The 54,733-nt window shown below is 30.1% G+C and carries 48 protein-coding genes and 1 tRNA gene; 28 read left to right on the plus strand and 21 right to left on the minus strand.

The genetic code is table 11. From position 1 onward, the window contains the following. From K354_RS14365 to K354_RS0112395, 9 genes are all read left to right on the plus strand, one after another. The coding region (locus K354_RS14365; RefSeq protein ID WP_037940802.1) for a methyl-accepting chemotaxis protein at window positions 1–519 on the plus strand (519 nt) is incomplete at its 5' end. A gap of 139 nt (window positions 520–658) precedes the next feature. After that, entirely contained in the window at window positions 659–1,459 is an 801-nt protein-coding gene (locus tag K354_RS0112355) for a transporter substrate-binding domain-containing protein (RefSeq protein WP_024955806.1), read from the plus strand. A gap of 33 nt (window positions 1,460–1,492) precedes the next feature. Beyond that, complete coding sequence (dat, locus tag K354_RS0112360) at window positions 1,493–2,353, plus strand: D-amino-acid transaminase (protein ID WP_024955807.1); 861 nt, start codon at window positions 1,493–1,495, stop codon at window positions 2,351–2,353. A gap of 41 nt (window positions 2,354–2,394) precedes the next feature. Then, window positions 2,395–3,234, plus strand: coding sequence for a DMT family transporter (locus tag K354_RS0112370; RefSeq protein WP_281169411.1), 840 nt, complete (start codon window positions 2,395–2,397; stop codon window positions 3,232–3,234). Further along, complete coding sequence (locus K354_RS0112375; protein ID WP_024955809.1) at window positions 3,231–4,127, plus strand: Ppx/GppA phosphatase family protein; 897 nt, start codon at window positions 3,231–3,233, stop codon at window positions 4,125–4,127. Before K354_RS0112370 ends, K354_RS0112375 begins: the two co-directional genes overlap by 4 nt. Window positions 4,128–4,177: 50 nt before the next feature. After that, complete coding sequence (locus K354_RS0112380) at window positions 4,178–5,869, plus strand: acetolactate synthase large subunit (protein WP_024955810.1); 1,692 nt, start codon at window positions 4,178–4,180, stop codon at window positions 5,867–5,869. Between the two features lie 12 nt (window positions 5,870–5,881). Continuing rightward, entirely contained in the window at window positions 5,882–6,343 is a 462-nt protein-coding gene (gene ilvN, locus K354_RS0112385; protein ID WP_024955811.1) for an acetolactate synthase small subunit, read from the plus strand. Further along, entirely contained in the window at window positions 6,343–7,296 is a 954-nt protein-coding gene (gene lpxD / locus K354_RS0112390; RefSeq protein WP_024955812.1) for a UDP-3-O-(3-hydroxymyristoyl)glucosamine N-acyltransferase, read from the plus strand. The genes ilvN and lpxD overlap by 1 nt, the downstream gene beginning before the upstream one ends. Before the next feature lie 8 nt (window positions 7,297–7,304). Then, window positions 7,305–7,550 carry a hypothetical protein gene (locus tag K354_RS0112395; RefSeq protein WP_024955813.1) on the plus strand — a complete coding sequence of 82 codons (246 nt, stop codon included), beginning with the start codon at window positions 7,305–7,307 and terminating at the stop codon, window positions 7,548–7,550. A gap of 38 nt (window positions 7,551–7,588) precedes the next feature. Here K354_RS0112395 and K354_RS0112400 read toward each other — a convergent pair whose 3' ends face one another. Together K354_RS0112400 and K354_RS0112405 are read right to left on the minus strand one after the other, a co-directional pair. Further along, the gene (locus K354_RS0112400) at window positions 7,589–8,785 is read right to left on the minus strand and encodes an NAD(P)-dependent oxidoreductase (RefSeq protein ID WP_024955814.1); all 1,197 of its coding nucleotides are present in this window, start codon (window positions 8,783–8,785) and stop codon (window positions 7,589–7,591) included. 92 nt (window positions 8,786–8,877) lie between these two features. Next, window positions 8,878–10,047: a pyridoxal phosphate-dependent aminotransferase gene (locus K354_RS0112405; protein ID WP_024955815.1), complete on the minus strand. Its 1,170-nt coding sequence runs from the start codon at window positions 10,045–10,047 to the stop codon at window positions 8,878–8,880. A gap of 135 nt (window positions 10,048–10,182) precedes the next feature. Between K354_RS0112405 and K354_RS0112410 the strand changes: the two genes are divergently transcribed. After that, window positions 10,183–11,385: an APC family permease gene (locus tag K354_RS0112410; protein ID WP_024955816.1), complete on the plus strand. Its 1,203-nt coding sequence runs from the start codon at window positions 10,183–10,185 to the stop codon at window positions 11,383–11,385. 26 nt (window positions 11,386–11,411) lie between these two features. Here the strand turns inward: K354_RS0112410 and cysE are convergent, their stop codons facing one another. From cysE to murA, 11 genes are all read right to left on the minus strand, one after another. Then, a complete protein-coding gene (cysE, locus tag K354_RS0112415; RefSeq protein ID WP_024955817.1) occupies window positions 11,412–12,155 on the minus strand; it encodes a serine O-acetyltransferase in 744 nt (247 codons plus the stop codon). Next, window positions 12,152–13,981 carry a biosynthetic arginine decarboxylase gene (speA, locus tag K354_RS15170; RefSeq protein ID WP_024955818.1) on the minus strand — a complete coding sequence of 610 codons (1,830 nt, stop codon included), beginning with the start codon at window positions 13,979–13,981 and terminating at the stop codon, window positions 12,152–12,154. Before speA ends, cysE begins: the two co-directional genes overlap by 4 nt. Next, on the minus strand, window positions 13,982–15,190 hold the full coding sequence (hisS, locus tag K354_RS15175; protein WP_024955819.1) for a histidine--tRNA ligase: 1,209 nt from the start codon (window positions 15,188–15,190) through the stop codon (window positions 13,982–13,984). Continuing rightward, window positions 15,183–15,767 (minus strand): dTMP kinase, encoded by a 585-nt coding sequence (tmk, locus tag K354_RS0112430; protein WP_024955820.1) that lies wholly within the window; start codon window positions 15,765–15,767, stop codon window positions 15,183–15,185. Before tmk ends, hisS begins: the two co-directional genes overlap by 8 nt. Next, window positions 15,768–16,238 carry a pantetheine-phosphate adenylyltransferase gene (gene coaD / locus K354_RS0112435; RefSeq protein ID WP_024955821.1) on the minus strand — a complete coding sequence of 157 codons (471 nt, stop codon included), beginning with the start codon at window positions 16,236–16,238 and terminating at the stop codon, window positions 15,768–15,770. After that, entirely contained in the window at window positions 16,235–16,759 is a 525-nt protein-coding gene (locus K354_RS0112440) for a UbiX family flavin prenyltransferase (protein WP_024955822.1), read from the minus strand. Before K354_RS0112440 ends, coaD begins: the two co-directional genes overlap by 4 nt. Before the next feature lies 1 nt (window position 16,760). Beyond that, complete coding sequence (flgA, locus tag K354_RS14935; protein WP_024955823.1) at window positions 16,761–17,600, minus strand: flagellar basal body P-ring formation chaperone FlgA; 840 nt, start codon at window positions 17,598–17,600, stop codon at window positions 16,761–16,763. A 44-nt stretch (window positions 17,601–17,644) separates the two neighbouring features. Continuing rightward, a tRNA-Gly gene (locus K354_RS0112450) sits at window positions 17,645–17,719 on the minus strand. Window positions 17,720–17,806: 87 nt separating this feature from the next. After that, a complete protein-coding gene (locus tag K354_RS0112455) occupies window positions 17,807–19,432 on the minus strand; it encodes a methyl-accepting chemotaxis protein (RefSeq protein WP_024955824.1) in 1,626 nt (541 codons plus the stop codon). A gap of 80 nt (window positions 19,433–19,512) precedes the next feature. After that, a complete protein-coding gene (locus tag K354_RS0112460; RefSeq protein ID WP_024955825.1) occupies window positions 19,513–20,712 on the minus strand; it encodes a molybdopterin molybdotransferase MoeA in 1,200 nt (399 codons plus the stop codon). Next, window positions 20,712–21,974 carry a UDP-N-acetylglucosamine 1-carboxyvinyltransferase gene (gene murA, locus K354_RS0112465; protein ID WP_024955826.1) on the minus strand — a complete coding sequence of 421 codons (1,263 nt, stop codon included), beginning with the start codon at window positions 21,972–21,974 and terminating at the stop codon, window positions 20,712–20,714. Before murA ends, K354_RS0112460 begins: the two co-directional genes overlap by 1 nt. Before the next feature lie 148 nt (window positions 21,975–22,122). Between murA and K354_RS0112470 the strand changes: the two genes are divergently transcribed. After that, the gene (locus tag K354_RS0112470) at window positions 22,123–24,021 is read left to right on the plus strand and encodes a PilZ domain-containing protein (RefSeq protein ID WP_024955827.1); all 1,899 of its coding nucleotides are present in this window, start codon (window positions 22,123–22,125) and stop codon (window positions 24,019–24,021) included. A 50-nt stretch (window positions 24,022–24,071) separates the two neighbouring features. Here K354_RS0112470 and K354_RS0112475 read toward each other — a convergent pair whose 3' ends face one another. After that, window positions 24,072–25,478: a DASS family sodium-coupled anion symporter gene (locus K354_RS0112475; protein WP_024955828.1), complete on the minus strand. Its 1,407-nt coding sequence runs from the start codon at window positions 25,476–25,478 to the stop codon at window positions 24,072–24,074. Window positions 25,479–25,599: 121 nt separating this feature from the next. On the opposite strand from K354_RS0112475, the gene K354_RS0112480 reads away from it, so the two are divergent. Both K354_RS0112480 and K354_RS0112485 read left to right on the plus strand, forming a co-directional pair. Next, the gene (locus K354_RS0112480; RefSeq protein WP_024955829.1) at window positions 25,600–27,783 is read left to right on the plus strand and encodes an ABC transporter substrate binding protein; all 2,184 of its coding nucleotides are present in this window, start codon (window positions 25,600–25,602) and stop codon (window positions 27,781–27,783) included. Between the two features lie 9 nt (window positions 27,784–27,792). Continuing rightward, window positions 27,793–28,455 carry a response regulator transcription factor gene (locus K354_RS0112485; RefSeq protein ID WP_024955830.1) on the plus strand — a complete coding sequence of 221 codons (663 nt, stop codon included), beginning with the start codon at window positions 27,793–27,795 and terminating at the stop codon, window positions 28,453–28,455. Window positions 28,456–28,513: 58 nt separating this feature from the next. Here K354_RS0112485 and K354_RS0112490 read toward each other — a convergent pair whose 3' ends face one another. Continuing rightward, window positions 28,514–29,245, minus strand: a complete 732-nt coding sequence (locus K354_RS0112490) for an IclR family transcriptional regulator (protein WP_024955831.1) — start codon at window positions 29,243–29,245, stop codon at window positions 28,514–28,516. Window positions 29,246–29,365: 120 nt separating this feature from the next. Here K354_RS0112490 and K354_RS0112495 point away from each other — a divergent pair, with 120 nt between their 5' ends. The 9 genes from K354_RS0112495 (at window position 29,366) to K354_RS14810 (ending at window position 39,513) form a co-directional block, all read left to right on the plus strand. Beyond that, window positions 29,366–30,550, plus strand: a complete 1,185-nt coding sequence (locus tag K354_RS0112495) for a CaiB/BaiF CoA transferase family protein (RefSeq protein ID WP_024955832.1) — start codon at window positions 29,366–29,368, stop codon at window positions 30,548–30,550. A gap of 9 nt (window positions 30,551–30,559) precedes the next feature. Continuing rightward, window positions 30,560–31,498 (plus strand): hydroxymethylglutaryl-CoA lyase, encoded by a 939-nt coding sequence (locus tag K354_RS0112500; RefSeq protein WP_024955833.1) that lies wholly within the window; start codon window positions 30,560–30,562, stop codon window positions 31,496–31,498. 184 nt (window positions 31,499–31,682) lie between these two features. Next, window positions 31,683–32,657 carry a Bug family tripartite tricarboxylate transporter substrate binding protein gene (locus K354_RS0112505; RefSeq protein ID WP_024955834.1) on the plus strand — a complete coding sequence of 325 codons (975 nt, stop codon included), beginning with the start codon at window positions 31,683–31,685 and terminating at the stop codon, window positions 32,655–32,657. 111 nt (window positions 32,658–32,768) lie between these two features. Continuing rightward, complete coding sequence (locus tag K354_RS14370) at window positions 32,769–33,233, plus strand: tripartite tricarboxylate transporter TctB family protein (RefSeq protein WP_037940808.1); 465 nt, start codon at window positions 32,769–32,771, stop codon at window positions 33,231–33,233. Window positions 33,234–33,243: 10 nt separating this feature from the next. Beyond that, window positions 33,244–34,755, plus strand: coding sequence for a tripartite tricarboxylate transporter permease (locus tag K354_RS0112515; protein ID WP_024955835.1), 1,512 nt, complete (start codon window positions 33,244–33,246; stop codon window positions 34,753–34,755). Window position 34,756: 1 nt separating this feature from the next. Further along, complete coding sequence (locus tag K354_RS0112520) at window positions 34,757–35,599, plus strand: universal stress protein (RefSeq protein WP_024955836.1); 843 nt, start codon at window positions 34,757–34,759, stop codon at window positions 35,597–35,599. Between the two features lie 69 nt (window positions 35,600–35,668). Continuing rightward, a complete protein-coding gene (locus tag K354_RS0112525; protein WP_024955837.1) occupies window positions 35,669–36,628 on the plus strand; it encodes a tripartite tricarboxylate transporter substrate binding protein in 960 nt (319 codons plus the stop codon). 12 nt (window positions 36,629–36,640) lie between these two features. Then, complete coding sequence (locus K354_RS0112530) at window positions 36,641–37,330, plus strand: response regulator transcription factor (protein WP_024955838.1); 690 nt, start codon at window positions 36,641–36,643, stop codon at window positions 37,328–37,330. Further along, window positions 37,327–39,513: a cache domain-containing protein gene (locus tag K354_RS14810; RefSeq protein ID WP_024955839.1), complete on the plus strand. Its 2,187-nt coding sequence runs from the start codon at window positions 37,327–37,329 to the stop codon at window positions 39,511–39,513. Before K354_RS0112530 ends, K354_RS14810 begins: the two co-directional genes overlap by 4 nt. 15 nt (window positions 39,514–39,528) lie before the next feature. Here K354_RS14810 and K354_RS0112540 read toward each other — a convergent pair whose 3' ends face one another. From K354_RS0112540 to K354_RS0112550, 3 genes are read right to left on the minus strand one after another with little or no spacing between them, the layout of a single operon-like run. After that, complete coding sequence (locus K354_RS0112540) at window positions 39,529–41,271, minus strand: sensor domain-containing diguanylate cyclase (protein WP_024955840.1); 1,743 nt, start codon at window positions 41,269–41,271, stop codon at window positions 39,529–39,531. 21 nt (window positions 41,272–41,292) lie between these two features. Continuing rightward, window positions 41,293–42,807, minus strand: a complete 1,515-nt coding sequence (locus K354_RS0112545; protein ID WP_024955841.1) for a gamma-glutamyltransferase family protein — start codon at window positions 42,805–42,807, stop codon at window positions 41,293–41,295. Beyond that, window positions 42,804–43,898, minus strand: a complete 1,095-nt coding sequence (locus tag K354_RS0112550) for a carboxylate-amine ligase (protein ID WP_024955842.1) — start codon at window positions 43,896–43,898, stop codon at window positions 42,804–42,806. Before K354_RS0112550 ends, K354_RS0112545 begins: the two co-directional genes overlap by 4 nt. A 61-nt stretch (window positions 43,899–43,959) precedes the next feature. On the opposite strand from K354_RS0112550, the gene K354_RS0112555 reads away from it, so the two are divergent. Together K354_RS0112555 and K354_RS0112560 are read left to right on the plus strand one after the other, a co-directional pair. Beyond that, a complete protein-coding gene (locus K354_RS0112555) occupies window positions 43,960–44,220 on the plus strand; it encodes a hypothetical protein (protein WP_024955843.1) in 261 nt (86 codons plus the stop codon). A gap of 13 nt (window positions 44,221–44,233) precedes the next feature. Next, entirely contained in the window at window positions 44,234–44,734 is a 501-nt protein-coding gene (locus K354_RS0112560; RefSeq protein ID WP_024955844.1) for a SixA phosphatase family protein, read from the plus strand. On the opposite strand, the gene K354_RS0112565 is transcribed toward K354_RS0112560, so the two are convergent. Continuing rightward, complete coding sequence (locus K354_RS0112565) at window positions 44,735–45,202, minus strand: hypothetical protein (protein WP_024955845.1); 468 nt, start codon at window positions 45,200–45,202, stop codon at window positions 44,735–44,737. It abuts the gene before it with no gap. Between the two features lie 329 nt (window positions 45,203–45,531). Between K354_RS0112565 and K354_RS0112570 the strand changes: the two genes are divergently transcribed. Further along, complete coding sequence (locus K354_RS0112570) at window positions 45,532–46,791, plus strand: DEAD/DEAH box helicase (RefSeq protein ID WP_024955846.1); 1,260 nt, start codon at window positions 45,532–45,534, stop codon at window positions 46,789–46,791. A gap of 67 nt (window positions 46,792–46,858) precedes the next feature. Beyond that, window positions 46,859–47,608 (plus strand): oxygen-binding di-iron domain-containing protein, encoded by a 750-nt coding sequence (locus K354_RS0112575; RefSeq protein ID WP_024955847.1) that lies wholly within the window; start codon window positions 46,859–46,861, stop codon window positions 47,606–47,608. On the opposite strand, the gene K354_RS14815 is transcribed toward K354_RS0112575, so the two are convergent. Both K354_RS14815 and K354_RS14820 read right to left on the minus strand, forming a co-directional pair. Then, window positions 47,605–50,121 (minus strand): ATP-binding protein, encoded by a 2,517-nt coding sequence (locus tag K354_RS14815; RefSeq protein WP_024955848.1) that lies wholly within the window; start codon window positions 50,119–50,121, stop codon window positions 47,605–47,607. The two genes, K354_RS0112575 and K354_RS14815, sit on opposite strands and share 4 nt — an antisense overlap. Further along, window positions 50,099–51,589, minus strand: coding sequence for a response regulator (locus K354_RS14820; RefSeq protein WP_024955849.1), 1,491 nt, complete (start codon window positions 51,587–51,589; stop codon window positions 50,099–50,101). Before K354_RS14820 ends, K354_RS14815 begins: the two co-directional genes overlap by 23 nt. A gap of 199 nt (window positions 51,590–51,788) precedes the next feature. On the opposite strand from K354_RS14820, the gene K354_RS0112590 reads away from it, so the two are divergent. Together K354_RS0112590 and K354_RS0112595 are read left to right on the plus strand one after the other, a co-directional pair. Continuing rightward, window positions 51,789–52,841 carry a tyrosine-type recombinase/integrase gene (locus K354_RS0112590; protein WP_024955850.1) on the plus strand — a complete coding sequence of 351 codons (1,053 nt, stop codon included), beginning with the start codon at window positions 51,789–51,791 and terminating at the stop codon, window positions 52,839–52,841. Between the two features lie 168 nt (window positions 52,842–53,009). Continuing rightward, window positions 53,010–54,733: aldehyde ferredoxin oxidoreductase C-terminal domain-containing protein (locus tag K354_RS0112595; protein WP_024955851.1), on the plus strand; the 1,724-nt coding region annotated here is incomplete at its 3' end.

Here is a 54,733-nt window from a genome sequence, read left to right on the forward strand (position 1 = left end):
GAAGTTAAAAATGTCTTAGATGTCATTAGAGATATAGCAGACCAAACAAATTTACTTGCACTCAATGCTGCTATTGAAGCTGCTCGTGCAGGTGAACATGGACGAGGATTTGCAGTTGTTGCTGATGAAGTTAGAGCTTTGGCTGAGCGTACACAAAAATCTTTAGGTGAGATTGATGCTACAACAAATTTAGTTGTTCAAAGTGTTATGGAAAGTACAGATGAGATAAATACTAATGCAAAAAAAGTAGAAGAGTTAACAAATATATCAGCAGAACTACAAATTGTTATTCAAAATGTAGTTGGAGTATTAGAATCAGCAGTAGGATCAGCAGGAAAATCAGTGGATGATTATATTCAAACTTCTGATAAAATTATTCATATTGTTGATGAGATTGAAAAATCAAATACTTTAAGTGTTGAAAATACCCATTCAATTCAAGAAATGAATACTGCAACGGATAAGTTACATACAATGAGTGATAAGTTACATAAAGAGTTGATGAAATTTAAGTCCTAATATAAATGGGTGTAATTTTAAATGAAATAGAGGGAATAAAATCCCTCTAAATCTTATATACAAGAAATCTTCAAATTAATATCTTTTTTATATAAACGTTGTTAAAATCAGCATTTAAATTTAAACAAAAAGGAAAAGAGTGAAAAAAATTTTACTTACATTAATTTTATTACTCAGCTTTAATTTAATGGCTGATGATATTAAGTTATGGGAAAAATCAACATTAAATACAATTTTACAAAGAGGTGAATTAAGAGTAGCAACAGAACCAGGTTATATGCCTCTTGAAATGAAAGATAAAAAAGGGAATATCATTGGTTTTGATATTGATTTAGCTAAACAGATGGCAAAAGCAATGGGTGTAAAACTTACAGTTGTTTCAACAACTTTTGATGGTATTATTGCAGGTTTACTTACTGGTAAATATGATATTATCATAGCTGGAATGACAATCACACAAAAAAGAAATTTAAAAATTAATTTTTCTAATTCTTATTTAAGTATTGGTCAAACTATTTTAGCTCAAAATAAATATGCAGGAAAAACTTGGAAAGACTTAGATAACAAAGAGAGTATAATAGTGACTAAACTTGGTCAAACAGGTGAAATTGTGACTAGAAAATTATTTAAAAAAGCGAAAATAAGAACTTTTGATACAGAGGCAGAATGTGTTCAGGAAGTTATGAATGGAAATGCTACAGCTTTTGTTTATGATAAACCATATAACGCTATATTTGTATCAAGTAAAGGTAAAGATAGAGTGACGCATTTAGATGAAGATTTAAGTTATGAGCCTCTAGGTATGGCTGTAAGAAAAGGTGACCCTGATTTTATTAATTGGTTAAATAATTTTATAAATCAAATAAAACATGATGGTACTTATGATAAAATTTATACTAAATGGTTCAAAAGAGATAAGTGGTTAAAAAAAGTAATTTAATAGTTAGAAAATAAAATTATATTGGAGATTGCGATGAGTAATATTGTCTTTTTAAATGGTGAATATTTAAAAGAAGATGAAGCAAAGGTATCTGTATTTGATAGAGGATATATGTTTGGTGATGGAGTATATGAAGTAGTTCCAGTTGTGAATTATACAGTACTTGATAAAGAGCCATTTTTAGAAAGGTTTACTAGAAGTTTAGCTGAATTGGAATTAGATTGGCCTATGAGTCCAGATGCATTTCTAATAATGATTGATGAGTTAATCAAGAGAAATGACATCAAAGAGGGTGGCGTTTATATGCAAGTTACTAGAGGTGTTGCTCCTCGTGATTTTTCTTATCCAAAAGATACTCCTACTACATGTACAGCTTTTGCATTTTCAAAAAATGTTATAGATAATCCACAAGCACAAGAGGGTTTAAAAGTTGTAACAGTAGAAGATATTAGATGGAAAAGAAGAGATGTAAAATCTATAGCACTTTTAGGTCAATGTGTTGCAAAACAAGAAGCTAAAAAGAAAGGTGCATATGAAGGCTGGATGGTAGAAGATGGTTTTGTAACAGAAGGTACTTCTTCTACAGCTTATATTGTTAAAGATAATGTAATTATAACAAGACCTTTATCTAATTCAATATTACCAGGTATTAGAAGAAAACTTTTAATTGAGATTGCAAAAGAACATGATGTTAAGATTGAAGAGCGCCTTTTTACAGTAGAAGAAGCTTTAAATGCTGATGAAGCATTTTTATCTAGTGCAACTACATTTGTTTTACCAATCATAGAAATAGATGGTAAAAAAATTGGTAATGGAAAACCAGGACCAGTTGCTAAAAAGATGAGAGAAATGTATATTGCTTCTGCTTTAGATATTGCTGGTGTAAAACTATAAAATTAATAAGCACACCAAAATTAATTGATTATTTACAATTAATTTTACTTGCAGCAATTTGGGGGAGTGCCTTTTTAGCTATAGAAATAGCTTTAAAAGAGGTATCTCCTCTTTTAGTAGCATTTTGTAGAATAAGTTTAGCTTGTCTTCTTTTACTTTTTGTTGTGTTCTACAAGCGATATTCTTTTCCAAAAGATAAAAATTCATGGTTTATCCTTGTTATCGCAGGAATGTTAAATAATGCGATTCCTTTTTTTCTTATAAGTTGGGGACAACTTTATATTAATAGTTCTACTGCTGCTATTTTACTTTCAAGTGGACCTTTTATTGCTCTTGTTTTATCTCATTTTGTTACTAATGATGAAAAGTTTTCGCTTTTTAAACTTATAAGTGTTGTTTTAGGATTTTTAGGTATTTTTGTTCTTGTTGGTGGTGATATTGTAAGTCAAAGAACAGATGCGATTTATGGACAATTAGCAGTATTATTAGCAACTATTGGATATATAAGTTCAGGATTACTTATACGAAAACTCAATAATATAAATACTGTTGTATGTTCAACATCTATGTTTTTAACTGGTTTTATTGTTATGATACCTTTTGTTCCCATTCATGAAGTATTAAAAATAAATTTGAATAGCATTTCTTTTATTTTTATTTTGTATTTAGCTATTGTACCAACTGCTATTGCTTCTTTAATTAGGGTACAACTCGTAAGACGTGTTGGTGTTCAGTTTATGTCGCAAGTATCTTATCTTATCCCTATATTTGCTATTTTTTGGGCATGGTTATTTTTATCTGAATTTCCAAAGAGTAATGCTTGGATAGCTTTAATCTTAATCTTAACTGGTTTATTAATAAGAAGAATAAAAGAGTCATGATAGCTTGTGATTTGGGTTCAAATACTTTAAGAATTGTAAAAATTGACCCTTTAAGTAAAGAAAGACTTAAAGAGTATGAAAAATCAGTAAGAACTGCAAAAAATCTCTATAAGACTGGTGAAATTTCTCAAGACTCTATTCAAAGAATTTTTTATGCTTTAAAAGAAGCAGATATATTGTTTGACTTTAAAAACAATGAAGTACATTGTGTAACCACTGAAGCTATGAGAAAAGCAAATAATTCACAAGAAATATTAAAACAAATTAAAAATGAATTTGGCTTAGACTTTAAAATAATTGATGGACAAGAAGAAGCGAGACTGACTCTTCTTGGAGTTAAACATGCGATTAAAAAATGTAAAATCATAACAAATTCATATTGTGTGATAGATTTAGGTGGAGGTTCCACTGAAATAAGCTTTATAAATGATAAAGATATTCAAAGTAAGAGTTTTGGATTTGGTATAGTAAAAATTGCAGAAAAATATGAATCTTCAATTAAAAAAATAGAAAATAATATTGATGAAGAAGTAAAAATAATTGATAGTTTTATAAAAGATAAAAAATGCACACACCTAATCGCAACAGCTGGAACACCAACAACAGTTTGTGCTTTTTTAGAAGGTATAGATTATAAAAATTATGACTATAAAAAAATAAATGGGAAATCTTTACATGTAGAAGATTTTTCAAAAGCATTGAGCAAACTTTTACGTATGGACAAAAAAAGTAGAGAATTTTGGGTTGGAACAAATAGAAGTGATTTAGTTTGTGCAGGGATACTAATAGTAATAGCAATTATGAAAAAATTGAAATTTGAGAATTGTATAGTTATTGATGATAGTTTAAGAGAAGGTCTCGCAATATCAAAATGTAAGATTAATGTTATTTAGATATAATTAACAACTTTTTTAAAGTAAATTATATTAGCAAAGGAGAAGTCATGGAATTAAGCGGTTCTCAAATGGTTATTGAAGCACTAAGAAGGGAGAACGTTAGCGTGGTCTTTGGTTATCCTGGTGGTGCTATTATGAATGTTTACGATGAAGTTTATAAACAAGATTATTTTCAACATATTTTAGTAAAACATGAACAAGCTGCAATTCATGCAGCAGATGGTTATGCAAGAAGTAGTGGAGATGTTGGAGTTGCTTTTGTTACAAGTGGACCAGGATTTACAAATGCTGTTACTGGACTTGCAACAGCATATATGGATTCAATCCCTATGGTTGTAATTAGTGGACAAGTTCCAATTACTATGATAGGTACTGATGCATTTCAAGAAATTGATGCTGTTGGAATTTCTCGTCCTTGTGTAAAACATAATTATCTAGTAAAAGACGTAAAAGATTTACCTCGTATTCTTAAAGAAGCATTTTATATTGCAAAAAGTGGTCGTCCTGGACCTGTTCATGTTGATATTCCTAAGGATGTTACAGCGCATATTGGTAAATTTGAGTATCCTGAAACTATCAAAATGCAAACATATAAGCCTACGTATAAGGGAAATGTTCGCCAAATAAAAAAAGCTGTTGAAGCTATAGCAAATGCTAAAAGACCAGTATTATATATTGGTGGTGGTGCTATTAATTCAAATGCAAGTGAAGTTGTACGTGAATTTGCAAAGATCACTGGAATTCCTGCTGTTGAGACCTTAATGGCAAGAGGAGTTATGGGTGATGAAAACCCACTTCTTTTAGGAATGTTAGGAATGCATGGCTGTTATAGTGCAAATATGGCTATGAGTGAAGCAGACATAATGATAGCTTTTGGCCCTAGATTTGATGATAGAGTTACAGGAAAGCTTAGCGAATTTGCAAAACATGCAAAAATTATCCACATAGATATTGATCCAAGTAGTATTGGAAAAATTGTTCCCATTGATTATCCAATAGTTGGAGATTTAAAGAATGTTGTTCAAGGAATGATTCCTTTAGCAAAAGAAAAAGTTGATTCTAGTAAATATAAGAGCTGGAGAGATTTATTAAATAGATATAATGAAATTCATCCATTAAAATATGATGATTCAGATGATGTTATTAAACCTCAGTGGGTTATAGAAAGAGTTGGTGAGCTTCTTGATGGAGATGCTTTTATTACAACTGATGTTGGACAGCATCAAATGTGGACTGCACAGTTTTACCCATTTAGTTTTCCACGTCAATTTGTAACAAGTGGTGGTCTTGGAACTATGGGGTTTGGATTACCAGCTGCAATTGGGGTAAAAAGAGCATTTCCTCATAAAACATCGATTAACTTTACAGGTGATGGTTCAATTTTGATGAATATTCAAGAACTTATGACAGCAGTTGAAGCAAAGACACCAGTAATCAATATTATATTAAATAATAAGTTTTTAGGAATGGTTCGTCAATGGCAGACATTTTTTTACGATAAACGTTATTCATCAACGGATATTCAAGTACAACCAGATTTTGTAAAACTTGTTGAGAGTTTTGGTGGTGTTGGGTACCGTGTTACTACAAAAGAAGAGTTTGATACAGCATTACAAGATGCAATTAAAAGTAATAAAGTTGCTATGATAGATGTACAAGTAGATAGATTAGAAAATGTTTTACCAATGGTTCCTGCTGGTGGGACATTATATAATATGATGTTAGAGTATAAGGAGTAGATGATGGAAAATATTAGAAGAGTACTTTCAGTTATCGTTTTAAATGAAGATGGTGTACTATCTCGTATATCAGGTCTTTTTGCAGGTCGTGGTTATAATATTGATAGTTTAACTGTAGCACCTGTTCCTAATACAAATCTTTCAAGACTTACTATTGTAACTTCTGGAAACCAAAGAGTTTTAGAACAAATTGTGAAACAACTTCATAAACTTATCCCAACATATAAAGTTATTGAATCAGCTGAATTTGTTGAAAAAGAGATGGCATTAGTTAAAATTCCTCTTAATGAAGATTTTAACGGATTAGATGCTATGTTAAAAGCATATAATGGAACTATAGCTAATAGTGGAGAAAACTTTATAGTTGTTATGGTTGCTGATGATTCAAAAAGAGTAGATAATTTTTTAAAAGCTATCAAAAAGTACAATCCAATTGAGATGGTACGTGGTGGTTCTGTGGCTTTGGACGTTTAATGTATTTATCTCAAATACTAAAAGAAATAGGATTAGAGTATAAGGGTGAAGATTTTAGAGTTTCATCCTTTGAAACTCTAAAAGATGCAGATTCATCACAAATCTCTTTTTTGAATGATGAAAAATTTATAGAAGATTTAAAAGTTACAAAAGCTGGTGCTGTTATAATCAAAATCGAACATGAAGAGTTTTTACCCAATAACTGCAATGCAATTATTAGTAGAAACCCTCATTTTGATATGGCAAAAATGAGTAAATATTTTGCAAAAATGCCATTTTTAAATAATGGTAAAAAAGATATTAGTGATTTAGCTACTGTTGATAAGCATGCTGTTGTAGGAGATGGTAGCATTATAGAAGAGGGTGTTTATATTATGCCTGGTGCTATTATTGGAGCAAATGTAAAAATAGGTAAAAATACAAGAATATATCCAAATGTTGTTGTATATGATAATGTTCAAATTGGTGAAAATTGTTTTATCCAGGCTGGTGCTATTATTGGTAGTGACGGTTATGGTTTTGCCCATACTGATTTAGGTGAGCATGTAAAAATTTATCATACAGGAAACGTTGTAATAGAAGACGATGTAGAAATAGGTGCAAATACAACTGTTGATCGTGCTGTATTTGGGACAACAAGAATTGGCAAAAATACAAAAATAGATAATCTTGTTCAAATTGGACACAATTGTGAATTAGGTCAATCTTGTATTTTAGTTGCACAATCAGGACTTTCTGGTTCAACAACATTAGGTCGTAATGTTGTGATGGGTGGACAAAGTGCATCTGCTGGGCACCTTCAAATAGGTGATTTTGCACAAATTGCAGCTCGTGGTGGTATTACAAAGTCAATTGAAGGTGGAAAAACCTATGGTGGTTTTCCATTGATGTTACAAAAAGATTGGTTGAGAACTCAACTAAGAATGATTAAATATTTCAAAAAAAATAAATAGGAGAAATTATGAGTGGAAAAAATACAATTTTAAATACATTCGCTTTAGCAGAAACTAAAAAAGGAATCATTTCAGTTTCACATTTAGAAGAGCCTTATGGTAATGGTTCATTTCCAGTAGTTAGTATTGGTATATCGTTAAAAGGTGATGCTAGCAGTCCAGATTGGAAAGCACATATACCTTATGAAAATTTAGACCAATTAATAGAGTCTTTACAAGATGCTAAAAAAAGTTTTGAGAAAGAATCAAAATAGTTTTGTGTTCTACATGTAAACCTTACATGTAGAACTTTTTATAAGTTATCGATATATTCTTCTATTGATACAGCAACTTTCTTTGAAAAAGCAACTGCTTCAACAACAGTTCTAGCCCCAGTTACAACATCTCCAGAAGCAAAAACTCCAACGCGAGAAGTCATTCCATTTTCATCAGTGCTTAGTAAGCCTTTTTCATCAACACTTATGTCTTTATTATTTTTGACTATAATATCATTTGGATTTTGGCTGATAGAAATAAAAATAGAATCAGTTTCAATAAAACCTTTTTCATCTGTACCATCTGTTGTTTGATAAAAAATTCCTTTATCATTAAATTCTAAAGGTTCTTTATAAAAATCAAATTTAACACCATCAATTTTAGCACAATCCACTTCATGTTTTTCAGCAGGTATATTTTCTTCACCTTTCCTATACATGATTACCACTTCTTTTACACCGTTTCTAACAGCAGTTCTAGCAACATCCATAGCAACATTTCCAGCACCAAGAACTACAACTTTTTTACCTAAATCATAAACAGAAGGATTTTTGAGATAGTCAATGGCAAAATGAACATGTCCCAAGCTTTCGCCCTTAATTCCAAGTTTTTTTGGACTCCACACACCTGTACTTAAAAAGACTGCTTTGAATCCATCACGAAATAGATCATCAATAGTAATGTTTTTACCTATCATTATATTAGGTCTAATAATAACACCTAGTTGTTTTAATTTTTCTATGAGTTTGTCAAGAATATTCTTATTTAATCTAAAATCAGGAATACCTTGTCTTAAAACACCACCAATTTTATCATGACTATCGTACATAGTGATTCCATAACCTTTGGATGCTAGTATAAAAGCAAGCGCAATTCCAGCAGGACCACTACCAATAATAGCTATGTTATGACCATTATGTTCAGGTTTTTTAAATTGAGTATCATGCATATAAAAATCTGATATATAATTTTCTATACTTCCTACACTTACAGCTGTTTTTTTCTTATTAAGTACACAATGACCTTCACAATGTTTTTCATGTGGACAAACTAATGAACAGATAATAGATAATGGATTGTTATCAAAAAGCATTTGTCCTGCAGTTCTTATCTCTCCAGATAAAAAAAGTCTTATCATCTCTGCAATTGGAGTATTAACAGGACATCCTTTTTCACATGAAGGTTTTTTACAACCTAGACAAGTATTTGCTAAGTCTATGGTATATTTATTCATATTGAACCTTATTTGTAGTTATGATATTTTATCAAAGAATGTAAAAATAAAAAGGATATAGATCAAGATTCCCCACACTTGTGGGGAATTTGTTATTTGTAGTTTTTAACAAAATCTTCGATTCTATTAATTCCTTCTATAATACTTTTTTGGTCTGTAGCAAAAGAAAATCTTAGATATCCTTCAGCACCAAAACCTATACCAGGAACAGTAGCAACACCTTTTTCAGCCAATAATTTTTTACAAAATTCTACTGAATCATTTGTGATTTGTTTGAAGTTTACATAAAGATAAAATGCTCCACTTGGTTTTACAACGCTTAAACCTTCAATAGCATTAAACATTTCTATAGCTATGTCTCTTCTTTTTTCAAACTCTTTTCTCATCATCTCAATGTCATTATTAGCTTCACCTAAAAGTGCAGGAATTGAAGCTTTTTGTGTAATAGCATTTATATTAGAAGTACTTTGACTTTGAAGTTTTTTAACAGCAGCAGTGATTTCTTTCATCGGCGTAGCCATATAACCAAATCTCCAACCAGTCATTGCTACTGATTTACTAAGACCATTTATAGTTATTGTTCTTTTGAACATATCATCACTAATTGAAGCTACTGAAGTAAATTTTAAGCCATCAAAAAGAATTTTTTCATACATTTCATCAGAAAGTACGATTATATCTGTGCCTTTTAAAACTTCTGCTAATCCTTCTAATTCTTCTTTAGTATATACAGAACCTGTTGGATTTGAAGGAGTATTTAAAACTAAAGCTTTTGTTTTATTTGTAATAGCGTTTTTAAGTTGTTTAGGTGTGATTTTAAATTCACTTTCATCACTAGTTTCAATATAAACTGGTACACCATCACTATATTTAACAATTTCAGGATAAGTAACCCAATAAGGAGCAGGGATAATTACTTCATCACCAGAATTTAAAAGTACTTGAAAAATATTAAATAAAGAGTGTTTTGCTCCTACATTTGTAATAATATCAGTAACGTCATATTTTAAATTATTCTCATTTTTAAGTTTAGTTTGAATAGCTTTTAAAACTTCAGGAGTTCCTGGAACTGCTGTATACGTAGAGTTTCCTTCTTTTATTGCTTCAATAGCTGCATTTTTAATTACATCAGGAGTTCCAAAATCTGGTTCACCTGCTGAAAAACTTAAAACATCTTGACCATTAGCTTTCATTTCTCTGGCTAAAGTTGTTATAGCTATTGTCAAAGACTCAGACAATACATCTATACGTTTTGCTATCATCATTACACCTTAATTAATTTTTGGAATTATACCTAAAATATAATTAAAAATCGACAGTAATTTTAACATATAACTTAGTTTTTATAAGATAATATAAATATCTTAATCCATAAACAATAAAAAGAGTATTTTATTATGAATGTAAAAGAAAAAAAGTTGAACACATTTACACTTTCAGGGCTTATTATTGGTCCAATATTAGGTTCAGGTGTTATTTTATTACCTCCACTTTTATATAATATTATTGGAAATTTTTCTTTACTTATTTGGTTGAGTATATTAATACTTGGATTTTCTTTTGCTCTTATTTTTGGCAAATTAGCTATTTTATTTCCAGGAGATGGAGGAGTTTCCCTTGCTACAAAATCAGCGATGGGTGAAAAGTACCAAATATTAACATCTTTTTATCTTATTTGTGCAGTATTTTTTGGGCCCGTTGCTGTTCTTTTGATAGCCGCAACATTTATTCAAGAGTATTTTCCAGATACTTCAATAGTGATTTTAGGATTTTTTATATATCTTATAACATATACTCTTATGCTTGTAAAAATAGACTTTTTAGGTAAATTAATGCTTATTGTCACTTCTACAATTACTTTAATATTTTTGATTTGTAGTGTGAATATTCTTTTACATGTAGATAGTTTTATTTTTGAGCTTCCAAATATTGAAATAAAAGAATTAGGTCACTCCTTTTTAATTGTATTTTGGGCAATAGTGGGTTGGGAAGTCATAGGTAATTATTCTAATGAAGTAAAAAATACAAAAACACTAACTACCGCTGTTATTGTATCTGCAATTATTGTTTCTTTAGTTTATTTTCTCATAGCTTTAGCCATATGTTTTGGTGATTTTTCTAATAAAAATAGTGAAAGTTTTAAGTTAGTATGGTTAATTGAACCAATTTTTCATAGTTATTCTCAAAATATACTCTCTTTTGTCTCTGTAATTTTATGTATAGGAACTCTTTTATTATTTATTGGTGGAGTAGCTAGGCTTATCTCTTCACTTAAATTTACACAATATACATCAAAGCACTTAAAAAATGGTACACCTATTGGTTCTTTAAATTTTTTGTCAAGTATTTATATGATCACTCTTGGTTTGGTGTATTTTAGTTTTTTAAGTTTAGATGATCTTGTTGCATTTGCAGATGGTTTTTTTATTGCAAATGCAATTATTGGACTTATAACGGCTATTTTACTTTTTGAAAGTGGATTTTTACGATACAGTGCCTATTTATTGACAGTGCTTTTCTTAGGAATATTACTTTTTTCAAATCTATTTATTTTACTCATAATAGCAGGGTTATTTGTATTTACTTATTTAAAAAGGTGAATGTCAATCACCTTTTATTTGTGGTTTTAATCTTTTAAAGTTTTAAGATATAGCTCATAGATTTTTTCCAATTCTACATCTTTATCATGTATTTCTTTATTACATGTAGATTTTTCACAGCTGTCTTTATCACAGGTTCCCATAGCATCTTCAAGTACTTTCATACGCTTAAATATGTAAGCAAATAGTTCTTTGTTAATGTCAGGAATTTTATTATGAGACATTGGGTTTTTATCTCTGCCTTTTGTTATCACACGTGCAGGAATACCTACAGCTGTAGATTCATCAGGAACATTTTTTACAACTACTGAGTTGGAGCCAATTCTACAGTTATGTCCCACAGTTATATCTCCTAGTACTTTTGCACCAGCTCCTATAACAGCACCACTGAGTATAGTTGGATGTCTTTTTTCACCTTTGTTCAAATTAACTCCACCTAGAGTTACTCCTTGGTAAATTAAAACATCATCGCCAATTATTGCTGTTTCACCTATAACTAAACCAAAAGCATGATCAAAGAAAACACGTCTACCAACAGTTGCAGCTGGATGCAAGTCAATATTTGTTACAAACTGAGTAAATCCCATGATGATACGAGATAGAAGTTTAAAATTATGAGTATATAATTTATGAGCAAATCGATAATTAACTAAGGCCCAAACACCAGGGTAGTTAAACAGCAGTTCAAATTTTGAATTAAGTGCAGGGTCGTTTTTTATTGGTTGTGTAAAATCTTCTTTTATTATTTGCCAAAATGATGCATGGCTCATTGATACTCCTCATTTTTTAAATATCCATTATCTTTTAAAAGCATATTTATTTCCGCAAGTATATGCTTTTGCATATTATTATCAATTAAATTTGAATTTTCAATTTTTGATTTTAAGTTATTTTCAATCTCTTTGATATCATAATCTAAATCTTCAAAAATATCAGAAATACTTTGAGCTGCAGTGATATTTTCTATCTCATATCCCTCTTTATTTAACGTTACTGAGACTTCAGTAGGATGGGTAAATAGATTATGTTTCATACCAAGTACCTCTTGATAAGCACCAACTAGAAAAAATCCTAAAAAATAGTCGTCTTTACTTAAATCTACATCATGTAAAAATAGAGGTTTTTTAGGGTTAAAACTAATTTCTCCATCACTATCACAGGTAATATCCCAAATAGATGCTGATCTTGTTGCTTCTTCATCAAGTTTATCAAGTGGCATCATAGGAAAATGCTGCTCTAATCCCCAAAAGTCAGGAAGACTTTGAAAAATAGAAAAATTTACTAAATATCTCTCTTGAACACTCTCTTGAATAGATAATAACTCTTCATAATTTTTATCTTTGAGAAGTATAACAGCTTTTTTTATAATTAAATTGACCAATACCTCTGTATTTGATCTATCTTCTAAATCAATATATCCTAAATCAAAAAGAGTAAGAAGTGATTCCATATGGTCAATACTATCATGTAAAAATTCAAAAGCATTGTTTTTATTGATAGTGTTGTATAAATCATATAATTCTTGAATTAAAGGGGGATTCTTTTTTGGTATTAATTTTTCTGCTGTATATTCTCCAGAAAAAAGCTCTAATACAGGGGCAACTAATAAAGCATGATGTGCTGCAATATATCTTCCAGATTCTATATAAATATCTGGTTCAGTTACATTTTTTTTATGTGAAATTTCTTTTAAAAGATATACAACATCATTGGTATATTCGCTGAGTGTATAGTTTCTAAGAAGTTTGTCTTGATATTGGGAATACTCTATCGCTAAACCACCACCAAGATTAATAGAATTCAGATGAATTGCTCCTAACTTTTTAAGTTCAGCATATATATTACCAGCTTCTCTTAGTGCTTTTTTTACAGGAGGTATTTCAGTAATTTGTGAGCCTATATGAAAATGAATCATGGTAAAAGAATCTAAAAGATTGTTTTTTTCAAGTAATTTTACAGCTTTAATGAGTTCTGTTGAAGTCAAACCAAATTTAGAGTTTATTCCACCACTTTTAGCCCATACTCCAGCACCTGAACTATGTAATCTTACCCTTAGCCCAATATTTGGCATATACCCAAAACGTTTTTTTGATGTATGGATAATACTCTCTAATTCGTTTAGTCCTTCAATAGTAAGAGTTATATTGTAGCCCATTTCAGATGCGATGAAACCAAGGTCAATCATCTCATTATCTTTAAATCCATTTACTGTTATAGGTGCAGTAGGGTTGTTATAAGCCATAGCAAGGAGTAGTTCAGCTTTACTTCCTGCTTCAAGACCATAATTGTAATCAGTACCTAATTTTACTAAATTTTTTACAAAATTTGGAAATTGATTTACCTTAAGAGGATAAAGGGCGTTAAATTTGCCTTTATATTGAAACTCTTTCATAGCTCTGTTAAATTGGCTATATACAAAATCTATTTGTTTTTCTATAAGGTGAGGAAACCTCAGAAGCAAAGGACCTGTATGTCCTTGTTTTCGCACATCTTTAACTATATCGATGAGTGCAGGTTGGCTTAAAGCTTTAAGTTTTACTTTTCCATCATCAATGATATAATTATCATTTCCCCAAATATCAATACCATAATTCACTTATAGTTCATCCCATTTTAATATTTTTTCTTCTTTAGTCTCTAAATCTTTTAAAACTAAAGTTTGATTTTTGAGTTCATCATCACCAATACAAATAAAGAATTTAGCATTGGCTTTATCAGCAGCTTTTAAATGGGCCTTTATACTTTTAGCGCTGTAGAGTGTATGAACCGCATCTGTTTTTCTTTTTTTTACTACTAATTGAAATACTTGCTTAAGGGCATCTTCACTTAATGCACCTATATAATAGCCTTCTTTTTTCGTCTCAGGCATCACAACTAAATCAGCAAGTCTTTCAATACCCATAGCAAAACCAACACCAGCAGTGGGTCTTCCATCTAAAAATTCAACAAGTTTATCATAACGACCACCACCTGCTATTGCATTTTGTGCACCAATACCATCACTTATAAATTCAAATGCAGTTTTGTTATAATAATCAAGTCCACGAACGAGTTTTGTATCTACCTCATATGTAACATTAAAACCATCAAGTATGCTTTTTAACTCTTCAAAATCATCTTTACATGTAGAGCATAAATTATCCAATAACATTGGTGCATCTTTTAGCAAACTTTGACAATGTTCATTTTTACAATCTAACACTCTTATAGGATTTGTAAGTTTTCTTCTTTGACAATCTTCACATAATCCTTCAGTTTTATCTAAAAATTTTACTAAGTTATCTCTATATTGTGGCATACAATTAAAATCACCAAGAGAGTTTATTTGAAGTCTATAAGTAATCCCAAGAACATCAAACATCTCTTTTAGCATAAGAATGATCATAGCATCTTCTTTAACACTCTCTTGTCCAAAAGTTTCTGCTCCAAATTGGTGAAATTGTCTGAGTCTTCCTTTTTGAGGTCTTTCATATCTAAACATAGGGCCATGATAAAAGAAACGTTTTATTCCACCTGCTCTATCATATTTTTGAGTGATAAAAGCTCTAACTACACCAGCAGTTCCCTCTGGTCTCATACACACGTCATTTTGTCCTTTATCAATAAACTGATACATCTCTTTGCCCACTATGTCACTACTTTCACCAACACTTCTTTTAAAAAGTTGTGTCTCTTCAAGTATAGGAGTTTCAATAAAAGAAAATCCATAATTTTTTGCAATTTTTGTACAGTTTTCAACTACATAAGTATATTTTTCACTAAATTCTCCAACGGTATCTTTCATACCTCTAAGTGGGTTAACCATAAATAAAATCCTCTATTTGTTTATATATTTCTTCTATTGTATTTGATGAATCAATTTCAAGATAATTTACATGTAAAGCATTTAATGTAGATTTCATTAAATCTTGTACATGTAAGAGATATTTTATCCCTCTTTTTTCTATTGTATCTTTTTGTTTATTTCCAAGTCTAGATGTTATAAGTTCATAATTTGTTTGAAAAAGAACTACTTTATCTGGTAAATTTCCATTTAATGCAAATTTATTTAGATCTATTAAAAAATTAGAATCAAGTTCAGGATGATTTGCTAATGCATAAGAGATTCCAGAAATCATTCCTCTATCACTTATAATATAGTTATTTTCTAGTTTAGGCTGTACTATTTTTTCATAATGTTCTGCACGATCAGCCAAAAAAAGAAAAAGCTCCGCATTAAATCCAAGTTTTTCATCACTCTCTAAAAGTATCTCTCGAAGTTTTGTTCCTACTTGTGTTCCGCCTGGTTCTTTTGTTGTTACCACATTTTTATGTCTTTTGGCAAATAATTCTACTTGTGTACTTTTTCCTGTAGTATCAATACCTTCAAATAATATGTACATTTATTTTAATAAACCTTTTATCTCTTTTGGTACAAGATGACTAACATCACCATCGTGTCTTAAAATATCTCTTACTACGGTTGAGCTTATAAAAGCACTTTCTAAACTAGGCATAAGATATATAGTATCTATCTCTTTATCTAGAGAAGCATTTGCGTAACCAATTTGTAGCTCATACTCAAAATCACTCACAGCTCGAAGACCTCTGAGAATAGTTTTTGAACCATTATCTCTAGCACAATTTACTAAAAGACCTTCAAAAGAGATAACTTCTGCTTTTTTTATATCTTTGGTAGCTTCTTTTGCCATTTTAACTCTGTGTGCTAAATCAAACATAGGCTGTTTATTTTCTGAAGCAGCAATTGCCACAATGACTTTATCAAATATTGCTGATGCTCTTTTTATAATATCTAAGTGACCATTAGTTATGGGGTCAAAAGTACCTGGATATATAGTAACTCGTTTACTCATCCTTCCCACCTTTTAAAAAGTTTATGCTCAATTCCTAATAAATCAAACCATTTTCCTATATAAAAATTTTCCATCTCTTCAAGGGTTTTTATATCAGCATAATATGCACTAACAGGAGGAGCAATTTTTACTCCAAGCCTAGAGAGTTTTAACATATTTTCTAGTGCAATTGCAGAAAATGGCATCTCTCTTGGAGCAAGAAGAAGAGGTCTATTTTCTTTGAGCATCACTGAAGCAGTTCTTGTAAGTAAGTTATCTGCTATGCCACAGCTTATCTTTGCTAAGGTATTCATACTACATGGGATAATTACCATAGCATCACACTGAAATGAACCAGAAGCTGTGATAGCTCCTATGTCGTTATTTGATAAAAAAGTTTTATTTTCTTCTTTTTTTAGAACAACTTGTGAATTATTAGAAGGTATAATAAAAACTTCAATATTTTTTGGTAATTTTTCAATAAATTTTTGGCCAAGATTTACTCCGCTTGCCCCACTCACACCCACGATAATTCTTTTCATGTTATTCCAATATTATTGCTTTATATTTTGATATAAGTTTTGCTCTTAAGAGTTTACCATTATCTGTTTTTACTTTTAGTATATCACCTATATTTCCATCTTCTAAAACTGTAGCATGAGTAGCAATTACAAGCATACCATCTCTTATATAGGCTCTTATATCTGTTCCTCTTAAAATATCTTTTTTATATTCAAATTTATTCATTGTTAAAATAGAATTTGCGCTAATATAATTTTTTGTCATAAGGTTATTAGGAACTTTACATGTAATGATTTTTGAAGGTAATTTATCAATTTTGATAGTAATTTTTTCATAATCATTTCTGGATAGAATTTTATCGTTAAATAATTTATGTTTTGCTTTAAAAGCCTTTATATTTGCATCTATTGTAAATTTAAAATAGATATTTTTTTCCGAAGTTGGTGTTTTAAAAATAGCTCGGAAGGAGCCTTTTCGTTTTCTAAAATTATTGTTTTTTAAAGATATTGTTAATAATTTATATGATTTAAAGTCAAAAGGAAGTGGAGTAGTTGGTTTTATGTTTAATGAGTGAATATTTATGCAAGGATATTCATTTGCAAATTTATCTAAAATAGCTTCAATTATTTTGTCTTTTTTTCCTGCTAAATTACAAAATCTTTCAAATGTTATGATTCCATTACTTGAATCAATTACTTTATAATTTTTTTCAACAAATGGATTTTTTACATGTAAAGATGGAACACTATAAGATGCTCTTGATTTTGGAAGAGTGATGATTTTAAAGTTTTGATTTACACCAAAAAATTTCGCATCTAATTCTAAATTTTCATCAACACAATAATGAGGTAATAATGTCACTGATTTTGCAAAAACAGAAATTGTTAAAAAAAGAAAAAATAAGATGGAGCGGGAAACGAGGTTCGAACTCGCGACCCCGACCTTGGCAAGGTCGTGCTCTACCGCTGAGCTATTCCCGCAGCTAAAAAAGAAACAAAATTTTATCAAAAAAGAACCCCTATGTCAAATAAAGTTTATTCTAGCACATTTTAGGGCTTTTTTAAAGTTTATATTTTAAAAACATCTATTTCTTGTTTTAAATCAGATGTGGCATCTTGTAAAGATGTAGCCACTTGGGTAAGGTTGTCAGCAACATCTTTATTTTTATGAGTAAGTTTTGTAGCTTCTCCTACACTATTTGCTAAATCTTTAATTTTATTACTAATTAAAATACTTTTTTCACGACCAGTTTTTGTTATTTTTAAACTTTTTGCAGTTGATTCTCTCGTATTGGTTGCCATGGATGAAATTTCATTAGCATTAGAGTTTAATTCTAAAACTTGGTTACTATTCTCTTTTATATGTTCACTTACTTGTGAAACACTTTGTACGACAACTCCTATGGTAGCATCAATTTCAAGAAGTGACTTTTGAGTGCGTTCAGCTAGTTTTCTCACTTCTTCAGCAACAACGGCAAAGCCACGCCCATGTTCTCCTGCTCTAGCAGCTTCAATAGCCGCATTAAGTGCTAAAAGATTAGTTTGTTCAGAAATATCACTAATGATTTCTAAAACAGAACGAATTTGCATTGTTTGTTCTGATAAATCATGTACTTTTACGGATATATCTTGTTCATCTTGACTGATTTTGTTGATACTCGATACAATATTATCTAAAGTAGATATCATTTTTTCAAGCATCTCATAATCTTCTTGCATATAATTTGCTGATGTTTCTGCGATAATTTTTTGTTCATCTAGCTCTACGTTGATTTCTTCAGTATTTTGGTTGACTTTTTCTACAATACTATCTTGTTTGGAAGCTAATTCTCTAATTTGTTCTGATGAAGAATGAACACTTTGATTCACTTTTGAAGTGTGATCAACAGTTGTTTTTGCCTTAAGTAAAGCTTGTTGAATAGTATGCATTAAAGTATTGATATTGGAGCATATCTGACCCAATTCATCTTTGTTTTCAAAATATATAGGATTATTGAGTTCTAGATTATTTGAATTTTGCGATATATGCGCATCAATATGTTTAATACTTTTAACAATATATCTGCTTATCATCCATAAAACAATTACTGATGAGAATAAAATGATAAAAGAGATAATGATATTTAAAAGATAGTTTTGATTAAGAGTTTTTTGAATTTCTTGGTTAATTATTTTAATCCTTTTATCTGTAAATTGAGTCATATTTACAAATCTAGTAGAAATATAATGAGCTGGTTCTTCAACATCTATAGCAATATCACTGATGTCATCATGATTGTCTTTTACATATGCTTCATGGATTGGCTTAAACATAGGTTTTATATCTTTTGTGTATTTTGTATATGCTTCTTTTAAATTCTTTTTTAAATAGGGGTCATTAAAAAAATTACTCTGAAAAGCATTTTTAAAAAATCGATCTAAATCTTTTTGAAGTATATAAATCCTATCTCTAGCTTGACCTGTTGGAAGAAATTCACTAGTAACATGAATAAGGTCGTTTAAAATAGTGTCAAATTGTTCTTTTGCATGGTTGACTTCATTTGAAGGGATAACATTTTGATTGTATATTGTATCAAGTGCTTTACTGCCAGTTAAACTTGAACTTATACCAATTCCTGACAATAACATCAGACCAATTATAGAGGCAATTGAAATTCCAAGTAGCTTTGTTGAAATTTTTAGTTTTTTAAACATTATTACTCCTGCAAACTAATATAGAAAATTATATACAGTTTAAGATTATAAAAGGTTTAATTTAGTTTACCTTGTAAATTTTATTTAAAGTATACTACCTTTAATTGGGTATTTTCTTCTATAATACTATCATTTTCCTTTGAAATTAAAATGACATTACTATTTATGATTGGAGTAATCATTCCTGATGCATATTTATTGTTATTAAAAGCAACAAAATTACCATCCTTAAGATTCCCCAAAACAATATTGACACGACCTGGTTTAACACTAAATTTTTGGCTATTGTTAGCAAGTACTTTTTCATGTACAAAGTTTGTACAACCTTGTAATTTTTTTAAAGCTGGTATCAATAATAAAAAAGTATTTACATATGCTGCAAGTGGGTTACCTGGCATAGATGCGACTAACGTATCTCCCATTGTTCCCATCATAGTCGGTTTACCTGGTTTGATATTGATTCCGTGAAATGACTCTTTAAAACCATTTGATTTTAATGCCTCTTCAACAAAATCAGCTTCACCCATACTAATACCACCAGTTGTTACAATAGCATCATATCTTTTCATTTTAGAAAAATACTGAATACTCTCTTCTAAATTATCAGGTATAACTCCACAATAGTCTGCTTGAAATCCATGTTCATTTAATAAAGAGAGTAGGGCAGAAGAATTTACATTGTATATTTCATTTTCACTTGCTTTATCCCAAGGTTCTTTAAGTTCATCTCCTGTAGAAAAGATAGCTATACTAATTTTTTTATACACACCAATAGTAGTAATTCCTTGAGAAGCTAACATAGCTATTACACTAGAGTTTATTACATCACCTGTATTACAAAGTATATTCCCTTTGGCTTGTTCTTCACCTTTAAATCGAAAAGCACTTCCTTTTTTTGTTTTATTATCTAATGTCACTTCATTTTCATCATAATGAATACAGTTTTCAAAAGGAATTATTGTATCTACATCACTAGGGATTTTTGCTCCTGTCATTATTTTATAGCATTCATCGTTGTTTAAACAAGCAGAAATATTCATACCTGCATAGATAGTTTCTTTGATTTTAAGTGTTTTTCCTAAATCTTTATGTGAAAAAGCAAAACCATCCATTGCTGAATTATTAAATGAAGGCAAGTCCTTTTTACATGTAATAGGTTCTGCTAAAACTCGTCCAAGTGCATCAAAACATGAAATATACTCTTTGGGAGTCTCTTTTTCTATCAGATTTATTGATTTTTCTACCGCTTCATCAAAACTAACTGTAATAAATTCTTGCATTACTCTTCCAATCTTTCTATTTTAGCTCCAAGTGCTGAAAATTTTCCTTCTAAATTTTCATAACCACGATCTAGATGATATATTCTGTGTACTTTTGTTGTTCCTTCTGCTACAAAAGCAGCAAGGATAAGAGCTGAGCTGGCTCTTAAATCTGTAGCCATAACATCTGCAGCATTTAGTTCAGAGTTACCTCCAACTGTTGCACTATGTCCTTTTAATTTCACAGTTGCTCCCATACGGCAAAGTTCGCTAACATGCATAAATCTATTTTCAAATAATCTCTCATCTATAATACTTGTTCCATCTGCTTGGGTACAAAGAGCCATAAATTGAGCTTGCATATCTGTTGGAAAACCAGGGTATTCAGTAGTTTCAATATCAGCAGGTAGAATTTTACTAGCTGGAGATATTGTAATACTATTGTTTGTTGTTTCTATACCAAATCCCATTCGTTCTAATTTTAATGTAATAGCTTCCATATGTTTTGGAATTACATTAGTTATTGTAATTTTAGAATTTGTGATTGCTCCAGCACAAAGATATGTTCCAGCTTCAATCCTATCTGGAATTACAGTAAAGTCTTGAATATCCAAAAGATTTCCACCACTTCCAACAATAGTCAATTGTGATGTTCCAATACCATCTATTTTTACTCCTGCATTTTGAAGTACTTCACAAAGTTGCACGACTTCAGGTTCTTTTGCAACATTTACTAGTTTTGTAGTACCATGTGCTAAAGATGCAGCCATGAGAATGTTTTCGCTTCCTGTTACTGTTACTTTATCAAAAATAATAGTAGTCCCTTTAAGCCCATCAGGTGCTTTTGCAACAACATAGCCTTGTTCAAGTTCTATAATTGCTCCCATTTGCTCTAATGCTTTTAAATGTAAATCAATTGGTCGTTGACCAATTGCACAACCCCCAGGTAATGATACTTCACAATGTCCAAATCTAGCAAGTAGTGGACCAAGAGTAAGAATTGAGGCTCTCATTTTTCTCACTATGTCATAGTTGGCACAAGCTGATTTTACAGTAGTTGTATCTATTGTTACATGATTATTATCATAAGAAGAGGAAGCACCTAGGTTACCTAAAAGCTTTAGGAGTGTCTTTACATCAGCAACATTTGGAACATTGGATATATTGATTTTATTTTTTGATAAAAGTGTAGCAGCGAGAAGAGGTAAAGCAGCATTTTTAGCTCCAGATATTGAAACTGAGCCTTGTAATTTTTGTTTACCTTCAATTGATAAATAATGCATTAAAATATTTCCTTAAAATTATTATCACATTGTATATAAATTTTATTTAAATTTTGATGTTATATTTGAGTTTATCGATGAAGTAAGAAATATTTGTGTGTATTTTTGATATTATTTGTAAAATAAGTATATATAATGGTTGGTACACATGAATAATGAAGAATTAAAGATGTTACTCCGCAATGTTCATTTTGCACATTTATATGTTGATACTATAGTATTTAGTGGATTGGAAAAAAATAAAGATTATTTTTTAGAATATAAAAGTTTTAATTTAAATGATACTTCTTTAGATATTAAATCTAGTGATATAGTATTTATTGAGTTAAAAGAGTTAAATAAAGAGACTTTTAAACTTTTAAATAATATCGTAAAAACCAATGTTTCAAAAGAAATATATATTTTTTCTCCAAAAGAGGAAAATATTTTTTTATTAAAATTTGCACTTCATTTCTCTTTAAATAAAATAAATTCTATTAGTATTAAAGAAGAAGAAATTAATAAAATTTTATATGAAGCGGCTAGGAAGATTGAACGTAAAAAAGAAGATAAAATTCAACTAGAAGTGAGTAAAAAAGTAAATTCTTTCTTTTCTCTTTTAATTTTTAATAAAGACAGATTGATTTTTGCTAATGAAAAATCAAAAGAACTTTTTGATTCACAAGATTCGTCAGAAATAGAAAATTTAATTAAAAATCATGATGAAATTAATACTTTGCTAAGTAAAAATAAAAATGATAAAGCAGAAATTATCATTGAATATGATGATGGAGAAAAATGGAATTATGGATTTTTTCTTGATTTATTTTCTAATAATGATGATAAATTATTAACAATTATCCCGTTAAATAAAGTAAAAGAAACTGATGCTTTTATGGATACTATTAATAAATTTAAATTTATAGAGATTTTAAAAGATAAGTTGGCACAAAATAGTATAAGTAATAAGCCTATGGCTTTAGTTAACATAGATATAAAAAATTACGATAGGCTTAAAGAAGCTACAAGCAGTGCTATTGTGCATGAATTTATAAAAAAATTTATTAATAAATTGAGTTCTTATAAGGATTCTTCTCAAGATTTGGTTCAATGGAATGCACATTGTTTTATTTTTCTTATGGAAAAAAGTACGTTTGAGCAAGTTAAATTAAAACTTGATACTATTCATCAAAAACTTATTTACAATGAAATAGATAAAAATGTCCCTCCTATTATTACATCATCTGCTTTAAGTATTGAGAGATTAGATATTAACGATATTATCAATTGTATAGAACAAATAAATCATCATGCTTTTACATGTAGTGATTTTAATAGTGATGATTTTTTTGAGATAAATCATTTAAATAATTATCTAGATGAAGATGAACAGATAAAACATTATTTAGAAAGTTGTGTGAGTAATAAAACACCTTTAAAACTTTTAAATATATATAAAGGTCTTTGTTTAAATACAACGTCTAGTGTAATAAAAGTACAGGCTAATACATATTTTTTACGTTGTGAAAATTTGCAGGGCTATTCTATGAAGTTTGAAAATAAAACTATCATACAAGCACCAGATCTTCAAAAAGATATTCGGGCCGATGTAGTATATGTAAATTTAGAAGAATCCTATGTTGTTTTAGATAATTTAGTTTTTCTAGACAGTAGTGCAAATAATCGAGAACATACAAGAGTGCAACCACGTCTTAGAACACCAATTACTATAAAATATAAAAGATATTCATATCAAGGTGAAATTATAGATTTATCAACACAAGCAGTGGCTATAATGCTAAATCACTCTTTAAGTGATGAATTAGTATCAGAAAAAGTTGAAATACAATTTAAACTGCCTGATAGTTCAAATGAAAATGGGTTTGCATATATGGATGTTACTGGTGAAATTGTACATGTAGGTGAAATAGACATTACAAAAAGTAAAATTGTTGTTATGGTTGATCTTGAAAAACCTTATGACTCTTATCTTTTAAAATATATGTATGAGAGACAAAAAGAATTAATATTTGAGTTAAAAAAAGCTATAAAATTAATGTCTAAATAAAAGAATGAAGAAAGAGAGTTTTAAACTCTCTTTCTCATTAGAAGTAAATATTAAATGATAAAGAATCCAAGTAATACTAGAGCTCCTAGATAAATTGCTCCAAAGATAAATCCTAATTTCCACCATGTTGCTTGAGATATATATCCCGCACCATACCAGATAGGAGATGGTCCTGTTGCATATGGAGTTAAGATACCCATAAGACCAAGTGAACCTACAAGTAACATTGCAAGAGGTTGCATCATATCAGCTGGGATAAGGTTAGCTGCTACTCCTAAGAAAAGAGGAAGTAAAGCAACAGTATGAGCTGTTACACTTGCAAAGAAGTAATGGAATACAAAGAATAGAACTACAAGTAAAATAACGATTGTAACTGGTTCCATTCCTACTAGACCTTCTGAAATAAGTCCAGCTGCCCATTTAAGGAATCCAACTTTTTTAAGTCCTCCAGCCATAGCAACTAATGTTGCGAACCAGATAAATACGTTGAATGCACCTTTATTAGTGATAACATCTTCCCAAGAGATAACTTTAGTTAGTACTAAAAGACATAAAACAGCTAGTGCTGCAGTTGTACCATTAACACCAATTTGTTTACCAAAAATCCACATAACAAGAGCTAACATACCAAGACCTAGCATTAAAAGTTCTTTGCTAGTAATAGAACCCATTTTTCTAAGTTCTTCTGCTGCCCAAGCTGGAGCTTCAGGAGATGTTTTTTGTTCAGGTGGATAAACAATATAAGTTAATAATGGAACTGCTAAAAATAGAGGAATCATAATTATTGCTAAAGTTCCAAACCATTGTCCCCACTCAATTGCAATACCTGTACTTTTTTCTACTAAAGAAACAGCTAGTAAGTTAGGAGCAAGTGCTGTTAAGAACATTGAACTAGTTACACAAGTTGCTGCAATTGCTACCCATGAAATATATGCACCAAGTTTTCTTGGTTCATTTTCAGGAGTTGAGTTAAACATTTGTGGGATATTAATAGCGATAGGAAAAATTGTACCCGCACTTCTTGCTGTATTTGAAGGCATAAATGGTGATAAAACACCATCAGCAAGAGCAACAGCATAACCAAGACCTAGTGAAGTTTTACCTAGTAATTTCACAAGTAAAAGAGCTATTCTTTTACCTAGACCACTTTTTTTGTAACCTAATGCAAACATAAATGCTGCAAAAATTAACCAGATAACGCCATTTGAAAAACCACTAAGTGCCCAAGAACGACTTGCTTTTGCAGTTTCACCTACTAAACCAAACGTTGCTGAAAAGGCAACACCTGTTAAACCAATCAATGCTGCTGGAATTGGCTCTAAGATTAAAGCCACGATAACAGTTAGAAATACTGCAAAAAAGTATTGCGCATTTACATCCAAGCCCGCTGGTGTTGGTAAAAGAGCTACAACGATTCCTACCAATAATGGTATAATCATTTTAACTGTATTACTCATAATTGTCTCCTTTTGATATTTGAATTCCCGAAATTATAAAATGTCTTATGGGATTTTAATGAGACTTTTTTTTCGCTATTATTCTGATACAATATAGAATATTTTTTTAAAAAGAGTAATAATGAAGTTTATTTTTCTGATTTTGGCTTTTTTATCATGTCTTTTAGCCAATTCTCCAAAAGAAGTTTTACTTTTACACTCCTATAATAAAGGTTTAAAGTGGACAGATGGTATATCTAATGGTATAAAAAGTGTTTTGGATAAACATCCTGAATATGAAATTACTACAGAATACATGGATAGTAAAAGAATTGATACGAAGGAGTATTTTCAAGCACTTTTTACACTTTATCAAAAAAAGTTTACTCATAGAAATTATAAAGTTATTATAACAGCAGATAATTATGCTTTTAAATTTGCACTTGATCACCATAAAAAATTATTTAACAACATCCCTATTGTTTTTTGTGGCGTGGAAAATTTTGATAAAAAAGATGTACCTCTGTATCTACAGCGTTTTGTAACAGGAGTTATGGAGTATAAAGATATTATTAAAAATTTACGTCTCATTAAAGATATGATTCCTGATATAAAAACTTTATATATAATTTCTGATGATTCTTTTTCCTCTTTAGCTATAAAAAAACAGATATTAGATAGTTCAAAGGTTTTCAAAAAAGATTTTAATATTATTTATGACAATAGTATAGATTTAAATACAATACAAGATAAACTCAATGCTTTACCAGAACCAAGTGCAGTGTTATTTACAAGTTTATATAAAGACAAGTATGGAGAGTATATTCCTTATTATAAATTACGAGAATTATTTAATAAATCGAAATATCCTATGTTTGCAGTGAATAAAATACATTTAGGTCAAGGTATTATGGGTGGGGTTATGATTAATCCATATGAGCAAGGTACAAATGCTGCAGAAGAAGTTTTAGAGATTGTAGAAGAGGGCAGATCACCTTTACAAATTGATGTAAGAAAACCAATATCTAGTAAATATTTTGATCACATAGTTTTAAATAAATATGGTTTTAGTGAACAAGATATTCCATTTGGAGCGATTATGATTAATCAGCCAAAAGATTTTTTTGAGAAAAATCGTGATCTTATAGATAGTTTAGTTTTAATATTACCTTTGCTTCTTATTTTGATTATCTTTTTGATTATTAATATATACAAAAGAGTATCAGTAGAAATTGAGTTACTTGAACAAAATAAACTTGATAGTGTACTTTTAAATAATGTAGAAAGTGCAATATTTTGGATGAGTAAAGATAATATACTTTTAGGGTGTAATCAGACTTCATGGAGTATGCTAAATATTACAAAAGAGCAAATTTTAGGAAAACATATGCAAGATATTTTTCCTGAGCTTAATAAATTATTTTCTAAATATGATGAATCAGAAAATAAAATTGAAGCTACTTTAAAACATACTACTGAAGAACCTATAGATGTATTAATCAGAAGAAAACTTTATTTAAACAATAAAAATGAAGAAGCAGGAATTGTAACTATTATTAATGATATTACAGATATTAAAAAATTAGAAACTCAAAGAAAAAAAGATGAACAGTTTATGATACAACGTTCAAAGCTTTCTGAAATAGGTGAGATGATAACTTCTATAGCTCATCAGTGGAAAGCTCCTTTAGTGGAAATTTCAGCTATTGCTCAAGAGTTACAATATAAAAGAAAAAAAATAGAAATAACCCAAAGAGATGCTGATGAATTTGTAAATGATATTATGACACAAGTCACATATATGACAAATACAATAGATGATTTTAGAAGTTTTATTAAGCCTTCAACCCATAAAAGTGAATTTAGTGTTAATCAAGCTATTACTGATTTATTAAAAGTAATTGACCATAATATAAAATATAATTATATTGAAATGGAAATTGTTTATGAAAATGATCTAGAATACATTATGTATGGGTATCCAAATGAATTTAAACAATCAATTTTAAATATTATAAACAATGCTAAAGACAGTATTCTTTTAAAAAAACAAAAAGAAGATATTGTTGGCAAAATTTCTTTACATGTAAATAGTTCAGATGGTACAATATGTATTAGCATAAAAGATAATGGTATAGGAATAGCTGAAAAAGAATTAAATTCTATCTTTGAACCATTTATATCAAGTAAAGAAGATGGTGATGGATTTGGACTTTATATGGTCAAGCTTATTGTTGAAGATAAAATGGGTGGACATATAGAAGCGATTCCATGTGATGATGGTGCAGAAATATTAATTTGTGTTAAGGGGATAACAAGTGGGTAAGGTTTTATTATGAAAATATTAATTTTAGAAGATAATACTAGGCTTTCAAATGTGATAGTAGATGCATTAGAGCAAAAAGGTTATCATGTAGATTTATATAATGATGGTAAAAAAGCTTTGGAATTTATAGATAATGGTTATGATTGTTTTATACTTGATATTAATGTACCAGGTGTTGATGGACTTACATTATTAAAAGAAATAAGAAGTATGGATGAAAAAACTCCAGCTATTATTATAAGTGCAAATGTAGAGTTGTCAACTATCCAAGATGCATATTTAAAGGGTTGTGATGAGTATTTAAAAAAACCTTTTTATATATATGAATTAGAAACGAAGTTAGATAAATTATGTAAAATAACTAAAGATAGTATTTTACTTTTGGATGACTACACTTATGATATTTTAAAAGGGGTATTATTTGACTCTCAAAATGTAGAAGTTAGATTAGCTAAAAAAGAGATACTTCTACTCAACCTTTTTGCCAAAAATTTAGATAAAGTTGTTAGTTTCGAACAAATTGAACTTTATGTTTGGGAAGGTGATTTAACGACAACAGAAAATATTAGAGCTTTAGTAAAAAGACTTAGAAAAAAGCTACCGCCTGAATCAATAGTTTCACAAGGTGGCATGGGATATAAGTTAGAATATAAAAAGGATAGAGATGCTTAAAAAATATTAATAGCAGCAGTTATAAGTTTCATAGTGTTTTTTATTGATTACTATGAGACTAACTCGTATATCCTAATTCTTTAGATATTTTTTCACTTATACTTTTTAAGTCTATGGCTATTTCATTTAAGATTTTTTTATCTAATCTAATAGAAGGCCCAGATAAAGATAATGTAGCAATAACTTTTTTTGTAAAGTTAAAAATAGGCACAGCCAACGCAGATACACCTACTTCTCTCTCTCCTTGGCTTACTATGTAGCCTTGTTCTCTTATTTTTTGATATTCTTGTGAAGATATATCTACATGTATATACATATCATCAACACTAGCTTGATCCAAATAAGCGAGTAAAATTCTTCCAGCAGCACCAACTTCTAATGGAAATGTAGAACCAATATCGATGACACGTCTAAGATCATGTGTTGATTCTATACGATCAATACAAAGTCTTTTATCATCATCAATGACATATAAACTGATACTTTCATTGTACTTTTTATGTAGTTGTATCATGTGCTTTCTAGCTATCATTTTAAAATCTAATCCCATTTTACCAACTGTGACAAATCCAAGTTTTGCTACCATTGAGCCAAGTTTATATTTTTTATTTTTATTGCATATGAGATATTTACGCTTTTCTAATGCCTTAATCAGTCTATGAACCGTACTAGGGGAAAGTTTAGTTAAAGCTACAATCTCTTTTAGTGTAAATTCTTGTTGTTCATCCAAGAAACATTCCAAGATATCAAATGCCCTCTCAATCGATCGTGTTGTTGTACTCTCAGTCATAAATTTCCTTTACATGTAAAGATAAAATTATAGCATAATTTCCATTAAATGGAATTTTTTATCTTGAATGATACCAAAACAAGTGATATAATTCCATAATAAGAGAAATAAAGGAAAAATATGTCTGCATTAACAGGTATAAGAGTATTGGATGTATCTACTGTAATTGCTTCCCCTTTTGCTGCTGGATTATTTGCTGATTTTGGAGCAGAGGTTATTAAAATAGAAATGCCAAAAAAAGGTGACCCTTTTCGTGGCCTTGGACCATATCATAAAGGTGAAGGAGTTAGATGGGCTTCTATGGGTAGAAACAAAAAAAGTGTTACACTTGATCTACATTTTGAAGAAGGCAAAAATATATTTTTAGAATTAGTTGCAAAAAGTGATATTATTTTTGAAAATTTTCGAGTAGGGACATTGGATAAATGGGGACTAGATATAGAAACACTTAAAAAATTCAATCCTGATATCATAGTAGTAAGAGTAACAGGATATGGGCAGAGTGGCCCATATAAGAACAAAGCTGGTTTTGGAACACCTGCAAATGCATTTTCAGGAATGACTTACATAACAGGGCATGAAGATAGACCTCCTGTTAGCCCATCTTTTTCTTTAGCAGATTATATTGCTGGGTTGTATGCTGCTATGTCGGCTATGATGGCACTGTATCATCGTGATGCACTAGGTGGAAAAGGACAAGAAGTAGATGTTAGTTTGTATGAAGGAATTTTTCGTATGCAAGAGATACTAGTAGCTGATTATACTTTAAACAGTGTCATAAGAGAGAGAAAACCTAGTCTAAGTGGTACTTCAAGCCCTGGTGGAACATTTCAAACAAAAGATGGAAAATGGATAGTATTAGTTTGTAGCACTGATAGAACTTTTGAATATCTAACAAATGCCATGAATAGAAGAGATTTATTAGAAAAGTTCACTCTCAATAAAACACGCCTAGAAAATGATGTATATATTAATGGCTTAGTTAATGACTGGGTTATGTCTTTATCTTATGAAGAATTAAAAACTATTTCAGATAAAGAAGGTGTTCCTGTAAATCTTATATATAGTATAGAAGATATCATGAATGACCCGCATTATAAAGCAAGACAAAATATTATATCCATGCCACATAAGAGTTTTGGTGAAATTCAAATGCCGGGTATTACACCAGTTTTTAGTGAAACTCCGGGTGAAGTAAAGTGGTCAGGTCCTGAATTAGGAGAGCATACAGATGAAGTTTTATCCTCTTTGCTTCATAAAACACAAGAACAAATTGCTTCTTTAAAAGAAGCAGGTATTATCTAAGGATGTAAAATGAATTTTCCTAAAACAGTAAAAATATGCGAAGTTGGACCAAGAGATGGTTTACAAAATGAAAAAAAACTCTTAAGTACAGAACAAAAAATAGAATTAGTAAATGGAGTTTTAGCTTCTGGTATCTCAAGCATAGAGATAGGTTCTTTTGTCCATCCAAAAGCTATACCGCAGATGGCAGACACTGAAAAAGTCATGCAAGCTATTGGAAAAAGAAAAAATGTAGAGTTTCGTGCACTTATTACAAATCTCAAAGGAGTTGAGCGAGCTATAGATGCTGGAGTAGATAAAGTAAAACTAACAGTATCAGCAAGTAAGTCACATAATCTTAGTAATTTTAACTGTACACCTGAGCAAAGTGTTGCAAGTTTTGATGAGTGTGTAAAAGTTGCCCTTGAAGCTGGACTTGAAGTTTCTGGAGCTATATCAACGACATTTGGCTGCCCTTTTGAAGGAAAAATTCCACTCAAACAGATAACTAAACTCATAGAATCTTTTAGAGACATAGGTATCAAAGAAATTTCACTTTCAGATACAACAGGAGTTGCCAATCCTAGACAAGTATATGACCAGCTTAATACTTTAAAAAAACACTATAAAGATGTAATATTCCACCTTCATTTTCATAATACACGTGGTCAAGCATTAGCAAATATCATTGCAGGTATGCAAGCTGGTGTAACTCATTTTGATGGTTCATTTGCTGGACTTGGTGGTTGTCCTTATGCCCCTGGTGCTTCTGGCAATATAGCAACTGAGGATATAGTTCATATGCTTGAAGATATGAATATAGACACAGGTATCAATTTAGATGCTTTGTTGTGCATTGCAAAAAAAGCACAAGAATTTGTTGGGCATGAAACAGATAGTGCAATTTTACGAGCAGGTAAATCAAGTGAACTTATTCCTAATAAACCTAAAAAACAGATAATTCTATAATCCATCGTATCTACATGTAAATCTTTTTAATGTAGATACTTATTTTACTTATATGTTACAAATCCATACAATATTATATATATCGAAAGAAAAAATAATTGATTTGACTTTTTTTTGACTTTTTTTATTTATCTTAGAAGTGAAACAAAAAAACCCTTTTATTAGGGATACATAAAGGAATCACATGAGATTTACAAAAACTGTTAAAATGATGGCAGCTTCATGTTTAGTGGTAGCAGGTATGGCAGGTTCAGCAATAGCAGCGGAGGTTGATTCAATTCACTTTCTAATCCCTGGTGGTGCTGGTGGAGGCTGGGATGGTACAGCTCGTGGTACTGGTGAAGCTCTTACAAAATCAAAACTTGTTGGTAGAGCAAGTTATGAAAATATGTCTGGTGGAGGTGGTGGTAAAGCAATTGGTTACTTAATCGAAAATGCAAAATCAAACGAAGATACTTTAATGGTAAACTCAACTCCAATTATTATTCGTTCACTTGTTGGGCGTTTTCCATATAATTTCCGTGATCTTACAATGATTTCAGGTACTATTGGTGATTATGCAGCATTTGTTGTGAGTAAAAATAGTCCTATTAAGTCATTTAAAGATTTCGTAGCTGCATTCAAAAAGAATCCAAGAAAAATGGCGATTGGTGGTGGCTCAGTTCCAGGTGGTATGGATCATTTAGTAGCAGCAATGGCAATGGAAGCAGCTGGTGAAGATCCAACAAAAGTAAAGTATATTCCTTATGATGCAGGTGGTAAAGCAATGGCTTCATTACTTTCTGGTGAAATTCAACTTCTTTCAACTGGCTTTAGTGAAGCAGTTGGGCTTGCAAAAGCAGGTGAAGTAAGAGTTATTGCAATGACGGGTGCTAAAAGAAATGATGCATTAAAAGATGCTCCAACTTTAATTGAACAAGGTGTTAATGCTGAGTTTGTTAACTGGAGAGGTTTCTTTGGTGCTCCTGGTCTTCCAGCAGAAAAAGCTGATGCTTACCGTAAAGTAATTGAAAAAATGTATGACACACCTGAATGGGAAGTCGTTCGTAAGCGTAATGGTTGGGTAAATATTCATAATTCAGGTAAAGATTTTGAAGCATTCCTTACAAAACAAGAAACAAAAATTAAAAGTATGATGAAAAAACTTGGATTTTTATAATCTATATTATAACCACTTTGCATATAATGCAAAGTGGTTTATCTTTATATATTTCTAAGATAATTTATATTGCTTTAAAAGTATATAATCTTAAATTAAAAAGGATTCTACATGAACCTCGATAAAGTGATAGCCCTTATATTTATGGTTATCTCTATTGTTTACGGCTACACAGCTTATAACTTTCAGCTCTTGCCATTTGAGCGAAATATGCCATTTTTACCAAATACTATGCCAATGGCTATTAGTGTATTAGGTGTTTTAATTTCACTTGTTATTCTCATTAGTAAGTCAGATATGGATGATGATGAAGGTGAAGGAATGAGTATTAAACGACTCAAGTATTATAAAACTGGCCAAGCTGGAGCAATTTTAGCTACAATGGTTATCTACGCACTCATGCTTCGTGGAGTTGGTTTTATCCCTTCAACAATTTTTTTCTTATTTGGGTCAAGTTGGATCTTAGGTGAAAGAAAAATTTTCAAAATGGCTATTGTTTCGGTACTTGGTACCGTTCCAATTTGGTATTTAGTGCAAGAGGTTTTAGGTATCTACTTAAAACCTCTGCCATGGTAAGGAGTAAAAAATGTTTGAAGGTGTAATGCTAGGATTAGAAACAGCTTTCACGCTACAAAATCTTATGCTTGTAATTTTTGGTTGTCTTATCGGTACATTTATTGGAATGCTTCCGGGTCTTGGGCCCATGTCTATCATCGCTATTATGATTCCAGTTGCAATAACTCTCGGTGATCCTTCTTCTGCAATTATTTTACTTGCTGGTGTTTATTATGGTGCAATTTTTGGTGGATCAACATCATCCATTCTTATCAATGCTCCAGGTGTTGCAGGTACGGTTGCCACCTCTTTTGATGGCTACCCAATGGCACGAAAAGGACAAGCAGGGAAAGCTCTTACTATTGCTGCTGTTTCTTCTTTTTCTGGTGGTACTATAGGTGCAATTTTACTCTTTATGTTTGCTCCAGCTCTCTCTTCAGTTGCACTTCTTTTTCACTCTGCAGAATATTTTGCATTGATGGTTTTAGGCTTAACTGCTATTGCTGCATTTGCTGGTAAAGGACAAGTAGGGAAAGCTCTTCTTATGACTATTGCTGGTGTTATGTTAGCTACAGTTGGCGAATCAGCACTCTTTAATGCACCACGCTTTACTGGGGGTATTCAAGACTTACAATCAGGTATGAGCTTTATTACCTTAGCAATGGCACTATTTGCTTTACCTGAAGCACTCTATCTTATTTTTGATCCTAAAAAGAGTGAAACAGGAAACAGCGCTGAATCGATTAAAAATTTACGTATAACAAAAGATGAAGCCAAAAAAATAGCACCCGTAATTGCACGTCAGTCTATTCAAGGCTTTCTTATAGGTGTCATGCCAGGAGCTGGTGCTACTCTTGCTTCATTCTTAGGATATGGTGTTGAGAGAAATATTGCCAAAGGCGAAGATCAAGCTGAGTTTGGTAAGGGTTCTATTAAAGGACTTGCTGCTCCAGAAACTGCAAATAATGCAGCGTGTACAGGATCATTTGTGCCACTTTTAACACTTGGTATTCCAGGTTCTGGTACAACAGCAATTCTTTTAGGTGCTCTTATAGCACTCAATGTTACACCTGGTCCAAGATTGATGATTGATAATCCAGCTATATTTTGGTCTGTTATCATCTCTATGTATTTTGGAAATGTGATTTTGTTGATTCTTAACTTACCACTGATTCCATATATTGCTAAGTTATTAACAATACCAAGAAATTATCTGATTCCATTTGTTCTTTTCTTTACTATGATTGGTGCGTATATTGGTCAAAATAATGCAACTGAATTAATAATTCTTGTTGCACTTGGTATCCTTGCGACAATCTTTAAATTTGCAAAGTATCCTCTGGCCCCATTGCTTATAGGATTTATTTTAGGCGGGATGCTCGAAAATAACTTTGCAAGATCAGTCAATATAACAGATGACATCAGCTTTATGTGGGAAAGACCAATGACATTAGGTTTACTTATTGTAGCAGTCCTAATGGTTATTATACCTATGTATCGTCAATCAAAAGCTAGAAAAGCTGCAGCAAAGAAAGAGGCTTAAAATGCAATATAAAAAACTTTTTTATCCAGTTGCTGGAGGAGATGAGCTTAAAGAAAGACTTTATGGAGCACTGAGCATTGTAAAATATTTTAAGTGCCATCTAGAGGTAATGAAGTCAACCCCTGGTATAAAAGGCTATAATCATCTTATGATGCCAGAGAATATTGTTGATGACATTGATGCTGCTATTGTAACTAAATATGCCGAAGAAAATAAAAACTTCAAAAATACTATTGAAGAAATTGCCAAAGAAATTGATGTCGCTATCACTGATAAAAAGCTTGAAGAAAAAGGTTCTATAGAGTTACTATACAAAAGTGGTAGTCGTAGTGTTATGGCAGCACAAGAATCAAAGTATGCTGATTGTGTTATTATAGCTGCACCACCAAATGGAAACTCAACAGCAACTTTTGAAGCTGTAGTTATGCATAGTGGAAAACCTGTACTTATGTTTCCGCGTGTCATGAGAAGTTTTAGCACAAAATCTGTTCTCATAGGATGGGATAATTCACCTGAAGTTTCTAAAGCACTAACACTTTCTATCCCTATTTTGCAAGAAGCAGAGCGTGTACATATTGTTACTGCTGAACAGTATGTACCAAATTTAAAAGAGTTAGAACGACTTCAAGACTATCTACGTTCTTATGATATAGAAACAACGACAGGAATGATTACTACAACACTTTTTGCAGGAGAAGCAATACTTGATGCTGCTAAAAAAGGAAATTTTGATCTTATCGTTGCAGGAGCCTATAGACCTAATGGCTTAAAAGAGCTAATGTTTGGTGCTTTAACCAAATACTTGTTGACGCATACGCATATTCCAGTTTTTATGGCAAACTAATTAAATAAACCCAAATTACTCCTGTATTTTGGGTTTACATAATTATAAGAAATCTACTATAATATTCTTATGAAATATTTTATCGCCCAATTTATTACTCTTATTTTTTTATGTACATGTAATCTCTATGCTAAACCAATGCAACATATTCATTTTCTTATCCCCGGAGGGAGAGATGGTGGATGGGATATTACGGCAAGGGGTGTAGGTGAAGTGCTCACTAAATCTGGACTTTTAAAGAGTGTATCTTATGAAAACATGTCAGGTGGAGGTGGAAGTAAAGCAATCAGTTATTTGATTGAAACGGCCAATACTCAAAAGAATACTTTAATGATAAATTCAACACCAATTGTTATTCGCTCTTTACAAAAAAATTTTCCAGAATCCTTTCGTGATTTGACACTCATTGCTTCTATTATTACAGATTATCAAGTTCTTGCTGTAAGACACGATTCTTCCTTAAACACATGGGATGATATTCTTTTAGCTTATAAAACTAACCCAAAGGGGCTCAAAATTGGTGGTGGATCACGAAGAGGAGGATTAGATCATTTAGTTGCTGCACAAATAATTAAAGCAGCAGGAGCCGATCCAAAACATATACGATATATTCCACATGATGCAGGGGGAAGAGCTCTTGCAGGATTACTAAGTGGAGAAGTAGATGTACTATCTACTGGTTTTGGTGAGGTATTTCAAAAGTATCAAAGTGGTGAAGTAAATATCATTGGGGTAACGGCCTCTTTACCAGTGAAAGAAGCACCTATGATTCCAACATTTAAATCATTTGGCGTTAATATGAGCTTTGTAAACTGGAGAGGATTTTTTGGAGCACCTGGACTTAATCCAAAAAAAGTTATTAAAATGCGCAATACATTTAAAAGTATGTTGTCCACTCCTGAGTGGGAGAGTGTTCGAACCACAAATGGCTGGTCTAATCTCTATAAACCTGGAGTAGAGTTAAAGACTTTACTCATCAATCAAGAAAAAACTATTAGTTCTGTTATGAGAGAGCTTGGATTTTTATGATGAAGGATAAATATGAATATTTATAAAGCTTTCGCTCATTTTAGACTTCTTTATGTTGAAGATGATTCAGGTGTGCGTGAAGTAAACCTGCGCTTTTTAAATCGTATGTTTCATACTGTATATTCTGCTACTAATGGAGAAAACGGATATGCTCAGTATCTCAAATATAAACCTGATATCATCATCACTGATCTTAAAATGCCTATTCTTGATGGTATTGGTATGGTTAAACGCATCAGAGAAAGTGATAATAAAACAAAAATTATCATTACCACTGCTTTTACTGATGAAGAGCAACTTATCAATGCGGTAGAACTTAATATTGTTCGTTATGTAGTCAAACCACTCAATCAGAGAAATTTACTTCCTGCTCTTGAAAAAGCTATTAAAGAGTTAGGTCAAAGAAAAAAGATTGCTATTTCTAGTAATGTTTATTTGGATATTGAGCGTAATGTACTATTTTTTCATGAGAAAGAGTATCATTTAACTAAAAAAGAGTTCCTCTTTTTAGAACTCTTGGGTAATAATACAAACCGTACAATTAGCTACTCCGAGATTGAGAGTTATATTTGGGATGAAGAACCTATGAGTATGAAATCTTTGCGTACCATGGTAGGAAGTATCCGTAAAAGGTTTCACTTAGAAGAACTTATTCGTAATGTTTCTGGTCTTGGATATATTTTGAGATTAAATAATCTATGAATTTTGAAGAAGGAGGAATCAAGCGGCTAGTTCTTGTTAGCTCTACTGTAGTTATCGTTACTATTACCATTGTTGTTAGCTTTTTTCTTATAACAACGGAGAACAATAACTTTCAAGAAGAAGTAAAACGAATTGAAAAGGACCTTACTGCAAGTAGAATACGCAAAGTTGAAAACCGTTTGCAAGGCCTTCTTAGTGAAATTACTTTTGATCAATCTTTAATGAGGGAGCTTAAATTAAACGAAGTTAAAAACTTTGTACGCACCTTACAAATAAGCCTCTTAGGGAGCATTACTAAAACTAGTACATCTACTATTCGTCAAATTTTACAATCACATGATGAAATGGATTCTATTCATGGATTTGCTTTTAAGGATGATGGTACCTTGTTTTGGAGTCCTAAAAGTTCCGAATCAGAAGGTTCTAATTTTCTAGATGCTCAAGATATTCATGATAACTTTTATATAAAAGAGATGATTCATATCGCAAAATCAGGACAAGATATCCCAACTAGTTTTTCTTGGTACACTCCAGGAGAAACATCTATTTCTACTAATACTGCCTATGTTCGTTACTTACCTAAGTTAAAGCTTATTGTAGGAGCATATCGTTCTGAATCTTCTATAAATGAGTGGATACAAGAAACTATTTTAGAAAAAATAAGTAGACATGTTTTTTGGAAAGAATCTCTTTTTTTTATAGACTTTTTAGAAAGTTACACTATGCAAGGTGACTTTTCAAAAACTATACTTAGCCTTGGAAATCCACAATATATAAAAGTACTTAAAGAACAAAATACACAAAAACAGATAGGTCAATCTTTTTTAGATAATGGGTATTCAGGTTTACATGTAAACACTTTTACTCATAAATCTGAACATTATCTTCTTTACACTACAATTCTTCCTAAATGGCGCTGGATAATAGGTCTTGGAGAAAATCTTAAAGAATTAACAGCTATCAAAGAAGCACAACTCTCACGCGCTAAAATTAATCGTGATGTTAAAATCATTCAACTTGGTGCATTGTCCTTTGGTATTGCACTTATTTTCTTTATTTTATCAATCTTCTTAGCTAGAAGTATTGAAAAACTATTACTTAATTACAGACAACGAGCTGATACAGAATCTGATAAATATCAAGCTCTCTATCAACACAGTAATGATTCATTTTTACTTGCAAATGAGGAAGGCTTAAAAATAATTGAAGGAAATCCAAAAGCACTTAGTTTAACTTCTCTTAATGAAGATGAACTTAAAGCCACTTCTTTAGAGTCTTTTTTCCCAAATCTTAATTTTGAAAAAATAAAAAATAAAAAATCAGGTTATGAGCGTACAGAATTTACAAATCATAAAAATGGTAAAAAAACGGTAGAGTTTACTTTTGTATGGATATTCCTTCAAAATCAAAGAGTTGTATTTATCTCGATAAGAGATATTACGGAAAGAATGAAGCTAGTGGCTGAACGCCGACAGCAAGAGCAATTACTCATTCAGCAATCTAAGATGGCAGCTATGGGTGAAATGATAGGTAATATTGCTCATCAATGGCGTCAACCACTTAGTCAACTGTCTAGTCTTTTTATGGATATAGATTCTGCATATACTTTTGGTGAACTTAATAAAAAGTATATAATTAACACTGTTAATGAAGCAAATGATACTATTGAATTTATGTCAAAAACGATTGATGATTTTAAAGATTTTTATAATCCTAATGCTCAAAGAGAGAAATTCTCTCTCTTTGAGAGTATAGATAACGCCTTTAAAATTATACATTCATCCCTAGAATATAACAATATTAAAGTCACTTTTGATATTGATAAAGCTTTATATATAGATGGTTTTGCAAATGAATTTTCTCAAGTTATATTAAATATATTTTCAAACTCAAAAGATGCAGCTCTCCAAAGAGAGATTAAAAAACCTACGATAAAAGTATTTGCCCAGAAGCATAAAAATGAAATATCTTTACATGTAGAGGATAATTGTGGGGGAATAGATGAGAAAATAATTGATAAAATTTTTGAGCCATACTTTACTACAAAATTTCACTATGGCACTGGTATTGGACTTTATATGTCAAAAATTATTGTAGAAAACAAAATGAATGGAAAAATTATTGCTAAAAATTTACCTAACGCTCATGCTAAATTTATAATTATTTTATATAATAAAGCATAAAATAAGAGTTACATCCTAGCTGCTTAAAGTATTTCTACCACTTGCTTTTGATTTATATAATAGATTATCTAACCTTTTAAATAAATCTTCATGTTTCTCATTTTTTTGATGTTGTACTAAACCTATACTAATCGTAACTTTTTTTTCTATTCTAAACTTGTGTTTTTCGATACATCGTCTCATTCTTTGAGCAATAATATTTGCATCATTTAAAGTTGTATTAGGTAGTATGATGATAAATTCTTCTCCACCATATCGTCCCAATAAATCAATTTCTCTGAGTGATTTTTGAATTACTTTGGTCATATCAATAAGGACCTCATCTCCTATATCATGACCATATGTATCATTTACACTTTTAAAATGATCTATATCATACATTAAGATACAAAGAGGTAATTCAGACTTATTGGCTTTGTCAATCTCTTTTATTAAGATTTGCATTATTGAATATCTATTGTGAACTTTTGTCAAAGCATCAGTTGTTGCTAAAACTTCTAATGACTTTTTATGTTTTTCAAGTTCTATTGTTCTATTTTGAACTTTATGTTCTAATGTTGTATTCAGTTCTTTTAATTCTTTGGTTTTATCTATTATATTATTTTGATAATTTAAAAAACGAGTTTTAATATACCTTGAAATAAAATAAGAAACAATGAGTGAAATTAAAATAGCTATAACACCTATAAATATACTGTATTGTATCTTTAAATTATAATCATCACGTAATTTATTAATCTCTTTCTCTGTTATATTCTTTATAGATGAAGCATAAAAACCACTTCCAATTATCCAATTTGTATTTGGTATTTTACTAATATAACTCAGCTTTTTCTCTAATTTTTTTGTTTGATTGTTTTTCCATTTGTATAAAATAAAAGTTTCATTTTTATATTGTAGGCTTTTAATAAATTTTGCATATGTATCTTTTAAAAATTTGTTATCCAAATCGTGAACATTAGTGTTAAGAAGTTTTTTATTAATAGGGTTTAGTAAGGTTTCTCCTTGTGTATTTATGATAAATAGGTAACCATTGGTATTTAAACTAATTTTTTCTATAGATTTTAATAGTTCTTTATTACTTTTTTTAGTAGCAGTATCTAAATATTCAGCTGAGCCCATATACCAATCATAGTGTCCAAAAGATTTAACAAAAGCAATTTGTTTGTAACTTTTTTTTGTTATATCATTTGGTTTAGTAAATGTATCAGTCAGAAAACCTTGACCTTTAGTTTTACATAATTGAATCTCTTCTTTTATGATATATCTACCTGATGAATCTTTAAAATTTAGTATCGAAGAGCCTTCTAAATGTCTAAGGTATTTGGGTGCTAACTCAAATATTCCATTGTAATCAAGTATCCATATAAAGCTTTCTTGGTTATTCCATTGAAGAGGTCTGAGTGTTGTTATAATAAGTTGTTTAATTTCATCTGGTGTTTTAACATCTTTATATTGTTCGTAAAGTACAGTAGATATTTTATGAGCTGTTAAAACTCTATCTTCTATTCTGTCTTTTAGTTTTTTTAATATAATAGAATTTTTATGGTTAATTAAATCTACCATACTATGAACTTTATCTTTTACAGACTCTTTTTGAGTATTTATAAAGTTATTTTCAACATTTTTTACCATATTATTTAAATTATTGTTTAAAGAGCCAATAATAGTGAATATTACTAAACCCATACAAAGAGGGATAGTTATGAGTGGTAATAGGGTTATTAGTTTTAATATTTTATTTTCATGCTTTTCCACTAGATTTTCTCCTGCGGCATTTTAGCATAAATTAATTACACTTGCACCACGTCTAGGATCAGCACCTCCTTTAAATTTTCTACTTACTGCTTGAACCCCACCAAAAAATAAGTTAAGTTCATCAAACTCATTGAGTTTATACTCTTTTTTAATAGTTTCATTCATCTTTACATGTAAAGAAGGCTCACAATAAATTTCACCTCTTTCATAATGAATTCTAGGAGCACTTATAGCTTCTTGTGGAGTCATTTTAAAATGAGTATAGTTGAGTATAGTTTGTAGAACAGCACTTCTTATGCGGTTACTTCCCGCACTTCCAAGTATGAGTTCAGGTTTACCATTTTTCATAAGAGCAGTAGGAGCCATCATAGAAGGGAGTCGTATACCACTTGGCCATGAGAAAAAACCATGAGGGTTTAAATCTTCTTCCCCAAGCATATTGTTTAGCATAATACCAGTTTCAGGGATGACATGACCGCAAGCTTCACCATTGGTAGTTGTTACACTAGCAGTATTACCATCTTTATCTATCACACTTATATGAGTAGTATTTCCCCACATATTGAGTCTACTATTCATACTAAGATTAAAGTTTTTTATGAGTTTCTCATGAGATAAAATTTCTTCAAGATGATTTTTATGGATAAATTCATCTACATGTTCTCTTCTAAAATCACCAGTGATTTTTTGTGCTTCTATAAGTTTTTCTAAGTAATTAGAGTTTAAATTTTGGTTTTCTAATAACATTAAAGAAAAAGCGATTAATATTCCACCAGAAGAGGGAGGAGGGTTAGTATATACATCATAATCTTTATATTTAAAGTGAATTGGTTCTCTCTTTTTTACTTCATAAGTTTGTAATGCTTCTTTTGTTATAAGTCCATCGTTGTTTTTACAAAGAGTATCAATATTTTGAGCGATTGTACCGTTATAAAATATATCAGCACCTTTTTGGGCAAATTCTTCTAAAAAGTTTGCATATTGAGGATTTTTAAATAGTATTGTTTCATCTATGAGTTGTCCATTGTGAGAGTATAAATCCATTGAGCTTTTTGTTGAAGTAAAAATGGGTGTGAGAAGCTTAACAAAACTAGCTTGTCTTTGTGAAAGATATATACCATCTGTAGCATATTTTTTAGCAGGTTGGATGAGGGTTTCCATAGGTAGGCTTGCATGATCTAAATATATTTGCCAAATACCTTTTACCATACCAGGAATTGCTGCACTTCCACATCCTATATGAAACTCTTGAATGGTAGTTTTAAAATCAACATAAATTGGAAAAAACTCAGGTTCATCAATCCTTTTTTTGGGAACATCAACAAAAAAATCATATATATGAGGAGTTTTCCCAACTTCACAGCATTGCATAAAACCACCACCACCAAGACTTGTAAATATTGGTTCACAAATAGGGGCTGCTAACATACAAGCAAGTGCTGCATCGTAGGCATTACCACCTTGTCTTAGTATCCACTCTCCTGCTTTTGCCGTGTTTTCATCACCAGCACTTACGACACCTTTTATATTATTCATATTAAAATTCCTAGTTTCTCGACTTCTTGTAAATCTTTTGTTTTTGCAAAAATATCTTGTTGTATTTGTGCTTGTACTTTTTTGTGGACTCTATTTTTTAGCCTAGTTATAAACTCATCTTTTATATTTAGTTTCTCAAATACTTTCTCTTCTTGCATTTGATCAATTAACTCCAAAATATATTCTTTAATACTTTTACATGTAAAGGAATTATTTTGGTAATTTCCTTCTAATCCATGTCTTGTAGCATTCCATTTGTTTTGCTTTAAGATTTGATGGGGGAGTTTCTCTATCTTTTGATTTAAAGCATAAAAACATAAGGCTTGATAAAAATTGATTAAATCTTCAAGCCTTTGAAAATCATTATTAGCATCACATATCCTAATTTCAAGTGTATGAAACTTAGGACTTATTCTTAAATCCCACCATAAATCACTTGCTGAGTCTATTATGCCTGCTTTCTTAAGGTTACTATACATGTTAGTTATATCCTCAAAGCTATCAAAATACTCAGGAACACCTGCACGAGGAAGTTGGTTAAAAAGTTGTGTTCTATAAGATAATAAACCAGTATCTTGTCCATCAAAAAAAGGAGAATTAGCACTTAGTGCTAAAAAAAGAGGTAATTTATCTAGCATATAATTATATACATGTAAAGCTTCATCACTACTACTTAATCCTATATGTATATGAAACCCACATATGTGAAATTTTTTGAGTAATAAACCATATTCTTTTGAAAACTTTTTGTATCTTTTATTTTTTACAGCATCTAAAAAATCTATTTTATAAGAGTGTGCACCAGAAGTAGCGAGTATAAAGTCTTGTTCTTTCCCTAGTTTTGAAACTACTTGTATATACTGTTGTAAATAATTTGTGATTTCAAAGGCACAAGTACAAACAGGAGAGACAAACTCTAACATGCATTCTAAAAATTCTTGTTGCACATTGTTTTTTAAATCATGCGGAACCAATGGCATAATTTTTGATGAAATTTCTTTAAGTGTATAATCGTGAGCATCTTGAATTCTCACTTCTAATTCAGAACCTACTGTAAATGCTTTTTTATTTGACCATTTCTTAAAGTTCATCTTCTTTCCTTAATAGTTAAGTAAAAATATTGTAACATAAAGAAAAAAAATTGGGAATACGATGGAATTGCAGTTTGAGTATAAAATACTAGATGAAAAAATTAATAAAGAAGAATTTTTTGAAAAAGAGGGCAATTTACCTTTTGATGGAGATTCTAAAATACAAATGGAAGTAATGATGCAAGAAATTTGCGATAAACTTGCTTTGAAAGATGAATATTTAATCAAAAAGCTAGAAGTAACACTCAAATATGATTTACCATTTTTTGCTGCAAATAGAAGACTGGCAAAAAACTGGATATTAGAAAATTTTATATTTTAGGAGAACATTGTAAATGAAAACCATTTATCTTATTCGTCATGCAAAATCTAGTTGGAATGAAATAGGAATTAGTGATTTTGAAAGACCGTTGAATAAAAGAGGTAAAAGAGATTTACCATATATGGCAGATAGACTAAAAAAATTTAAAATAAAGCCTGATTTAATCCTTTCAAGTCCTGCAAAAAGGGCACAAAAAACAGCCAAAGTTATAGCTGAAACTATTGGCTATGATAAAGATGAAATCTCTTATAAAGAGTCACTTTATGAAAGTTCTTACACCACATATAGATATTTATTAGATTCTCTTAGTGATGATTTAAATTCTATTTTTATAGTAGCGCATAATCCTACTTTAACAGATGTTGGAGAGAGATTAAGTGGAGCAATATTAACAAATATTCCAACTTGTTCTATAGTTTGCATAGAGTTTGATGTAGAAAGTTTTCAAGATATAAAAGAAGAGAGTGGTAAAATTATGTTTTTTGATTATCCTAAAAAACATAATATAGAATAATTATTTAGTTTTAAAGATAAAAACTCCTGCTTCATCTCCCAAAACTACTTCCGCTCTCCAAATCATATTTCCTACTATACATGTAGGAAGGGTTGTTGTAGCTGTGTAGAGGTTTTGAGAAACTTTTTTCATTTTTAAATCATAATATCCCATATTCATATTTGTAGCAAATATATGTAAGTCTAATGTTTCTTTTAAAATATTGTCTTGTGTTGTAAGTTCAAAAATTAGTGGTTTCATGAGTGGAATAGATTTTGGTTTTATATCAAAACTAATTTTACCATAAGAGGGTAAAGTAGCACTACAAGAGTTTACATGTAAATCACAGTTTTCAGGTTGCTCATAAAATTTGATATCATTTTTAAAATAAGAACTTATAGTGGTATGATCAACCAACAGATACAATGCAATACACAAAACGGCTACTATTTCTAAAGAGAGTATTATAAAGAATTTTTTATTTTTCATACATGATTTTATACTAATATTGTTTAGAATATATTAAATTAGCGCTCAAACAACAAAGTAATAAAAATATTATAAATTATAATTAATTTAATAATTAAAGTACTTAATTTATATTAAAGGAATATAATAACTTATAGTGGTTCAGGTATTGTGGATAGTAGTATGTGTAACCTCCTTTTGATAGTAAAAAGGGGAATTTACGTTTCCCTTTTTACCTTTTTGAATAAATTACGCTATAATCATCTCCCATTTGAACAATCTAACCTTTTAAAAATTTTCTTTGAACTTGGTAATTGTCAACAGGATTCAATAAAAAAAGGTTAATTAATATGTCATTTACAAAACTTGGTTTATCAAAACCACTTTTACAAGCAATACAAGAGCAAGGTTATACAGAGCCAACGCCAATACAAAAACAAGCAATACCAATTATTTTATCAAAAAAAGATGTACTAGCAGGTGCTCAAACAGGTACGGGTAAAACAGCTGGTTTTACACTTCCTTTACTAGAACTTTTAGGAGAACATGCTCAATCAAAAGGAAAACATCCCGTTCGTGCACTTATCTTAACTCCTACAAGAGAGTTAGCAACCCAAGTACATGAAAGTGTTCTTACTTATGGAAAACATCTTCCTTATAAATCAACTGTTGTTTTTGGAGGAGTTGGAATCAATCCTCAAATAGGAAACTTTAGAAGAGGGGTAGATATAGTAGTAGCAACTCCAGGAAGACTACTTGATCATATTGGAAGAAAAACAGTTAATTTATCAAAAGTGGAGTTTCTTATATTAGATGAAGCAGATAGAATGCTTGATATGGGTTTTATTAATGATATTAAAAAAATCTTAGCACTCTTACCTAAAAACAGACAAAATTTACTATTTTCTGCAACATTTTCAGATGATATAAAAAAATTAGCAGATAGTTTATTAAATAAACCAGCTCTTATAGAAGTAGCGCGTAGAAATACGGCTTCTGAGTTAGTAGAACAATTAGTTCATCCTGTTGATAAAGATAAGAAAAGGGCTCTTTTATCGAAGTTAATCAAAAAAGGTGATTGGAAACAAGTATTGGTTTTTACTAGAACAAAACATGGCGCTAATAAGCTCAGTGAGCAATTAGCAAAAGATGGTATAACTTCTGCTGCAATTCATGGAAATAAAAGTCAAGGAGCAAGAACAAAAGCACTAGCAAACTTTAAAGCTGGTAGCATAAGAGTTTTAGTTGCAACTGATATTGCTGCTCGTGGGATTGATATCGACCAACTGCCTCATGTCATTAATTTTGAGTTACCTAATGTTTCAGAAGATTATGTTCACCGTATAGGAAGAACTGGTCGTGCAGGAAGTGAAGGTGTAGCTATCTCTTTGGTATGTGTTGATGAGCTTCAATATTTAAAAGATATAGAAAAACTTATCAAAAGAAAAATACCACAAGAGAGAATTGAAGGATTTGAGCCAGACCCAACAATCAAACCAGAACCAATAAAGAAAAAATCAAACTCAAGAAATCGTCCAAGAAATAAAAAGCCAGATGCAAGACCAACTACTTCTCGTAGTTCAGTATCAAGATCAAGTAGAAGTAGATAATACATTTAGGGAGTAAAATCCCTTTTAATATGAGAATATTCATAATATTTGAATAAAAAGGATTACAATGGAAACTGAAGCAGTTATCTATGATGATGGTGTTCACAAGTGTGTAATGTTTAATTTCGATGATGAAGAGTATGAAAATCAATATTTAGCAGTTAAACAATATCTTATAATACATCAAAATACCGGTATTTTAATTGACCCAGGAAGTAAAGGTGTTTTTGATGAGCTTTATAAGGCAATTCAAAAGTATATTCCCATAGAAAATATCAAGTTCATAACTTTTTCTCACCAAGACCCAGATGTTGCAGGAGCTATATCTGAATGGACTATTGCAACACAAGCAAAAATTTTATTACCAAATTTATGGACTAGGTTTATGACCCATTATGGTGTTTTGGATATGAGTAGAATACATGCCGTTCCCAACAAAGGTACAAAAATAAAATTTGGTGAAAACTATATTTATATTATTCCCGCTCATTTCTTACATAGTCCTGGTAATTTTTCGCTTTATGATAGTCGTTCTAAAATACTTTTTAGTGGTGATATAGGTACTAATATATCACATTATAATGAAGAAGATAAAACAGATTTTGAATCAATAAAAAGTGATATACAAGGTTTTCATGAGAGATATATGGCAGGCAATAAATTTTGTAAAGCATGGGTTAATAAAGTAAGAGAAGAAGAGGTCGCTATAATAGCTCCTCAACATGGTATATTATACAAAGAAGATAATGTTAATAAATTTTTAAATTGGTTTGAAAATTTACAATGTGGTGGAGACTTAATGGATAAGCTGTACTAATTTTTTAGTATAGATACAGTAAAAATTGCACCTTCGTTAGAATTTTTTACTGTGAGATTACCATGTAAATGTTCATTAGCTATTTTTTTACTCATATACAAGCCTAAACCTGTTCCATTGTGTTCATCTTTCGTTGTGAAATATGCTTCAAAGACTCTATCTAAAATATCACTTGGAATCCCACCAGCATTATCTTCTACATCTATGTAGATGTATTCATCATCTTCAGTAGTATATATTTTTATAAATTTTTCTTTCACTTTTTTCTCAACTAATACTTCTTTAGCATTTTTTATTAAATTTAATAATATTTGTAAAATTTCATTTGGATAAGTATTTATTTGAGATGTTTGAAAATACATGGTTGATAGAACAACATTATTGTTTGAAAGTGTACCTTGCATAAGTTTTATGGCATCATCAATAACATTTTCTATATTTACTAAAGATTTTTCTTTATCTTCTTTAAAAAATGTTCTAAAATCTTCTATTGTATTTGAAAGAAAAGCAGTTTGTTCTAAAATACCATTGCACTCTAGCTTTAAGTCATTTTTATTAATGCTATCGATTTCAACATCTAGTAGCATATTGTTTACACCCATTGCAATACTAGCTATCGGTTGTCTCCATTGGTGAGCAATCATACTTATCATTTCACCCATTGCTGCATGTTTGGATTGAGCAAGCATTAACTTTTCTTGTTCTTTTATTTTTTCTCTATTTTCTTGCATTTCAGAATCATCAACATAAATTCCTACAACACGATGAGGAATATCCAATTGATTATAAATTGCCTGCCCTCGAAATGAAGCGTAAATATAATGTCCATCTTTATGTTTCAATCTATGGTTGTTTGCAAAATATGACGTTTTTTTATTAAAATTATTTTCTAAATCTTCCATGACTTTTCTCTTATCATCTGGATGAATCCTTTTATGCCACTCTTCAAGAGAATCTGAAATTTCATCCTCTTCATAACCTAGTATTTTTTTCCAAATCTTGGAATAATAAACTTTATCTGTCATCATATCCCAATCCCAAAGACCAAGATTAGCCCCTTGTTCTGCAAATTGATTTCTTTTGATTATATATTTATAATCAAGTGTGAGCTTTTCTATATCTGTAATGTCTGAGAATATAGCGATATAGATATTGTTTTTACTATACGTAAATTTTATTGCATGAACTAAAAAAGTGTGAATTTTACCATCTTTTTTCATAAGTACTTTATGGATTTTGTTTGGATTTTTTATAATATAGTTTATCCATACAGTTCCCTCCATCTTTTTTTGGATATAACCATCTTTTTTTATAAAAAACTCGCAGATACAATTATATTTCTCTTTAAATTTTTCTATAGATTTAAATGATACAAATTCCAAAGAAGATTTGTTCATACTTAAAATTTCATTCCCTGTTGTTGTTATTACAAAATTGGGTGTAGCATCTTTTATAGTATTGATGTATTCTTTTTCTTTTCTTTCATAATCAATTATTTTAGAAAAAAAATCTTCTAAAGTATTAACAAGATATTTAAAAAGATATTTTGTTAATAGTATTATAAATAAAAGAAGTATAAGTAAAATAAATATAGAGGTAATGACAATTTTCTTTTCTTGTTCAAGTAAGCTTGAAATATCTTTATAAAATAATAATTTAGATGTTGAATCTAATTTATAATCAAAAATATTTACAGTTGTATAAAAAATCATTTCATTATTGAAAAATTTTAGAAGAGATGATTGAAAGTCGTAATCATTTGGAATATTTTTTAAGATTTGAATTTCTTTTTTGTTAATTATAAAAGGGATACTATATTTCGATAGTTCTAAGTTGTAATTATATGTATATTTATATTTTTTTAAATCTTGATTTCTAATTAATAAATAACCTTTTACACCCATATCTTCTTCAATATGAGAAAGTATATAATCAAGACTTATACTAATTTCAATCGCTCCTAAATAGTTGTTTTTTTCATTATAAATAGGTTTAATGATTTTATAATCAAAATCATAAGCAGTTGTTTCAAATCCTTTATATGTCATATATAGTGAATTGTTTTTATGCATATCTTTTATTATATTTCTTGTAGTAAGATCTTTTGAGTTATTATTTGGTTCTTTCATACTTAAAAATAATTTACCATCAGCTGTATGAAACCGTATATCAGTAACATCAGGATTTCTTGCTTTTGTAAAGTTCCATTCATTTAACATACTTGTTAATAGTTTTTCTTTATTTTTTTCATAAAAATATTTACCGACATTTTTATTTGTAACTATTTTTTCCAATGTTGTTTTATATTCATGTGTAAGGTCAAAAATTAATGCATAAACAGTATCTTTAATATGAGTATTTAAAGTATTAGTGTAGTCAGTAGTTTTTTCTGTTACTATAAAATAGAGTATACAGCTTAAGGCTATTAATAAGGCTAAAAAGAGCAGTAACATATTGTTACGCAGTTTTCTTTTTATTTTATTTAATATATTATGATAGTTTTTTTCGTTCATCAACTGTTTCTCTATCAACATGCTTAAACTCTCGAATAAGTTCTAATTGTCTATTTGATATATATTCTGTCAATGTTTTTATAATATCATCTGATATATCAAGTAAAAAGATAATATCAGTGTATTTAGCATGTTCATCAATACGGGCAATTTTTGAATCACAGTTAATAAATAATTTTTGTTCGTGATTTTGTAAAACAATATCAACTTTTAATCTTCTATCTACTCTCATTGTATCAGAAGAAGAGGGTATTCTGATTCTTACAGCTTTAATTGAGAGGTCTTTAATCTCTCCATTGAATCTTACGTCATTATATAAAAACCCAGCTTTATGATTTTTATCAGGCTGCACTCTTACATATTTTCTTGAAAGAGGTGTATAGTTTTGAAAAGAATACTGTTTTGCCGTAATAGTTTGTTCATTGCGGTTAATATTTACAATTTCTTCGCAAAATATATCCTTAGGCATAATTTTAGAACTTAAGAAAAAAAACTTTTGATTTTGTACTGCCATCTGTTGAACATAAGTAGTTTTAACTTTAATAAAATCTTTATTGATATCTAATATTTCAGCTTCATTCGTTATAGATAAGCCTTTATAAAAATTATGTATTTTAACTTTAGATTTATTGTTTTTTACAGTATGAAGTAATTCTATAAGTTTTGAACTACTTATAGGAGTGTTTTCTTTAAATTTTCCTAATAAATTTAGTTCTGTTACGTCTGAAAAAGAGAATATGATACAATTTTCTTTTTCAGGAATTGATTTGACTTTTAAAATAAAATGATGAAATTTACCATCTTTTTGCATTTTGACATTGTAGAGAGAATTTATATTATTTTTAATTTCATCATATATGTTATTACCATATAAAAAATTATCTTGCTCTAAAAAGTATCCACTGAGTGTTTTATTCTTTTCCAAAAGCTCTTCTATTTTGTTAATATTGAAAAATTTTAAAAAATTATAATTGGCTATAGTAGGTATGTTATTTTCAAGAAAAACCAAAAGATTATCTTGATGATTAAATATATCTTTTATATTATTGTTGAAAATTTCTATTTTTTCTCTGTTTTGTAATTCTGTAATACATTCAGTAAGCACTTGAGTGATTTCTTCAATGTTAAAAGGTTTATTTACATATCTATATATTCCAACTTCTATAGACTTCATAAGGTATTCTTTATCATCAAAAGCACTTGTTACTATGATTTTAACATCATCTGTAATACTTTTAATTTTTTTAGACATTTGCATACCATCTAATTTTGGCATTCTAATATCTGTTACAACAATATCAGGTTTATGTTTTTCATATAGTAACAAACCTTCTTCACCATTTGTTCCTACATAAATTTCAGTAAAAAATTTTTTAAAAAAACGCTCAGCCTTTTCTCTAAGTCCATCATTGTCTTCAACATAGAGTAAAGAAAAATCTTTTGCATTGTCCAATAAAAACTGATACATAATACTAGCCTAAAAAATATGATATATATCATTGTACTAAATATAATATTAATAAAAAATATGTTCATTTATATTATAAAATTATTTTTATTTGATGTATATATCTTACACTATATTTAGTTTGGAAATTATAGTTTCCAATACTAAAATAAGTTTAATTATGCTATGCTTATCTAATGAATTAACTAAAGGCATTTAAATGAAATATCCATTAGATTGTGAAGAAAACTTTAGTAAAACATTTTTGTTTTGGCTAACAAGATTTATTAGAAGTAAAATAACAAGTTTGTCAAATAGGCAAGTAAAAGATAAAGATAGACTTGCTCAATTAATAAAACAATTAATTATAGGATTTGATTCGATTGTAGAGTTAAAAAAAGTTATTAAAGAAGTCAGAAATATTGGCATAAATAGTATTCATGTCTATTATGTTCCTCTTGAAAAATTATATACTTTTCTAAATAGTTATGGTGCTGCTTCTATGAAAGAAATTGATGAAGAATTGTTAAGTGATTTTCTCGCTTCGCAAACAAGCAATTTATCAGATGCTACTAAAAAAAACTATCGTATAGCTATAATAACATTTTTTAGTTACATTGATAAACAAAATGAACAAAGTAATGGTAATGCTTATAGGTATGGTATTGAACTAAAAAACTGGGGTGGTTTATCTGGAAAAAGTGGTCAAAAATTACCTTCTTATATGCATAAAGAAGAAGTCAATCGATTTATAAAAGCCATAGATACATATGTATTTGGTGAAAAAATAGCTGATAGAAATAGACTGATTATAAAAATTATTTTATATACAGGTATTAGAGTTGGAGAAGCTTTAAATATAGAGATAAAAGATTTGGTTAAAGATGGAGATACTTATATTATTCAAGTTAGAGGTAAAGGCAATAAGCCACGAATTGTGATGATAAAAGAGTCTATTATTAAAACAAATTTGGATAATTGGTTAAATATGAGGGTATGTAACCAAAACCTACTTTTTTGTAATCAAAAAGGCAATATTCTGACCCAAGCTTATATAAGTAGGATAGTTGAAAAGATATTGCTTAGTGTTAGTATTAGAAAAGAAAAAAATGGTGCTCATATGCTAAGACATACATTTGCTACCCTACTCTATCAAAATAGTAAAGATCTTATATTAGTACAAGAATCGTTAGGCCATGCTGATATTAATACTTCTAGAATTTATACACATTTTGATAAAGATAGGCTAAAAAAAACCACAGATATTTTTTAATTTTCTGAAGAAATTATCTTAATAATCATAAAATTAATTAGCTTTTTTATATAAAAGTGTGTAAAAAAAGATATGCGTTTTTTGCATATTTTCTTTTTAGCGATTTTAATAAAAATTTAATAGTAATAGACTTATGATGAGTGAAGATAACGACATAAGGAGATTAAAATGGCAGATAAAATTTATCGTGTAAACATGAATGAATTAAGTTTTAAGATAGAAGAAGTTCCTTCACAATGGATGGGACTTGGAGGAAGAGGCTTTACTTCTACAGTAGTAGCAGAAGAAGTTGATCCAGAATGCCACCCTCTTGGACCAAATAATAAACTTGTTTTTGCACCAGGTTTACTCTCAGGTACAAGTGCAGCAAACTCAGGAAGAAATTCCTGTGGAGCAAAGAGCCCTCTTACAGGTGGTATCAAAGAGAGTAATGTCGGTGGGACAACTGCAGGGATTATGTCAAAGCTAGGAGTAAAAGCACTTATTATTGAAGGTATTCCACAAGATACTAGTAAGTTTTATCAACTACACATTACTAAAGATAATGTAGATTTTATTGAAGTACCTGAACTCGTAGGAAAAGATAATTATTATGTACTAGATGCTATGCTTGAAAAGTATAATAAGAAAGTAGCTGTGATGAGTATCGCTCGTCCAGGTGAAATGCAAATGCTAACATCAAATATATCAGTAAAAGATCCACAAGGTAAACTAAGAAGCCATGGACGTGGTGGACTTGGTGCTGTTATGGGTTCTAAAAAAATCAAATGTATAACTATTGATTCTGAAAAGTATAAAGAAGTAACGATTGCAGATCCTGAGAAGTTTAAAGAAGCAAGTAAAGTGTTTACTAAAGCACTTCAAGAAAATCCTATCAGTGGTGAAGGATTACCAGCATTTGGAACAAATGTACTTGTAAATATACTTAATGAAGCTGGAGGATTACCAACAAGAAACTTTAGAGAAGGTTCTTGGGAACATGCAGAGAATATCTGTGGTGAAACAATGGCAGAAAATATTAAAGAACGTGGTGGAAAAACAACTCATGGTTGTCATGCAGGCTGTGTAATCCAATGTTCTCAAGTATATAATGATAAAGAAGGAAAATACCTGACATCAGGATTTGAATATGAAACTATTTGGGCACTAGGAGCAAATCTTGGTATCGAAGATTTAGATCAAATAGCAAAAATTGATGGCTTGATGGATGATTTAGGATTAGATTCAATCGAAACAAGTGTTTGTTTAGGTTTAGCAGTAGATGCTGGAATCTTAGAATATGGTGATGGTGAGAAAGCATATCAGCTTCTTGCAGATGAGTTAGCAAATGGAACACCACTTGGTAGAATTATAGGAAGTGGAACACATGTATTGGGAAAAATATATGGACTAGTAAGAGTTCCAACTGTAAAAGGACAAGGTATACCAGCATATGATCCAAGAAGTGTAAAAGGACAAGGTGTAACTTATGTTACAACTCCAATGGGAGCTGATCATACAGCAGGATATGCAGTTGCTACAAATATTCTAAATAGTGGTGGATATGTAGATCCTCTTAAAAAAGAGGGACAAGTAGAACTTGCAAGAAATCTTCAAATAGCAAGTGCAGCAGTTGATAGTACAGGTATGTGTATATTTGTAGCCTTCCCTGCCCTTGATGACCCAAAATGTTTACCAGCACTTATAGATATGATAAATGCTAGATTTGGAGCAAGCCTTACTGGTGATGATGTAGTAAATCTTGGTTCAACTATTCTAAAAACAGAACATGCATTTAATCAAAAAGCTGGTTTTACTAGTGCAGACGATAGAATGCCAGAGTTTATGAAGTACGAAGCACTTCCTCCTCATAATGCTACTTGGGATTTTACAAATGAAGAAATTGATGAGTT

Source organism: Sulfurospirillum arcachonense DSM 9755 (assembly GCF_000597725.1).
Taxonomy (GTDB): domain Bacteria; phylum Campylobacterota; class Campylobacteria; order Campylobacterales; family Sulfurospirillaceae; genus Sulfurospirillum_A; species Sulfurospirillum_A arcachonense.

Bases quoted from the DNA above. Each gene is read 5' to 3' on its own strand.
- dat (WP_024955807.1), top strand. From the start codon at position 1,493: ATGAGTAATATTGTCTTTTTAAATGGTGAATATTTAAAAGAAGATGAA.
- K354_RS0112375 (WP_024955809.1), top strand. From the start codon at position 3,231: ATGATAGCTTGTGATTTGGGTTCAAATACTTTAAGAATTGTAAAAATT.
- K354_RS0112380 (WP_024955810.1), top strand. From the start codon at position 4,178: ATGGAATTAAGCGGTTCTCAAATGGTTATTGAAGCACTAAGAAGGGAG.
- lpxD (WP_024955812.1), top strand. From the start codon at position 6,343: ATGTATTTATCTCAAATACTAAAAGAAATAGGATTAGAGTATAAGGGT.
- K354_RS0112395 (WP_024955813.1), top strand. From the start codon at position 7,305: ATGAGTGGAAAAAATACAATTTTAAATACATTCGCTTTAGCAGAAACT.
- K354_RS0112400 (WP_024955814.1), bottom strand. From the start codon at position 8,785: ATGAATAAATATACCATAGACTTAGCAAATACTTGTCTAGGTTGTAAA.
- K354_RS0112405 (WP_024955815.1), bottom strand. From the start codon at position 10,047: ATGATAGCAAAACGTATAGATGTATTGTCTGAGTCTTTGACAATAGCT.
- K354_RS0112410 (WP_024955816.1), top strand. From the start codon at position 10,183: ATGAATGTAAAAGAAAAAAAGTTGAACACATTTACACTTTCAGGGCTT.
- cysE (WP_024955817.1), bottom strand. From the start codon at position 12,155: ATGAGCCATGCATCATTTTGGCAAATAATAAAAGAAGATTTTACACAA.
- hisS (WP_024955819.1), bottom strand. From the start codon at position 15,190: ATGGTTAACCCACTTAGAGGTATGAAAGATACCGTTGGAGAATTTAGT.
- tmk (WP_024955820.1), bottom strand. From the start codon at position 15,767: ATGTACATATTATTTGAAGGTATTGATACTACAGGAAAAAGTACACAA.
- coaD (WP_024955821.1), bottom strand. From the start codon at position 16,238: ATGAGTAAACGAGTTACTATATATCCAGGTACTTTTGACCCCATAACT.
- K354_RS0112440 (WP_024955822.1), bottom strand. From the start codon at position 16,759: ATGAAAAGAATTATCGTGGGTGTGAGTGGGGCAAGCGGAGTAAATCTT.
- K354_RS0112455 (WP_024955824.1), bottom strand. From the start codon at position 19,432: ATGTTTAAAAAACTAAAAATTTCAACAAAGCTACTTGGAATTTCAATT.
- K354_RS0112460 (WP_024955825.1), bottom strand. From the start codon at position 20,712: ATGCAAGAATTTATTACAGTTAGTTTTGATGAAGCGGTAGAAAAATCA.
- murA (WP_024955826.1), bottom strand. From the start codon at position 21,974: ATGCATTATTTATCAATTGAAGGTAAACAAAAATTACAAGGCTCAGTT.
- K354_RS0112470 (WP_024955827.1), top strand. From the start codon at position 22,123: ATGAATAATGAAGAATTAAAGATGTTACTCCGCAATGTTCATTTTGCA.
- K354_RS0112475 (WP_024955828.1), bottom strand. From the start codon at position 25,478: ATGAGTAATACAGTTAAAATGATTATACCATTATTGGTAGGAATCGTT.
- K354_RS0112480 (WP_024955829.1), top strand. From the start codon at position 25,600: ATGAAGTTTATTTTTCTGATTTTGGCTTTTTTATCATGTCTTTTAGCC.
- K354_RS0112485 (WP_024955830.1), top strand. From the start codon at position 27,793: ATGAAAATATTAATTTTAGAAGATAATACTAGGCTTTCAAATGTGATA.
- K354_RS0112490 (WP_024955831.1), bottom strand. From the start codon at position 29,245: ATGACTGAGAGTACAACAACACGATCGATTGAGAGGGCATTTGATATC.
- K354_RS0112495 (WP_024955832.1), top strand. From the start codon at position 29,366: ATGTCTGCATTAACAGGTATAAGAGTATTGGATGTATCTACTGTAATT.
- K354_RS0112500 (WP_024955833.1), top strand. From the start codon at position 30,560: ATGAATTTTCCTAAAACAGTAAAAATATGCGAAGTTGGACCAAGAGAT.
- K354_RS0112505 (WP_024955834.1), top strand. From the start codon at position 31,683: ATGAGATTTACAAAAACTGTTAAAATGATGGCAGCTTCATGTTTAGTG.
- K354_RS14370 (WP_037940808.1), top strand. From the start codon at position 32,769: ATGAACCTCGATAAAGTGATAGCCCTTATATTTATGGTTATCTCTATT.
- K354_RS0112515 (WP_024955835.1), top strand. From the start codon at position 33,244: ATGTTTGAAGGTGTAATGCTAGGATTAGAAACAGCTTTCACGCTACAA.
- K354_RS0112520 (WP_024955836.1), top strand. From the start codon at position 34,757: ATGCAATATAAAAAACTTTTTTATCCAGTTGCTGGAGGAGATGAGCTT.
- K354_RS0112525 (WP_024955837.1), top strand. From the start codon at position 35,669: ATGAAATATTTTATCGCCCAATTTATTACTCTTATTTTTTTATGTACA.
- K354_RS0112530 (WP_024955838.1), top strand. From the start codon at position 36,641: ATGAATATTTATAAAGCTTTCGCTCATTTTAGACTTCTTTATGTTGAA.
- K354_RS14810 (WP_024955839.1), top strand. From the start codon at position 37,327: ATGAATTTTGAAGAAGGAGGAATCAAGCGGCTAGTTCTTGTTAGCTCT.
- K354_RS0112545 (WP_024955841.1), bottom strand. From the start codon at position 42,807: ATGAATAATATAAAAGGTGTCGTAAGTGCTGGTGATGAAAACACGGCA.
- K354_RS0112550 (WP_024955842.1), bottom strand. From the start codon at position 43,898: ATGAACTTTAAGAAATGGTCAAATAAAAAAGCATTTACAGTAGGTTCT.
- K354_RS0112555 (WP_024955843.1), top strand. From the start codon at position 43,960: ATGGAATTGCAGTTTGAGTATAAAATACTAGATGAAAAAATTAATAAA.
- K354_RS0112560 (WP_024955844.1), top strand. From the start codon at position 44,234: ATGAAAACCATTTATCTTATTCGTCATGCAAAATCTAGTTGGAATGAA.
- K354_RS0112565 (WP_024955845.1), bottom strand. From the start codon at position 45,202: ATGAAAAATAAAAAATTCTTTATAATACTCTCTTTAGAAATAGTAGCC.
- K354_RS0112570 (WP_024955846.1), top strand. From the start codon at position 45,532: ATGTCATTTACAAAACTTGGTTTATCAAAACCACTTTTACAAGCAATA.
- K354_RS0112575 (WP_024955847.1), top strand. From the start codon at position 46,859: ATGGAAACTGAAGCAGTTATCTATGATGATGGTGTTCACAAGTGTGTA.
- K354_RS14815 (WP_024955848.1), bottom strand. From the start codon at position 50,121: ATGAACGAAAAAAACTATCATAATATATTAAATAAAATAAAAAGAAAA.
- K354_RS14820 (WP_024955849.1), bottom strand. From the start codon at position 51,589: ATGTATCAGTTTTTATTGGACAATGCAAAAGATTTTTCTTTACTCTAT.
- K354_RS0112590 (WP_024955850.1), top strand. From the start codon at position 51,789: ATGAAATATCCATTAGATTGTGAAGAAAACTTTAGTAAAACATTTTTG.